The sequence below is a fragment of the Arcobacter sp. F2176 genome (assembly GCF_004116465.1).
Taxonomy (GTDB): domain Bacteria; phylum Campylobacterota; class Campylobacteria; order Campylobacterales; family Arcobacteraceae; genus Arcobacter; species Arcobacter siniprincipis.
This window is the reverse complement of record NZ_PDJV01000013.1, coordinates 1-57,671: the sequence shown is the minus strand read 5'-3', so window position 1 is coordinate 57,671 and position 57,671 is coordinate 1. Positions and strand designations below refer to the sequence as shown.

55 protein-coding genes (1 of these 55 running past the window's edge) are annotated in these 57,671 nt (G+C 27.7%); 38 read left to right on the top strand and 17 right to left on the bottom strand.

Annotation, left to right across the window (positions count from 1 at the left end; genetic code table 11):
- A protein-coding gene (locus CRU95_RS12045; RefSeq protein WP_129101364.1) for an integrase crosses the window boundary here: on the bottom strand, positions 1–672 show its 5' portion. The gene continues 435 nt to the left of window position 1, outside the view; 672 of the gene's 1,107 nt are visible here — the first part of the coding sequence; its start codon is at positions 670–672; the stop codon falls past the left edge of the window.
- Between the two features lie 632 nt (positions 673–1,304).
- Between CRU95_RS12045 and CRU95_RS12040 the strand changes: the two genes are divergently transcribed.
- A complete protein-coding gene (locus tag CRU95_RS12040; RefSeq protein WP_258238706.1) occupies positions 1,305–2,948 on the top strand; it encodes an LTA synthase family protein in 1,644 nt (547 codons plus the stop codon).
- A 122-nt stretch (positions 2,949–3,070) separates the two neighbouring features.
- Here CRU95_RS12040 and CRU95_RS12035 read toward each other — a convergent pair whose 3' ends face one another.
- On the bottom strand, positions 3,071–3,484 hold the full coding sequence (locus CRU95_RS12035; RefSeq protein ID WP_129101362.1) for an Rrf2 family transcriptional regulator: 414 nt from the start codon (positions 3,482–3,484) through the stop codon (positions 3,071–3,073).
- Between the two features lie 129 nt (positions 3,485–3,613).
- Between CRU95_RS12035 and CRU95_RS12030 the strand changes: the two genes are divergently transcribed.
- Genes CRU95_RS12030 through CRU95_RS12015 form a run of 4 tightly spaced genes read left to right on the top strand, consistent with a single transcriptional unit; the run spans position 3,614 to position 8,005 of the window.
- Positions 3,614–4,060: a cytochrome c gene (locus CRU95_RS12030; protein WP_129101361.1), complete on the top strand. Its 447-nt coding sequence runs from the start codon at positions 3,614–3,616 to the stop codon at positions 4,058–4,060.
- A gap of 9 nt (positions 4,061–4,069) precedes the next feature.
- Positions 4,070–5,452, top strand: coding sequence for a cbb3-type cytochrome c oxidase subunit I (locus CRU95_RS12025; protein WP_129101360.1), 1,383 nt, complete (start codon positions 4,070–4,072; stop codon positions 5,450–5,452).
- Positions 5,453–5,454: 2 nt separating this feature from the next.
- Positions 5,455–7,197 carry a nitric oxide reductase activation protein NorD gene (locus CRU95_RS12020; RefSeq protein WP_129101359.1) on the top strand — a complete coding sequence of 581 codons (1,743 nt, stop codon included), beginning with the start codon at positions 5,455–5,457 and terminating at the stop codon, positions 7,195–7,197.
- Between the two features lies 1 nt (position 7,198).
- Positions 7,199–8,005 carry a CbbQ/NirQ/NorQ/GpvN family protein gene (locus CRU95_RS12015; RefSeq protein WP_129101358.1) on the top strand — a complete coding sequence of 269 codons (807 nt, stop codon included), beginning with the start codon at positions 7,199–7,201 and terminating at the stop codon, positions 8,003–8,005.
- Between the two features lie 315 nt (positions 8,006–8,320).
- Here CRU95_RS12015 and CRU95_RS12010 read toward each other — a convergent pair whose 3' ends face one another.
- Positions 8,321–9,919, bottom strand: coding sequence for an ATP-binding protein (locus CRU95_RS12010; protein WP_129101357.1), 1,599 nt, complete (start codon positions 9,917–9,919; stop codon positions 8,321–8,323).
- 68 nt (positions 9,920–9,987) lie between these two features.
- Between CRU95_RS12010 and CRU95_RS12005 the strand changes: the two genes are divergently transcribed.
- From CRU95_RS12005 to garR, 14 genes are all read left to right on the top strand, one after another.
- Positions 9,988–10,674, top strand: a complete 687-nt coding sequence (locus CRU95_RS12005; protein WP_129101356.1) for a response regulator transcription factor — start codon at positions 9,988–9,990, stop codon at positions 10,672–10,674.
- Positions 10,675–10,875: 201 nt separating this feature from the next.
- Positions 10,876–13,473: a Sec-dependent nitrous-oxide reductase gene (nosZ, locus tag CRU95_RS12000; protein ID WP_129101355.1), complete on the top strand. Its 2,598-nt coding sequence runs from the start codon at positions 10,876–10,878 to the stop codon at positions 13,471–13,473.
- A 104-nt stretch (positions 13,474–13,577) separates the two neighbouring features.
- Positions 13,578–14,366: a cytochrome C gene (locus CRU95_RS11995; RefSeq protein WP_129101354.1), complete on the top strand. Its 789-nt coding sequence runs from the start codon at positions 13,578–13,580 to the stop codon at positions 14,364–14,366.
- 2 nt (positions 14,367–14,368) lie between these two features.
- Positions 14,369–15,580: a nitrous oxide reductase family maturation protein NosD gene (locus CRU95_RS11990; RefSeq protein WP_129101353.1), complete on the top strand. Its 1,212-nt coding sequence runs from the start codon at positions 14,369–14,371 to the stop codon at positions 15,578–15,580.
- A gap of 10 nt (positions 15,581–15,590) precedes the next feature.
- Positions 15,591–16,334 (top strand): 4Fe-4S dicluster domain-containing protein, encoded by a 744-nt coding sequence (locus CRU95_RS11985; protein ID WP_129101352.1) that lies wholly within the window; start codon positions 15,591–15,593, stop codon positions 16,332–16,334.
- Positions 16,331–16,933, top strand: coding sequence for a hypothetical protein (locus CRU95_RS11980; RefSeq protein ID WP_129101351.1), 603 nt, complete (start codon positions 16,331–16,333; stop codon positions 16,931–16,933). Before CRU95_RS11985 ends, CRU95_RS11980 begins: the two co-directional genes overlap by 4 nt.
- Positions 16,930–17,418, top strand: a complete 489-nt coding sequence (locus CRU95_RS11975; protein WP_129101350.1) for a hypothetical protein — start codon at positions 16,930–16,932, stop codon at positions 17,416–17,418. Before CRU95_RS11980 ends, CRU95_RS11975 begins: the two co-directional genes overlap by 4 nt.
- Before the next feature lie 21 nt (positions 17,419–17,439).
- Positions 17,440–18,345 carry a NapH/MauN family ferredoxin-type protein gene (locus CRU95_RS11970; RefSeq protein WP_129101349.1) on the top strand — a complete coding sequence of 302 codons (906 nt, stop codon included), beginning with the start codon at positions 17,440–17,442 and terminating at the stop codon, positions 18,343–18,345.
- 1 nt (position 18,346) lies between these two features.
- Positions 18,347–18,997, top strand: coding sequence for an ABC transporter ATP-binding protein (locus tag CRU95_RS11965; protein ID WP_129101348.1), 651 nt, complete (start codon positions 18,347–18,349; stop codon positions 18,995–18,997).
- On the top strand, positions 18,994–19,446 hold the full coding sequence (locus CRU95_RS11960; RefSeq protein ID WP_129101347.1) for a hypothetical protein: 453 nt from the start codon (positions 18,994–18,996) through the stop codon (positions 19,444–19,446). Before CRU95_RS11965 ends, CRU95_RS11960 begins: the two co-directional genes overlap by 4 nt.
- The gene (locus tag CRU95_RS11955) at positions 19,446–20,273 is read left to right on the top strand and encodes an ABC transporter permease (protein WP_129101346.1); all 828 of its coding nucleotides are present in this window, start codon (positions 19,446–19,448) and stop codon (positions 20,271–20,273) included. Before CRU95_RS11960 ends, CRU95_RS11955 begins: the two co-directional genes overlap by 1 nt.
- A 10-nt stretch (positions 20,274–20,283) precedes the next feature.
- Entirely contained in the window at positions 20,284–20,775 is a 492-nt protein-coding gene (locus tag CRU95_RS11950) for a nitrous oxide reductase accessory protein NosL (protein ID WP_258238705.1), read from the top strand.
- 152 nt (positions 20,776–20,927) lie between these two features.
- Positions 20,928–21,347: a hypothetical protein gene (locus CRU95_RS11945; RefSeq protein WP_129101345.1), complete on the top strand. Its 420-nt coding sequence runs from the start codon at positions 20,928–20,930 to the stop codon at positions 21,345–21,347.
- Between the two features lie 150 nt (positions 21,348–21,497).
- Entirely contained in the window at positions 21,498–22,382 is an 885-nt protein-coding gene (garR, locus tag CRU95_RS11940) for a 2-hydroxy-3-oxopropionate reductase (protein ID WP_129101344.1), read from the top strand.
- A 24-nt stretch (positions 22,383–22,406) separates the two neighbouring features.
- Here the strand turns inward: garR and CRU95_RS11935 are convergent, their stop codons facing one another.
- The 4 genes from CRU95_RS11935 to CRU95_RS11920 form a co-directional block, all read right to left on the bottom strand.
- Positions 22,407–23,456: an AI-2E family transporter gene (locus tag CRU95_RS11935; RefSeq protein ID WP_129101343.1), complete on the bottom strand. Its 1,050-nt coding sequence runs from the start codon at positions 23,454–23,456 to the stop codon at positions 22,407–22,409.
- A gap of 64 nt (positions 23,457–23,520) precedes the next feature.
- Complete coding sequence (locus CRU95_RS11930) at positions 23,521–23,748, bottom strand: ChaB family protein (RefSeq protein WP_129101342.1); 228 nt, start codon at positions 23,746–23,748, stop codon at positions 23,521–23,523.
- Positions 23,749–23,844: 96 nt separating this feature from the next.
- Positions 23,845–24,300, bottom strand: coding sequence for a hypothetical protein (locus CRU95_RS11925; protein ID WP_129101341.1), 456 nt, complete (start codon positions 24,298–24,300; stop codon positions 23,845–23,847).
- A gap of 109 nt (positions 24,301–24,409) precedes the next feature.
- Entirely contained in the window at positions 24,410–24,625 is a 216-nt protein-coding gene (locus tag CRU95_RS11920) for a hypothetical protein (protein WP_258238704.1), read from the bottom strand.
- Between the two features lie 380 nt (positions 24,626–25,005).
- On the opposite strand from CRU95_RS11920, the gene CRU95_RS11915 reads away from it, so the two are divergent.
- From CRU95_RS11915 to CRU95_RS11895, 5 genes are all read left to right on the top strand, one after another.
- Positions 25,006–25,305 (top strand): DUF883 domain-containing protein, encoded by a 300-nt coding sequence (locus tag CRU95_RS11915; RefSeq protein ID WP_129101340.1) that lies wholly within the window; start codon positions 25,006–25,008, stop codon positions 25,303–25,305.
- 1 nt (position 25,306) lies between these two features.
- On the top strand, positions 25,307–25,597 hold the full coding sequence (locus CRU95_RS11910) for a hypothetical protein (protein WP_129101339.1): 291 nt from the start codon (positions 25,307–25,309) through the stop codon (positions 25,595–25,597).
- Positions 25,573–25,827 carry a hypothetical protein gene (locus tag CRU95_RS11905; RefSeq protein ID WP_129101338.1) on the top strand — a complete coding sequence of 85 codons (255 nt, stop codon included), beginning with the start codon at positions 25,573–25,575 and terminating at the stop codon, positions 25,825–25,827. The genes CRU95_RS11910 and CRU95_RS11905 overlap by 25 nt, the downstream gene beginning before the upstream one ends.
- Before the next feature lie 32 nt (positions 25,828–25,859).
- Positions 25,860–26,030: a DUF1328 domain-containing protein gene (locus CRU95_RS11900; RefSeq protein ID WP_129101337.1), complete on the top strand. Its 171-nt coding sequence runs from the start codon at positions 25,860–25,862 to the stop codon at positions 26,028–26,030.
- A 126-nt stretch (positions 26,031–26,156) separates the two neighbouring features.
- On the top strand, positions 26,157–27,146 hold the full coding sequence (locus tag CRU95_RS11895; RefSeq protein ID WP_129101336.1) for an LLM class flavin-dependent oxidoreductase: 990 nt from the start codon (positions 26,157–26,159) through the stop codon (positions 27,144–27,146).
- Positions 27,147–27,221: 75 nt separating this feature from the next.
- Here CRU95_RS11895 and CRU95_RS11890 read toward each other — a convergent pair whose 3' ends face one another.
- Positions 27,222–27,800: a DUF3365 domain-containing protein gene (locus CRU95_RS11890; RefSeq protein ID WP_129101335.1), complete on the bottom strand. Its 579-nt coding sequence runs from the start codon at positions 27,798–27,800 to the stop codon at positions 27,222–27,224.
- A gap of 408 nt (positions 27,801–28,208) precedes the next feature.
- Between CRU95_RS11890 and CRU95_RS11885 the strand changes: the two genes are divergently transcribed.
- Together CRU95_RS11885 and CRU95_RS11880 are read left to right on the top strand one after the other, a co-directional pair.
- Positions 28,209–28,565, top strand: a complete 357-nt coding sequence (locus CRU95_RS11885; RefSeq protein WP_129101334.1) for a CidA/LrgA family protein — start codon at positions 28,209–28,211, stop codon at positions 28,563–28,565.
- Positions 28,555–29,268, top strand: coding sequence for an LrgB family protein (locus CRU95_RS11880; protein ID WP_129101333.1), 714 nt, complete (start codon positions 28,555–28,557; stop codon positions 29,266–29,268). Before CRU95_RS11885 ends, CRU95_RS11880 begins: the two co-directional genes overlap by 11 nt.
- Positions 29,269–29,287: 19 nt before the next feature.
- On the opposite strand, the gene CRU95_RS11875 is transcribed toward CRU95_RS11880, so the two are convergent.
- Positions 29,288–30,862 carry a nitrite/sulfite reductase gene (locus tag CRU95_RS11875; RefSeq protein WP_129101332.1) on the bottom strand — a complete coding sequence of 525 codons (1,575 nt, stop codon included), beginning with the start codon at positions 30,860–30,862 and terminating at the stop codon, positions 29,288–29,290.
- Between the two features lie 193 nt (positions 30,863–31,055).
- On the opposite strand from CRU95_RS11875, the gene CRU95_RS11870 reads away from it, so the two are divergent.
- The 6 genes from CRU95_RS11870 to CRU95_RS11840 all read left to right on the top strand — a co-directional run bounded on the left by CRU95_RS11870 (position 31,056) and on the right by CRU95_RS11840 (position 41,177).
- The gene (locus CRU95_RS11870; protein ID WP_129101331.1) at positions 31,056–32,177 is read left to right on the top strand and encodes a DNA repair exonuclease; all 1,122 of its coding nucleotides are present in this window, start codon (positions 31,056–31,058) and stop codon (positions 32,175–32,177) included.
- The gene (locus CRU95_RS11865; protein WP_258238703.1) at positions 32,161–34,533 is read left to right on the top strand and encodes an SMC family ATPase; all 2,373 of its coding nucleotides are present in this window, start codon (positions 32,161–32,163) and stop codon (positions 34,531–34,533) included. The genes CRU95_RS11870 and CRU95_RS11865 overlap by 17 nt, the downstream gene beginning before the upstream one ends.
- A gap of 109 nt (positions 34,534–34,642) precedes the next feature.
- On the top strand, positions 34,643–36,601 hold the full coding sequence (locus tag CRU95_RS11855; RefSeq protein WP_129101330.1) for an ATP-dependent endonuclease: 1,959 nt from the start codon (positions 34,643–34,645) through the stop codon (positions 36,599–36,601).
- Positions 36,588–38,570 carry a UvrD-helicase domain-containing protein gene (locus tag CRU95_RS11850; protein WP_129101329.1) on the top strand — a complete coding sequence of 661 codons (1,983 nt, stop codon included), beginning with the start codon at positions 36,588–36,590 and terminating at the stop codon, positions 38,568–38,570. The genes CRU95_RS11855 and CRU95_RS11850 overlap by 14 nt, the downstream gene beginning before the upstream one ends.
- 15 nt (positions 38,571–38,585) lie before the next feature.
- A complete protein-coding gene (locus CRU95_RS11845; protein ID WP_129101328.1) occupies positions 38,586–38,948 on the top strand; it encodes a hypothetical protein in 363 nt (120 codons plus the stop codon).
- 144 nt (positions 38,949–39,092) lie between these two features.
- Positions 39,093–41,177 carry a hypothetical protein gene (locus tag CRU95_RS11840; protein ID WP_129101327.1) on the top strand — a complete coding sequence of 695 codons (2,085 nt, stop codon included), beginning with the start codon at positions 39,093–39,095 and terminating at the stop codon, positions 41,175–41,177.
- A gap of 508 nt (positions 41,178–41,685) precedes the next feature.
- On the opposite strand, the gene CRU95_RS11835 is transcribed toward CRU95_RS11840, so the two are convergent.
- From CRU95_RS11835 to CRU95_RS11815, 5 genes are all read right to left on the bottom strand, one after another.
- The gene (locus tag CRU95_RS11835; protein ID WP_129101326.1) at positions 41,686–42,030 is read right to left on the bottom strand and encodes a type II toxin-antitoxin system HicB family antitoxin; all 345 of its coding nucleotides are present in this window, start codon (positions 42,028–42,030) and stop codon (positions 41,686–41,688) included.
- Entirely contained in the window at positions 42,031–42,279 is a 249-nt protein-coding gene (locus CRU95_RS11830; RefSeq protein ID WP_129101325.1) for a type II toxin-antitoxin system HicA family toxin, read from the bottom strand. It lies immediately after the preceding gene.
- A 273-nt stretch (positions 42,280–42,552) separates the two neighbouring features.
- Positions 42,553–42,879 (bottom strand): hypothetical protein, encoded by a 327-nt coding sequence (locus CRU95_RS11825; RefSeq protein ID WP_129101324.1) that lies wholly within the window; start codon positions 42,877–42,879, stop codon positions 42,553–42,555.
- A 206-nt stretch (positions 42,880–43,085) separates the two neighbouring features.
- Positions 43,086–44,423, bottom strand: a complete 1,338-nt coding sequence (locus CRU95_RS11820; RefSeq protein ID WP_129101323.1) for a sodium-dependent transporter — start codon at positions 44,421–44,423, stop codon at positions 43,086–43,088.
- Positions 44,424–45,761, bottom strand: a complete 1,338-nt coding sequence (locus CRU95_RS11815; protein WP_129101322.1) for a sodium-dependent transporter — start codon at positions 45,759–45,761, stop codon at positions 44,424–44,426.
- Between the two features lie 166 nt (positions 45,762–45,927).
- Here CRU95_RS11815 and CRU95_RS11810 point away from each other — a divergent pair, with 166 nt between their 5' ends.
- On the top strand, positions 45,928–47,406 hold the full coding sequence (locus CRU95_RS11810) for a DUF2779 domain-containing protein (protein WP_129101321.1): 1,479 nt from the start codon (positions 45,928–45,930) through the stop codon (positions 47,404–47,406).
- 1 nt (position 47,407) lies between these two features.
- On the opposite strand, the gene CRU95_RS11805 is transcribed toward CRU95_RS11810, so the two are convergent.
- The 3 genes from CRU95_RS11805 to CRU95_RS11795 are packed head-to-tail and all read right to left on the bottom strand — an operon-like array spanning position 47,408 to position 51,616.
- Positions 47,408–48,235, bottom strand: a complete 828-nt coding sequence (locus CRU95_RS11805; RefSeq protein ID WP_129101320.1) for an HDOD domain-containing protein — start codon at positions 48,233–48,235, stop codon at positions 47,408–47,410.
- Positions 48,236–48,263: 28 nt separating this feature from the next.
- Entirely contained in the window at positions 48,264–49,532 is a 1,269-nt protein-coding gene (locus tag CRU95_RS11800; RefSeq protein ID WP_129101319.1) for an HlyD family type I secretion periplasmic adaptor subunit, read from the bottom strand.
- The gene (locus CRU95_RS11795) at positions 49,529–51,616 is read right to left on the bottom strand and encodes a type I secretion system permease/ATPase (protein ID WP_129101318.1); all 2,088 of its coding nucleotides are present in this window, start codon (positions 51,614–51,616) and stop codon (positions 49,529–49,531) included. The genes CRU95_RS11800 and CRU95_RS11795 overlap by 4 nt, the downstream gene beginning before the upstream one ends.
- A gap of 131 nt (positions 51,617–51,747) precedes the next feature.
- Between CRU95_RS11795 and CRU95_RS11790 the strand changes: the two genes are divergently transcribed.
- The 5 genes from CRU95_RS11790 to CRU95_RS11770 all read left to right on the top strand — a co-directional run.
- Positions 51,748–52,701 (top strand): hypothetical protein, encoded by a 954-nt coding sequence (locus tag CRU95_RS11790; RefSeq protein ID WP_129101317.1) that lies wholly within the window; start codon positions 51,748–51,750, stop codon positions 52,699–52,701.
- Between the two features lie 8 nt (positions 52,702–52,709).
- A complete protein-coding gene (locus tag CRU95_RS11785) occupies positions 52,710–53,876 on the top strand; it encodes a hypothetical protein (protein WP_129101316.1) in 1,167 nt (388 codons plus the stop codon).
- 11 nt (positions 53,877–53,887) lie between these two features.
- Positions 53,888–54,553: a hypothetical protein gene (locus CRU95_RS11780; RefSeq protein WP_129101315.1), complete on the top strand. Its 666-nt coding sequence runs from the start codon at positions 53,888–53,890 to the stop codon at positions 54,551–54,553.
- A gap of 2 nt (positions 54,554–54,555) precedes the next feature.
- Complete coding sequence (locus tag CRU95_RS11775) at positions 54,556–57,303, top strand: TolC family protein (protein WP_129101314.1); 2,748 nt, start codon at positions 54,556–54,558, stop codon at positions 57,301–57,303.
- A gap of 3 nt (positions 57,304–57,306) precedes the next feature.
- Positions 57,307–57,671, top strand: a 365-nt coding sequence (locus CRU95_RS11770) for a hypothetical protein (protein WP_164969777.1), incomplete at its 3' end; no start/stop codon positions are given.

Genomic DNA, 57,671 nt, shown 5'->3' with positions numbered 1-57,671 from the left:
TCTTCCTTGTAATGCAAATAAAAACAGAGCTTGAAAATATATGTCATCTTTAAATATAGTCATTATGGCATTGTATATCTCTTTTAATAATACAGATGCATTTTGAACTTTCTTTTTTGTATTTGGTCTTTTTACTGTAATACCATCACATGGATTAAATGATATAATTCTATTAACTATAGCACTTTTAAATACTGGATTTAATATCTCTAATGCAGTTTTCTGACTTCTAGCACTTAGTCCAAGTGATTTAACATTGTTAATAATAGACTTAATATGTATTTGCCTTATGTCCTTAATTTTTTTATTACCGATTATATCTTTGATATGTTTGTTATAATAGTTTACAATAGAGATTTTCCATCTATTTCCACTATAAGAGCTACTCTCTTCCATAGTGTTAAAATATTGTTTTATAAAAGTATCTAGTTTGATATTTTCATTAAAATTAGTTTCTTGAGAATCATTTTTGATTTTATCAATGTATTCAAGTGTATCAATCTTTGCTTTTTTGATTCTTGTTTTTTTGTCCCATACCTGATTTGTATATGTAAAAACTTTTTGTTTAACCTTGTAGTTAACCTTACAATTTAAATAAAACTTATCATATTTCGCATTTGCATATAATCCTGTATCTATCTTATTTATAAACTCTTTTCTATTAACTGCCATCTAAAATCCTTGGGACATACTTTTGGGACATACCTTTTTATGTATTATTATAGTATGAAATAAATTAATAAGAATTTAATAATCCCATAAAAAGGATGATATATAATTAAATAAATTTTAATAAATGATATGTTTATAGGATTTCCTCCTGTAAACTCAAGTTCGAATCTTGATGGGGTCGCCAACTTTAAATATAAATCATAAAAAGAAGTGATATATAAGGTTATCGTTATCACTTAAACACTCTCTTCTTCTTAATCTTCTTCTTTTATCAAAGATTTAATTAATATGACAAAAACTTCATAAATTATTCATATGCTATTCATAAGAAATAAATAAAATCAAATAAATTTATGATTAGGATTAAAAATTTGCAAATAATTAAAAAACTTTTAAAATATTATTTATTTTTTATATCGATATTTTTTATTGGAAGATTTACTCTTTTTCTATTATATTTTAATCATTTTAAAAATGAAAATGTGAATATATGGCTTACTTTTTTATATGGTATTAAAATGGATATAATGACCACTTCTATTGTATTGGTTATACCTCTTATTCTTTTAACTCTTTTTCCTAAAATTTTTAGTAATTTTATAGATTACTTATTAAAGATTTATTTTCTAATAATGATTTCAGTAACTATTTTTATAGAGATTGCAACATTTCCTTTTATGGCTCAATATGATTCTAGACCAAACTATCTTTTTATTGAGTATTTAGAATATCCCAAAGAAGTATTCTCTATGCTTATTGCAGATTATAAGTTACCATTATTATTTGCATTTGCTGTAATTTTTCTTTTTTCTTATGTCTATTTGAAAAAATGCAAAGATAGCTTTATAGAAATCTTTGATATTAATTTTTTTAAAAGAGCTTTGTTTTTTCTTCCTTTAGCCGTAATTTTATTTATGGGTATTCGATCATCTTTTGGACATAGACCTGCAAATAATTCAGATGCAATGTATTCTTCAAATAGAATATTGAATGAAGTTACAAAAAATTCTATGTATAGCATCGGTTATGCTGTATATTCAATGAGTAAAAATAGTAGCAAAGATATTCAAAAAAGATATGGGAAAATGAATATCAGTGAAGCAATTAGTCGAGTAAAAAAAAGATTAAATATTGAAAATACAGACTCTAAATACATTCTTTCAAGAGAAGAAGAGACTCATTTTAAAACACAAAATACAAAAAATATAGTAATTTTTGTTCAAGAAAGTTTGGGATATCAGTTTGTTAGCTCTGTAGGTGGAGAAAAAGGTATTACTCCAAATTTTAATAACCTTTCAAAAGAAGGAATTCTTTTTAAAGAATTATATTCTAATGGTACAAGAAGTGTGAGAGGCTTGGCAGGGCTTACATCTGGAATTTTTTCCATTCCTGGAAAAGGAGTTGTAAAAAGAAATAAATCTCAAAGGGATTTTTTTACAATTGCATCACTACTTAAACCTTTAGGTTATCATTCTTCTTTTATATATGGAGGAGAAAGTAGATTTGACAATATGAAATCTTGGTATTTAGGTAATAGTTTTGATGAAGTGATTGACGAAGAAAAGTTTATAAGTCCAGAGTTTATAGGAACTTGGGGTGTTAGTGACGGTGATGTTGTTAAAAGAGCTAATGAAGAGTATAAAAAATTATATGCAAAAAAACAAAAATTTGTTTCAGTTATTTTTTCCACATCAAATCACACACCTTTTGATTTTCCCGATGGAAAAATAGAGTTAATAAAAGGTGAAGCAAAAAAGAGTGTTAAAAATGCTATCAAGTATGCAGATTATGCTATTGGTAAATTTATAAATACTGCAAAAAATGAAAAATATTACAAAGATACGATTTTCTTAATAGCTGCGGATCATAATGTAAGAGTTTATGGAGATGATATTGTTCCTGTGGATATGTTTCATATCCCAGGACTTATATTAGGAAAAGATTTGAAACCTTCTGTTTATGACAAATTAACAACACAACCTGATTTATTGGCAACAACTCTTGATTTAGCCGGAATAAAGAGTATATATCCGATTATGGGACATTCTATTTTTAGCGATAAAAAAGTTGATTTGTCGTTAATGCAATTCAATGATAGATATGCTTTAAGGCATGGAAATAAAGTTGCCATAATAAGACCTAATACAAAGCCTTTAACCTTTGAATATATAAATAAACGCCTTCAAAAAACAGAAGATGATATCCAACTTCAAAAAGATTTATTAGCTTTTATTCTTGTATTAAATCATGTTTATGAAAATCGTCTTTTCAGATAATAACTATAAAATATAGAATAATTAGTTCAAAACAAAAGTATCTTTTAATTGTGCCTATTTCCGTAAAACTTAACTTATATTTTAAACTGCTATTTTAGCAGTTTAGCAGGATAAGTAACTTTTTATATTTTTCCTTCATTATTTGCAAGTTTGTCTAAAGTCGTTTCTTTAAACATCTCTTCTATTAAACTTTTTGGTTGAATCCATTGATCATGTAAAGCACATTTATTCAAGCAATCACAATGACCTATGCCTAAAATACATCTCTCTTCTTGAAGTGAATCATTAAATATATCTAATATATCTGATATTTTTATATCTGATGCTGCTTTATTTAGTTCGTATCCACCTTCTCTTCCTCTAATTGATTTAATTAAGCCGGTTCTTACAAGCTCTCCCATGATTTTTGTTAAAAATTTATACGGAATTGATAAATTTTCTGAAAGTTCTTTTGCATTAAGAAGAGATTCTTTCTTTTGATTTGTAATATAACTTAAAATCCTAATTGCATATTGTGAAGTATTGTGTAATTGCATGCAAATCCTTTCATCTATTTACTTTATTATATAGAAGGTATATTTAATTACTACTTAAAGGTAGAATTAAAGAAAATTTGATACTATTTCAATTACTACTTAAAGGTAGAATATAAATAAGGAGTTAAAATGGGTGAGCGTATTACTAAAAATACGGCCAAAAATATCTACTTCGGTGGAGGTCTTTTTGCGATTTTGGTATTTGCAGGACTTACTTTTGATACTGTTAATAAAATTCCAGAACTAAGTCACGAAGAAAAAGTTACCAAGTCAGTTGCTCTTGGAAAAAAAGTATGGGAAAATAACAATTGTGTAGGATGCCATACTATATTAGGTGAGGGTGCTTATTATGCTCCTGAGCTAGGTAATGCATTTAAACGATTGGGTGAAAGTAATGAAAAAGCATTTAAAGCATATTTATCAGGATGGATGGCTGCTCAACCATTAGATATTCCTAATAGAAGAAAAATGCCACAGTTTAATTTAACACCAGAACAAATAAATAGTCTTGCAGATTTTTTAATTTGGACATCAAAGGTTAATACACAAGAGTGGCCACCAAATATTCAAGGATAAGGAAACCGAATGAAATATTCATCACAAATGGTCGCAAAGCCATATTTTATTTTTGCACTAATTCTTCTTGCCGGAGAGATTCTTTTTGGTATTAGCATGGGAATACAATACCTATATGGTGATTTTTTATTCCCAGCTATTCCATTTAATGTACTTCGTATGGTACATGTTAATTTACTTATAGTTCTTTTATTATTTGGATTTATGGGTGCAACTTATTATCTTATACCTGAAGAAAGTGAAAGAGAGTTGTGGAGCCCCTTATTAGCAAAAATTACATTTTGGGTATTTGCAGTAGCAGGTGTACTAACAATATTAGGTTATTTGTTTGTGCCTTATGCAACTTTAGCAGAAATTACATTTAATGAGTTATGGCCAACTATGGGGCGTGAATTTTTAGAACAGCCCACTATTACTAAAATAGGTATTGTTTTTGTTGTTTTATCTTATATCTTAAATGTAACGATGACTGTATTCAAAGGTCGAAGAACGACTATATCGATTATTTTACTAACAGGCTTATTTGGACTAGCATTTTTCTTTCTATTCGCATTTTATGTTCCAGATAATCTTGTTATGGATAAGTTTTTCTGGTGGTTTGTTGTTCATTTATGGGTTGAGGGTACTTGGGAACTTATTATGGGTGCACTTTTAGCATTTGTATTAATTAAAACAACAGGTGTTGACCGAGAACACATAGATAAATGGTTGTATTTAATTATTGCGATGACATTGATTTCTGGATTAGCAGGAACAGGGCATCACTTTTTTTATATTGGAACTCCTGGATATTGGTTATGGATAGGTTCTATTGTTTCAGCTGCTGAACCAATTCCATTTTTTCTAATGATACTTTTTGCTTTTAGCATGACAAAAAATCGTCGTATACAACATAATAATAAAATAGCACTTACTTGGGCTAAAGGTACAGCTATTGTATCATTTTTAGGAGCTGGAGTTTGGGGTTTTATGCATACACTTGCACCTGTAAATTTTTATACACACGGTACACAACTAACAGCAGCACATGGGCATTTATCATTTTTTGGTGCGTATGTTATGATATGTTTTACCTTGATATCTTATTCTATGCCGATTCTTAGAGGTCGTCCACATGGAAATGGACCTAAAGCGCAAAAAGTAGAATTGACAAGTTTCTGGTTGATGGTTATTGGTATGATAGGACTTACCTTGGCTCTAACTGTTGCTGGAATAATGCAAATTGAAATGCAAAGAATCCCTGATTCAGCTCATGCTCTTAGTTTCATGGCTACACAAGCAAAATTATCAGTAGTTTATGGAATTCGTTTATTATTTGGACTAATGGTTTTTGTTGGATTATTGACATATTTTTACAGTTTCTTTGTTAAAGAGGTAAAGGTAGGCAATTAAAGATGGATGAAAAAGTTGGAAAGTTATGGGCTAAATATTTAACAAAAAAAACATCTAGTATTTATGAAGAAGAACAGGTGTTCTTTTCTGAAAGAAGTAGAGCTTTAAAAATATTTTATCACCTCTTAGGAGGTGATAAAGCTAAAAGTATAAATATTACTGACAAAAGATTTATAAAAACTTCACGAACTTTTTTTGAAAAGATTTCAGGAACAGGCAAAACTTTTTTTCTTTCTTGGCAGGATGAAAAAGGGATTTATTTGCCTGCTTCATTAGCTTACTTTCCTTCTAAAAAATATAATGAGATGCATTATTACTGGCTTATTGCAATGTTAAGTAAAATCAATATAAACAGTAATAATATAATAGAAGAAAATATGAAAACGATTAGTTTTCTTGTAGAAAAATATTCTGGATTTAGAGAATTTTATGATTATGCACAAGAGTTTATGATTAAAAATTCTTTGGAATTTTTAAACCATCAATATTTAAGCCCCTTATGGATTTATCCTGCCTTATCAAATAGCAATAAGTTACTTGATTTTGATGATGAAGATGAACCATTAAGAGAAAAAGAAAAGCAAGATGAGACTGAAACATTAAAGATGAAAAAAAAAGCTGAGCAAATTAATGATAAAAAAGAAACAGATGGTCTTTTATTATTTTTGCCTGAATCACTTATGAGTCTTTTGGAACAGGTTAATGTTGATAGACAAGAAAATGATACTTTTGATGAAGATGCTCTTTATAATGCAGAAATATTAGATGAAATAACATTAGGACAAAAAGATGCAAATCTTTCTTCAAGACTTAAAATGGATTTAGATATATCAGCAGAAACTCTTGAAGAATATCCTCTTGGAAAAGGGCATTTTATCGATGAATGGGATTATAAAAAAGAGTGTTATTTGAAAAATTATGTCTGTATAAAACCATTTATTTGGATAAATGTAGAACCCATAAAATTACCACAACGACATGTAAAAATGATGAAAAAAATTCAACATGAATTGGATTTGATGGAACTTGACCGAATCAAAAGAGATAATCTTCCTTATGGTGATGAGATTAATATTGATTCATGGATTGATTATAAAAGTCATAAAAATTGTTCAAATCATTCTCAAAGATTCTTTGAGACTTATGAAAGAAAAACAAGAGATATTTCAACATTGATTTTAGCGGATGTATCCCTTTCAACAGAAGCTGGAATAACACAAGAAATCCGTGTCATAGATATGATTAAAGATGCTTTGATGGTATTCTCAGAATCACTTTACAGACTTCAAGATTGCTTTGCTATTTATACTTTTTCATCTATTAAAAATACAAAAGTCAATTTTCATATTATTAAAAATTTTAAAGAAAAATACACTGATTTAGCACGCGGTCGCATAAATACAATAAAACCGGGTTATTATACTCGTATGGGAGCTGGAATAAGAGAAAGTGCTAAGATTTTGGATAAACAACAATCTAAAAATAAACTATTGCTCATACTTAGCGACGGAAAGCCAAATGATGTGGACAAATATGATGGCCGTTATGGAATAGAAGATACAAAAAAAGCTATAGAAGAGGTAAAGAAAAAAGGAATTATTCCTTTTTGTATTACTATAGATATGGATGCAAAAGAGTATTTGCCTTATCTTTTTGGTCAAAATGCATATGCTGTTATTCGTGATCCTAAAAAACTCCCCAAGGTACTACCAGAAATATATATGAATTTAACAAAAGGAAATTAAAATGTCTAAAAATTATTATTTACAACAATCAAATGAAGTAGAACTATTTAAAACTGCTTCTTCAATGAATTTACCAATTTTAATAAAAGGACCGACGGGATGTGGTAAAACGCGTTTTATTGAGACTATGGGAGAAGAGTTAGGGCTAGATGTTTACACTGTTGTCTGCCACGATGACTTGAGTGCAGCTGATTTGGTTGGGCGTCATCTTATAGATGAAAAAGGTACTTTTTGGCAAGATGGACCACTTACAAAAGCTGTAAGAAATGGTGGTATTTGTTATCTAGATGAGATTATTGAAGCTAGAAAAGACACAACAGTAGTTTTGCATTCATTAGCTGATTACAGACGCACTCTACCTATAGATAGAACGGGAGAAGTTATAGAAGCTCACCCAAACTTTATGTTAGTTGTCTCTTATAATCCTGGTTATCAAAATATATTAAAAGGAATGAAACCTAGTACTAAACAGCGTTTTATCTCACTTAGTTTTGATTATCCAAAAGCTACTTTGGAAAAAGAAATTATAATAAAAGAAAGTAATGTTGATGAAAAAACAGCAGAAAAACTTGTAAATATCGCAGGAGAAATTCGTCAATTAAGTGATAGCGATATCCAAGAATCTGTGTCTACAAGATTACTTATATATGCAGCAAAACTTATAACAAAAGGATTTAATCCTTATGAAGCTTGTATGCATTCGATTGTTGAATCTCTTAGTGATGAAGATGATGTTTTAGAAGTACTTGAAAAACTGATATCTTTACATTTTAAAAAGAGTTGTGATGTTTCAAAATTGTGTAGTTAAAAAAACAATATCCTCCAGAAGATTTTTCTAGTTGGATTATTATTTATTTTGGTTGTTTTAATACTACTTTTATTTTCAACTTTTTTATTAAGATATATTGAACTTATAAATAGCACAATTGTTGTTATTTTAGTTTTAATTACTTTTATTAAAGGGCAATTAATAATAAACTATTTTATAGGTTTAAAATATATTCGATTGAAGTTTCGTATTATACCTACACTTTAGCTTAGTGTAATTTTATTATTAATTGTTATATCTTATTATTTACCAATAAATAAAAATTATTGTGGAATTTTAAAATATTATTCAAAATTAATGAGGTAAAAGGATGATAAACTCTGCTCCATTATGAATATTTTTTGCCTCAATTGTTCCATTAAATTGATTTTTTATAATTATCTTTGACATATAAAGTCCAATTCCTGTAGATGCTTTTTCTTTTTTTGTATTAAAGGGTTTAAATATATCTTCAATTGGATCTATTTTTATTCCACCTGCATTATCACTAATACATAAGATAATATGTTGTTTTGTGTCTTTTAAACTGATTGTAATTGAGGGACCTTTTATTTTATTTAATTTTACGATATCAATACTATTTTGGATAATTGACAAAACAATATGTGCTAAACTATTTGAATTACCAAAGATTTTTATTTTTGAATCAATCTCTTTTTTTAGTTCTACTTGATTTAATTTTAATATAGAATCTACAATCTTCAAAGCTTGTTCGATAGATATAATAGGATTAAAAATTGTATTATCAGTTTTTTTATAAAAATCTTGAAAGTTTGTAATTGTTTTTGACATAAATTGAATAATCTCTTCATTATCAATTGCTTCACGCATAATTTCTTTATCATTTGTCTTTTTTCTGATATACATGCAATTAAAACTTAATTGTGATAGTGGTTGTCTCCATTGGTGAGCAATAATTGCAATCATTTCACCTAAAGCAGCAAATTTCGATTGTTGTTCAAGAATTTTATCATTTAATTTTTCTTTTGAGATATCTTGAATATTGACAACAATTGCAATTTCTTCATTTTCTCCACATGTATCAAAAGAAATTCTTATAGGAAAACTTTCTCCTTTTTTATTTATTGCTTCTACTTCTTGAGTTTTTTTTAAATTTTTTAAATTTAAAATATCATATTTTTCTGGAACTATTTCTGTGAATTTTGCATTATTTAGCATTTCGTTTTTTGTGTATTTAAATATATTTTCTGCTTCTTTGTTAAATGTTTTAATTTTTAATTCACTATCTAATGTAATAATTGCATTTGTACTTGATTCAATAACTGCATTAGAAAATTCTTTTTCTCTTATTAATTCATTTGTACGTTTATTAATTTTTTTGTTAGCTGGCATAAAAATAAATAGTGCTTCACAAAGTAGTGTAATCAAAGTAAGAATTAAAATATATGTTTCGATTTGTTGTATTTTTTTTGTATTTTCTTGTGCTTCTTTTAAATAAATAATTACAGCTTTTTCTAAATCTATTAATAGTTTTTCTGAATTCTTTAAAACATAATTTTGACTTAGTCCATTTCTATTAGTATAAAATCTTTTTGCATGAAAAAGATATCTTTTAACCTTTTCATCTAGATTTGTTTTTTTTCCATAATATATAGAATGTACTTGTTTTGACATTTTTAAAGATGTAAGTTTTTTATGTGCCTTCTCCATCTCTTTTATTATAAGTTTTAATTTGTCAATTTTATAATAAATTGCAAAAAAAGCAATTTCTCTTGTAAAAATTTTTTGATTACCACTCATATTTACAAGTTTTGCATCATTAGATTGAATAGCTAAAAGTTTACTTAAATTAAAAAATGCTAATAAGGATAAAAATGCAATTATAGTTAAAGCTAAAATATATTTTTTTGTGAAACTTAGACTTTCAAACATAAATATCCTAAATATTTTAAAAATATAATGGTATCATAATTTGCTAAAAATTAATTTATGGATTAAAAATGAAAGAAAGATGTGAAATTAAACTAAAAAAATCTACTATTCTTTTAGCAGAGGATGAAGAAAATTTAAGAAATAGTTTTAAAAAAATTTTATTACTTTATGTTAATGAAGTTTATACTGCTTCAGATGGAGAAGAGGCTTTTGAAATTTATAATAGATGTAAACCAGATATTCTTATAACAGATCTTAAAATGCCAAAATTAAATGGGTTAGACTTAATAAAAATTATTAGGAAAGAAAATGAAAATATCCCTATAATCGTTACAAGTGCATATACTGATCAAAGTTTTTTATTAGAATCTATTAAATTGTCTTTAGTAGAATATGCAATAAAACCTATTCGAGAAATTAACTTATCCCAATTACTTGAATCATGTGCAAATATTTTATTAAAAAATTCAAAGACTATTATAAATCTTGGAAATCAGAATTTTTATGATTATGATAATAAAAATTTTATTTCTAAAGGAAATAATATTCTTCTTACAAATAAAGAAATCTCTTTCTTTGAAATACTTTTAGCACATAAAGGTACATTAGTTACTAAATCTGATATTGAAGATAAACTATATATTTATGAAGAAGCTCCCCCAAGTGCCTTGAAAAACCTTGTTTTTAAACTAAGAAAAAAACTAAAAGTAGATGTTATTAAAAGTGTTTCAAAATTAGGTTATATAATAGAATAAAATTAAACTTATGTTTTTTTTATAATTTTTAATTACAGCGACTTAAAAGAAACTCAACTTGTTGTAAACTTTCTTTAAGATTAAATATTAATTTTAAAGGTCAAGTTTTTTTTAATATGATCTTTCATTGATATTTGTCAATATTAAATGTTTCTTGTATGAGTATACTTATGTTATACAAGAAAAAAGGAGAATATTAATATGAGGAAGTCGTGTAATAAACTTTTTTCATTAGTATTAGGTACTGCACTTGTCACTTCTGTTGCATCAGGAGATACTGGTGAATTATCTAAGGTTATGAAAGAAAGAGGTCTCTCAGAAATTGATGTAGTTAGAGCTGCAAAGACTTACAATCCTACTGGAGTAAAAGATAAATATGTTGTGTTTTCATCAGGTGGGCAATCAGGACAAATGATTGTTTATGGTGTACCTTCGATGAGAATACTTAAATATATTGCTGTATTTACGCCTGAACCATGGCAAGGGTATGGTTTTGATAAAGATTCTCTAAAAGTCTTAAGACAAGGAAATATAAGAGGTAAAGAAATTAATTGGGGTGACACTCATCACCCAGCTTTATCAGAAAAAGACGGAAAGTATGATGGACGATGGTTAGTTATTAATGATAAGGCAAATCCAAGAATCGCTGTAATTGATTTAGAAGATTTTGAAACTAAACAAATTGTTGTAAATCCAGTATTTAAATCAGAACATGGTGGATCATTTTTTACTCCAAATTCAGAACATATTTTAGAAGCAGCACAATATGCAGCTCCTTTCGATAATGAATATCATCCTATTGAAGATTATAAAGAAACTTATAGAGGAGGAGTAACTGTTTGGAAATTTAATCCAAAAATTGGAAGAATTCAACCAAAAGATTCATTTACAATAGAAATGCCTCCTTATATGCAAGATTTATCTGATTCTGGAAAAGGGATAAGTGATGGATGGGGATTTACTAATTCATTTAATACTGAAATGTATACAGGGGGAATTGAAGTAGGAATGCCACCAAATGAAGCTGGTATGTCAAGAAATGATACTGACTTTTTACATGTATATAATTGGAGAAAACTTTATGAATTATCAAAAAATCCCAAAAATGTAAAAATTATAAATGATCATAAAGTAATTCCTATGGATATTGCTGTTAAAAATGATGCTTTATTTTTAATTCCTGAACCTAAGTCTCCCCATGGTGTTGATGTTGATCCTACAGGACAATACTTAGTTGTTTGTGGTAAATTAGATACTCATGCATCTGTTTATGACTTCAAAAAAATAAAAAAGTTAATTGATAAAAAAGAGTTCGTAGGTAAAGATCCTTATGGTATTCCAATTTTAGATATGAAAAAATCACTGCATGGTCAAGTAGAATTAGGACTTGGGCCATTACATAATCAATATTCACCTAAAGATGGAGAAATTTATACTTCACTATATGTTGATTCTCAAGTAGTTAAATGGAATTTCAAAGATTTAAAAGTTATTGACAAAGTAAATGTACATTACAATATTGGTCACTTAGCTGGAATGGAAGGCAAAACTGCTGATCCTCAAGGTGATTATATTATTGCATTAAATAAACTTTCAATTGACAGATTTCAAAATGTTGGTCCTCTTCATCCACAAAATCATCAATTAATTGATATCAGTGGTAAAAAGATGGATTTATTAGTAGATATGCCTCTTCCTTTAGGTGAACCTCACCAAGCAGTTGCAATTAGGGCAAGTAAACTTCATCCTCATGTGCGATATGAGATGGGAACAAATACAAAAACAGGAAAACAACATATTGGAAAAACTTTAGCAGGTGAAGAAAGAATTGAGCGAAATGGAAATCATGTAAAAGTTTATGCGACATTGGTTAGATCTCATATTAATCCAGAGAGAATTACTGTTAATAAAGGTGATAAAGTCACAATTTACATGACAAATCTTGAAAGAGCGCAAGATGAAACTCATGGATTCACAGTTGATAATTACAATATTCATGGTTCATTAGAGCCAGGTGAAACTAGTGAGTTAGAATTTGTAGCAGATAAAGAAGGTGTATTCCCATACTATTGTACAGAGTTTTGTTCTGCTTTACATTTAGAAATGATGGGTTATTTATTAGTTAAAGATCCTAATAAAAAATATGAAAGTGCACAAAAGCTCAAAATGAAATCTATGAGTTCTGAAGAATTAAAAGCTGAATATGACAAAACTGTAGCAGTTAATAATGCTACTGATACAGTTATTCAATCAGTAGTTAAATTTTTAAAAGACAATAAATTTCAAGAACACAAAGTTGTCGCTGATTTAGTAACAGATGCCTTTGATCAATATAATCAAATTCCAGAACAAAAGAAAAAAGCAAATGAAGCTCTTAAAAAAGGCGATATAGAAAAAGCTATTTTATATGAAAATATGATTTGGCAATTAATGGTTAAAACAGCAGATGTAGGAATAAGGGCAAAAGATGCATTAGTTAGAAAGATTGCAACAAAACAAAGCTCTGCTGCTATAAGAGGAGAGAATACTTTTGCAGAAGGTGGATGTAATGGGTGTCATGTAATAGGAAAAGTTTCATCAGGTCCTGATTTAACTGGTGTTTTAACAAGACATGAAAATGGTGTGGATTGGGTTAGTAAATTTATTTTATCACCCGAATCAAAATATAAAGAACCATATGTAAAAGCAATGATTGATTATTTTAATTTAAAAATGCCTAATCAACATATGAGTAAAGAAGAAGTAAAAGATATTATTGAATATCTTAAATGGGTTGATGAAAATGCAAATCTTTTCTAAAATCTAAATATAAAAGAGGAAGTTTAATCTTCCTCTTTATTACTATAGTTTTTACAGTATAAATTGTTTCTTTTGTACTGTAAAAATTAAATTTAAGGATGAAAATGTATTCAAGTTTTTTTAAATCAAAAATTTATGCAAGTATAGCATTAGTTATTATGACATTAGCCTTTACCTTTCCAATGATTACTTTTCATGGGACATTAAATAAAATCTATAATAACAAAGTTGGGGAAATTTCTCCCCTTGCAATAAATGTTTGGAATTTTTATAATAAAGGAAGATATAAAAGTACAACAACTCCTGAAGAAGCTCACAATGATTTAAAGATGATGATTAAAACTTCATCAGAAATAGGAGTTGCCTCTTTGCCTATTTGGTCTTGTTCTCTTGAAGCACCTAATTACCCAAAAAAAGCTTTTCCAGAGGGTATTCCCGTTTATTTTCATTTTGATGGATTTTCTGGAGAAGTGCATGAAATGAATACAATAAACCATTATGTAGGTATGGATCCTATGTGGAGAGGTGGAAGAATTGAAAGAGAAATTGGACTATATGCTCTTTTAGGGCTTTCTTTATTTATGATATATTTTATTTTATATAATAAAAAAGTATTAACATACATAATGTATATATCAACTGCCTTACCTTTAATCTTTGTTGCAGAATATTCATATTGGTTATATTGGTTTGGACATAATTTACATGATTGGGGAGCTTTTAAAATTAAGCCTTTTATGCCAACCGTATTTGGTGATGGGAAAATTGCCCAATTTACAACACATTCTTATCCAACGATTGGATTTTATGCTTTGTTGCTAATAGGTTTATTTAGTTTATTAGCTGTACTTTCTAGAAATAGAGCTATAAAAGAAATGGAAGATAAGGTTTAAAAATGTTACGAATTATATTTGTATTATGTTTTATATTTTTTAATTTTTTGTTAGCAAATTTATTACAAGAGACTATTGATAATGCACCTGTAGGTTCTATCTTAAAATTACCAAAAGGTATATATAAAGGTTCTATTATAATAAATAAACCTTTAACTATTATAGGAAAAGAAGATGATGTAATTATCGATGGAGCTGGAAAAGGCACTGTTATTCAAATTAAAAGTCCTTTTGTAACTTTGAAAAATCTTACTATTCAAGGAAGTGGAGATAGACATGAAGGTCTTGATGCAGGAATAAAAATATCAAATTCAAGACAGTCTGAAATATCAAATTGCATTATAAGAGATTCTTTATTTGGTATTGATGTTTCAATGACAAATAATTCAATAATATCAAATAACTATATTACATCAAAAGATTTAGATTTAGGTTTAAGAGGAGATGGTCTTAGACTTTGGTATTCCAATGATAATATCATCACAAAAAATAAAATTGTTAAATCAAGAGATGTGGTCGTTTGGTATTCACATGGGAATGAAATATCAAATAATTTTGGAGAGTATAATAGATACTCTTTACATTTTATGTATGCTGGGAAAAACTTTGTAAAAGATAATATTTATCAGTTTAATTCTGTAGGTATATTTTTTATGTATAGCCAAGATACTATAGCAACAGGCAATATTATAAAAAGTTCATTAGGTAGTACAGGTATGGGTATTGGGCTTAAAGATGTTTCAAATTTTATAATAAAAAACAATACTATTTTATATTGTGCTCAAGGTATATATATAGATAGATCGCCTTTTGAACCAGATACAAATAACTGGATTGAAAATAATAAAATTTTATACAATTCAGAAGCTATTCATTTTCATTCAATTAGTGAAAATAATATCATAAAAGGGAATGCAATCCAAGGAAATATCGAGGATATAATAAATGATAGTAGAGGTTCAAAAACGGATAAAAATGTGATTGTAGGGAATTATTGGGATAACTATGAAGGCTTTGATATAAATAAAGATAATATAGGAGATTCTCCCCATAAAGTTTTTCAATATGCAGATCAACTTTGGTCTTATAATCCAGATGTTAAGTTCTTTTATGGTTCTCCTGTAATTTCTTTATTGAACTTTCTAGCAAAGTTAGCTCCTTTTAGTGAACCCATATTCTTATTGCAAGATAAAGAACCTAAGTTGAAATTTTGAGGATTCAATAATGAAAAATATAGAAAAAGATAGAAGAAATTTTATTAAGTTTTCAACACTTGGAATACTGGGTTTAACTTTTGGTGCTGGAGTAGTGATTAGTCCACATTTATTGCAAGCTGAGATGAGATTAAGACCTCCTGGTGCAGTTACAGAAAAAGAGTTTTTGGCTTTATGTATTAAATGTGGTCAATGTTTGCAAGTTTGTCCATATCACTCTATTAAACTTTCTGATTTAATAAAAGGACATGGAATTGGAACTCCCTATATTGATCCAAGAGAAAGAGGTTGTTATGCATGTAGCGCTGTTCCCTGTGTCCTTGCCTGTCCCAGTGGAGCATTAGATCATAAGGTTGAAAAAGCAGAAGATGCGCAAATGGGAATAGCTGTTTTAGAGTTTCCTAATAAATGCTTAGCATTGAGTAATACTCCTGTACCAAGTGGATTTAGTAAGAGAATCCATGATTTTACTAATAATCAAAATAATATAACTAAACTTGAAAAAGATATGTTAATAAAATTAGATAAGTTCGAAGGTAAACAGTGCACAATATGTGCTGATATGTGTCCTATTTCTAATCCATTGGGTGCAATTTCAATGATAAATAGTGATAATGGAAAAAAACCTGAAGTTTATGAAGGCTGTATTGGGTGTGGAGTATGTGAAGAATTATGCCCTGCAAATGAACCTGCAATTGTAGTAAAACCAAGATTGTCTTATGAAGATTATTATATTAAAGGAATTAAATCATGATAAAAAAAATATTGTTGCTTACAGCTCTTTCTTTTCTGTTTTTAGGTTGTTTTGATAAAGAAGAAGAAAAAGTTACTAAAAATGAAAATGAAAATGTAAAGGCACAAGCTCCTTTAAAAATAGAAATAGAAGAAAATAAAAATATAAAAGAAATAAAAGTTGCACAAAAAGAAAAAACAGGAATGGAAGATAAATCATATTATATGGATTATGATGTAAAAAGTGAATATGAACAAAACTCACAACCTGCGAATAAAGATGCTTCTATTAGAGTAAAACCTAGAAGTATTGTTGATGCAAATATGCATGTAAAAACTCCATATGATGAAGTTAGAATATCAATGCTTGTAAAAAAGCTTAGTAAAGATTTTATTGTTAAGTGTTCCTCTTGTCATAATGATTATGCTAATGGAATAATTGGACCATCATTATTAAATAAAGATTATGATTCTATTTTTAATAGTATTATGAAGTTCAAAAAGAATAAAAATGCAAATGTTCTTATGGCAGAACTTGTAAGCCAAATGGATGAAGATGAGATAAAAAAAATCTCAAAAGAAATTTATAGATTTAATAAAGAAGTTAAGGAATTAAAATGAAAAATATAATTGCAATAATTTCAACGCTTATAATTATTGGTTTGATGATATTTTCATATAAAAATGGAACAGCATTTCAAGGTGGAGAAGCAGGACATATTATTGAAGATATACAAACCTTTCAAGAAAAGATAAAAATTACTCCAGAAAAAGAAAAAGATATTGAACAAGAAAAATTAAAAGCTTTAAAAGAAAAAGCTGGAAACAGTCTTAAGTTTGAAGTTAGTAATGATTATAAAAGTAAATGTTCTTCTTGCCATGGAATTGATGGCTCAGGAATGCAAAATGGCAAAAAACTCATGGGAGCTAATTTAATTGGACAAACAGAAGAAGAGCTATTTCAAAAATTAATTGATTTTAAAACGGGAAGAAAAGATAACCTTGTGATGAAAGGTTTATTAATAAATCTTTCTAAAGAGAATTTAAAAACTTTCGCAAAAGAAATTTCGCAGTTTAAAGCAAAAGAAGAAGCTTTAAGTAAATAATATATTCTTATAGGAAAAAAAATGGATAAATGGAATAATAAAGAGACAATAAATAATTCAACTTTTTTTTCAACTTTTTTTGATAAGACAAAAGAGGGGGAAAGATATTTTTCTTATAGAATGAAAAGATGGATAGTAGTAATTGCTATACACCTACTTTTTTTCTTATCATTTGCAATTGATATACAAACATTAGAAGGAACATTAAATGGTTCAAGGTTTTTAGGATTTCATTTAATAGATCCTTTTACTACAATTCAAATGTATCTAGCAACTTATCATTTACCAATAAATATAATTATTGGAACTACAACAATATTAGTATTTTATATATTTATTGGAGGACGAACATATTGTTCTTGGGTATGCCCATATGGACTTTTAAGCGAGATAAGTGAAAAACTACATAATTATTTAGTAAATAAGAAGTTAATAAAAAGAAGAAGTTTTAATCATAAAATAAGACATGTATTTTGGATTATGTTTATGGTTATGGCTTTTTCAAGTGGATATTTAGTTTTTGAAACTTTTAATGTAGTGGGAATATTAAGTAGGTTTATTACTTATGGATGGAGCTTAGCAATCTCGTGGGTTTTTGTAGTGTTTTTGATTGAAGTTTTTTATTCTCGGCGTGCTTGGTGTACTTATATTTGTCCCATAGGAACAACATATGGGTATATTGGAAAAGTAAGTACTCTTAGAATTCAATGGAATGATAATTGTGACCATTGTATGGTCTGTCATGATGTTTGTTTTGAAAATCAAGTTTTAGATTTAACAAAAGCCAAATATGACAAAGAAAGAAAAGAAAAAGGCATAAAAACTCAATATGTGGCAGGAGCTGACTGTACTCTTTGTGGACGTTGTATTGATGTCTGTCACTCTGATGCATTAAAATTTGATTTTAGATTGAAAGGTTTAATATAAAATGATTAAAATAACAAATTTAACTAAAAAATTTGGTTCACAATTATCCTTAGATAATGTGAATATAGAGTTCAATAAAAAAGATCATATTGCACTAATGGGACCAAATGGAGCAGGAAAAACAACTCTTATACGTTCTATTATGGGATATTATCATCCAAGTTCAGGAGAGGTATTAATTAATGAAAAAAATCCAGTTAAAAATAGAACAGAAATTTTAGATGTAATTTCTTTTGTTCCTCAATTGCCACCTCCAATTAAATTAAATCTTGATGAACTAATTAAATATATACAAATTAGTTCTAATGTAGATAAAGAGTTGATTTTGTATTATGCAAATGAGATGAAACTAGATATAAAAAGCAATTTAAATAAATCATTTTTTAAGTTAAGTGGCGGAATGAAACAAAAAATGCTAATAGCAATTAGTTTAGCAAGAGAAAGTGATATCATAATTTATGATGAACCAACGGCTAACCTTGATCCAAAGGCAAGAGATGATTTTTACAGATTGTTAAAAGATAATGAAAAAGATAAGATTTCTCTTTTTGTAACCCATAGGTTAGAAGAGGTAAAAGAGATTGTAAATAGGCAAATTTATATGGATTTAGGGAGAATTACTTCCGATGATAAGATAAAGGAATTGTTATGAAAAAAAGTATTTTTAATTTTATTGCATTGATTACTTTAGTGATGGTATTTACTGCTTGTGAAAAAAGAGTTTCTGAAGAAGCACATGATATTCATTGGGATAGGGATGTATGTGATAGATGTAAGATGGTAATAAGTGGAAGAAAACATGCGGTGCAAGTTATAAATCCTGAAAATGGGGATATGTATAAATTTGATGATATAGGTTGTGCTATTTTATGGTTCAAAGAAAATAATATTACATGGAAAGATAGTGCAAAAATTTGGACAATTGATGTTAATACTGGTAAATGGATAAATGCAAAAAAATCATATTATGATACTGTTCATAAAACACCAATGGGGTATGGTTTTTCTGCTAATGATAAAAAAGAATCAATTACTGATGAAACTTCAGAAAAAATTGATTTTGCTGAAATGTCTAAAAGAGTTATAGAAAGAGGTAGATAATGAAAAATTTAGCTTTAATAGCTTATCTTGATTTAAAAGAATCTCTTAGAGCAAAGTGGTTTATTGTTTATACTTTGGTTTTTGGGGGAATGATAGCATTATTTTTTATTGCAGGAGTAACTCAATCACAAGTTATGGGGTTCAGTGGCTTAAGTAGACTTCTTCTTATGTACATACAAATAACAATTGTAATATTGCCTATTTTTATTCTTATTACTACTGTTCGCTCAATTTCAGGAGATAGAGATACTCATATTTTGGAATATATGCTTTCTTTCCCTATCTCTTTAAAACAGTATTATTGGGGGAAAATTATTGGAAGATTTGTAACTGTATTCTTGCCTGTATTTTTTGCTATGATAATTGCAATTGTTTATGGGATGAGTATTGGAGCTTCTATTCCTTGGGATATTTTTTTCTTATACACAGGATTACTTTTCTCTCTTTCTTCAGCATTTCTTGGAATTGCTTTTTTTATCTCTTCTTTTGTTAAAACAAGTGAAGTTGCATTAGGAATTTCATTTTTTGTTTGGATATTCTTATTAGCTTTTATTGATATAGCACTTATATCATTGATGATGCAAAATAGGTTTGAAGAGGGGTTTATAATTGCAATTGCGCTTTTAAATCCTATGGAAATCTTTAGAGTGGCTGCTATCTCTTTATTTGATCCAGAACTTACAGTCATGGGTCCTGTCGCATATTATATTTTGGATACATTTGCACAAAAAATATTTGTTTTATTTTCTATATTATACCCTTTATTTTTGGGTTTAGTATTTGCTTTTTTAGGTTTTGTAATTTTTACAAAAAAAGATTTAGTTTAAAGGAATTTCTATGTTTAGTAAATTGTTATTTGTTTGTTTGTTTAATTGTATGATTATGACATATACACTTAATGCAAGTGAAAATGCTATGAATTTTAATAAAGAGACAAAAGGATTAGTAAGAAAAATGTTGGTTTACAAAAATCCAAGTTGGGTTAGTAAAATTATAACAAATGAGTCGAAAGAATTTTATTTTGTAAGTCCAAAGTCAATGTTTGACTTTTATTTTGACTCTGAAAAATGGTCAGCTGCTAATATAAAAGATAAAAATCAAATAAAAGAGCTTGTTGTTACAAATTATGCTAATCTTAGACCTATAGATGCAAAAAAAGCATATTATGTTTATGGTGCTAATAAAATATCTTCTGCGGGAGATGATTTACCTGCTTTTGAACTTTATTCCCAAGCCCAAAAATTTGCAAAAGAAAATAATGGGAAAAGAATTTTAAAATTTAATGAAATAACAAAAGGATTAATTGAATTGCTTAATGGTGATATATAAATTCATAAATAAAAGCTACAAAGTAACTTAAAACTATGTAGCTTACTCCCTTAAATAAATTTGTATCTTTTATTCCTTCTCCTAACAAAAATAATTAAATTAACTTGATCGTAATCAACAATAAAAATAAAAAAAGAAGATAGAATTATTAAATGATTTATTTAATTTTTAAACTAATTCACATCTTTTCTGTACTTATATACGCAGGTTTTTTATTTACTGATAATTTGATTCTAATGAGAATGCAAAAAGTCTTGTCAAAAGATAAATATGATGAAGTTAGAGGCTATTTTAAAGCTTTTACAAAAGTTCTTGTTCCTAAAGCACTTGTTTTTGCAGTTATTAGTGGGATATATTTATTATATATAAATTTTGGAGTAATAGAAGATTCTGGACTTTCTAACTTTCAAATTCTACTTTTAATAAAGTCTATTTTGGGTCTTTGGCTTGGTTTAAGAGGCATTCTTCAAGTTTTTTTTGGTATTCAACCTTTTGTTTTCAAAGGTCATACTTTACCCTTTGTTTTGGTAATAACTATAGTTTTATTATCTCAAATAATGTGGTATGTATAAAATTTTATTCTTTTGTCTTCTCCTACTCAATTGGGAAATATACTTAAGTTAATAATTAGAAAAATCAATATATTATAATATTCTAATGAAATACTAAAAGCATTTTTAAACAATGACAGAAATATTACCTAATAAAGCAAAGGAGCTAAAATGAAAGTTGGATTTATAGGACTTGGAATCATGGGAAAACCTATGGCGAAAAATATATTAAAAGCAGGATTTGATTTAGTTGTTACAAACAGAAGTAAGGCATCTGTTAAAGAACTAGTTGCTCTTGGCGCTTCAAGTGCTCAAAGTGCTAAAGAAGTAGCACAGCAAGTTGATGTTCTTATCACAATGTTACCAAATTCTCCACAAGTAAAAGAAGTTGTTCTTGGAAAAAATGGAGTTATTGATGGTATAAAAGAAGGGACTGTTGTTATTGATATGAGTTCAATTGCACCTTTAGCTTCACAAGAGATTTCAGCCCAACTTTCAAAAAAAGGTGTTGAACTACTTGATGCACCTGTAAGTGGTGGAGAACCAAAAGCAATAGAGGGAACACTATCTGTTATGGTTGGTGGGAAAAAAGAGGTATTTGATAAGTTTTATGAACTAATGATGTCAATGGCAAGTTCCGTTGTTTATACTGGAAAAGTAGGAGCTGGAAATACGACAAAACTAGCAAATCAAATTATTGTTGCTCTTAATATTGCTGGTATGTGTGAGGCTTTAGTATTAGCTACAAAAGCAGGTGTTGAGCCTGAATTAGTTTATGAAGCTATTAGGGGAGGGCTAGCTGGAAGTACTGTTTTAGATGCAAAAGCTCCTTTAATTATGGATAGAAAATTTGAGCCAGGATTTAAAATCAACTTACACATAAAGGACTTACAAAATGCACTTGATACAGCACATGAGATAGGAGCTCCTATTCATTTAACAGCGGCCGTTATGGAAATCATGCAAGCTATGAAAGCTCAAGGTGAAGATCATTTAGATCATGGTGGATTAATTAGATATTATGAAAGATTGTCAAAAGTTGAAGTAAAAAGATAACTTCATAAAAAGAGTTTTAAATATTTATTTAAAACTCTTTTTATAAATATTTAATACTGTATCTAAAAGAGCTGCTATTACTGGCCCTATTATAATACCTATAGGTCCAAAAGATATTATTCCTCCAAGAATTGATACGAGGATAACAAGATCGGGCAATTTTGCATCATTTCCAACAATCCATGGTCGAAGAAGATTATCCACTAATCCTACGAATACTATTCCCCATATAATAAGAGCAATTCCCCATCCAATACTACCTGTAAACATAAGATATACTACTGCTGGCAACCACACTACAGGTGCCCCTAATCCAGGAACAGCAGAAAGAAGAAAAACTACACTTCCCCAAAATACTGGTCCATTAAGTCCTATAACCCAAAATGCAACTCCTACCAATAGGCCTTGAATAAGTCCAATTATAACTATACCTTTAAGGGATGCTTTAGTTACTGTTAACCCACGATATATAAGTTCATCATAATCTTTTTTTGAAAGAGGAAGTAAAGAAGATAGAGAATTTAATAATTTTTCTCCATTTATCAAAAAGTAAAACATAGCATAAAACATAATAAATAAACTCATAAAAAACCCAAGAGTTCCTTTAGTTGCACTAGATAAACTTGAAACCAACCAACTTCCTATTGCATTAGTTGCTTCAGAGGCTTTTTTGAGAAGAGTCTCATTTAAAGAATCAAATTTGTCTTGTAATGGTAACCAAGTAGGAAGTTGTTGACTTAGTGAAAAATCTTCTTTTAATAATTCTTTTACTAAGGGACTTGTCTTTTCACTAAATTGTATTGCTTCATTTGTGACCATACCTGTAAGAACTGCCAAGGGAAAACCTACGGCTAGAATAGATATGATTAGTACAGTAGATGCAGCCAAAATAGATTTATTTTTGAAATAAAAAAGAACTTTTTGATAAAGAGGATAAAGTAAGCCTGAAAAAATTGCAGCAAGAACAAGAGCTATTAGAAACTCTTTAATCATTCCAATAAAACCCATTAAAACTATAAATAGTAAAAGTAGTATAAAAGCTTGTTGGAGTTTATTTGGGTGTTTGTCATTCATTATTAAGTTCCTTGGATATTAAAAAATTGATATAGAAAGTAAACTATATCAATTCTTTACTTTTTTATTTTTTAATCCAGTTATCTTCATCATTTTTTTCATATGTAGTTTTCACTGCTGCCCAAGCAACTTTATGAGAAACTTCTTCTCTTGAACTATCATCTTTTCTATCTTTTGGGTTTTTGTATTCTTCCCAAGCACTATTATATGCTTCTTTATATATTTCTTGTGCATGCTTTGGTAGATTGTCTTTTACTTGTTTTGGTAATTGATTAATACTTTTGTAAGGCATTTTCACTCCAAATTTAAATTAGTTTGTTATTATCATAAAATATAAACTTGTCTGACACTTTTTATAATATAAGTATCAGACTGTTTATAGAGTAATTTATTTTGAAGAAGTAAACTCTTCTTCATATTTTTCCCAAGTATCTTCTAACTTTTTATATGCATTTATGAAGCCTTCTTTTGTATATTCCCATGCATTAGATGTACTACTTTTCATACTTCCATACCATTGAGCAACTTGATTACGCTGATCACGAAGATTTTTCAAATTCTCACGAGTTTTTATACGAACATCTTTGCTCATTTTATCCCATTTATTATCAACTTTTGATTCTAAAATATCGATTTGATTATCTAGCTTATTTAAACTTATTTTTACTTTTTTAAGCGTCTCATCTTTTTTATCAACAGTATAACTTCCAATAGTTTTAAATAACTCTTGAGTATCTTTTTTTACTTCTTTAATTGAGGTATTTATATTTTCTGTTTGAGCATATGATAAAGTTGTAATACCAAGTAAGCCGATTAGCATTAATATTTGTATATGTATTTTCATTTGTAATCTCCTTAATTATGTTATGCTAACTATAATAATTATTTAAATCTTGAACTAGCTGAATCAAAGGCATCACTTAGCGAATTCCATGCACTATCCATGCCTATTTTTAGGTCTTCCCATGCATCATCACTTGCATTTTGATCTCAATGAATTTCTTATTAGTATTTTCTTTCATAGATTTTAATTTATCTATTTCTTCATAGTATTCAATTTTTTTGTTTGCTTGTGCACCTTCAGCTTTTGCTTTAAGTTTATCTATTTGTGCACTCCATTCATCTAGTTGTGCCTGTAGTTTTTTTTCATATTCTTTTTTCATACTCATGATATTCTCCTTTAATATTATTTGCTTTTATTTTCTTATATAAATTATTAATAATATTATTTATTCCCTATAATAAAATATATTTGTAGATACTATAGGTCCTAATGTATCACAATTAAAAGGTAGTTTTATTGATTTGTATTTCATAATAATCCTCCTTGTTTGCATAAACTATAACAAAAGCCAATTAAATATTCCTTAAACATTATGGGTAAAGTTGCATTAAAGATAGAAAAACAATGAATATAGTCATTTATAAATACTTTTTTGAAATAAATATATTATTTTTTATATACTATTATTAAATATTAAGTTTTATTTATGATTAATATTCATTATGATAGTTTAAAAGTTACATTTGTAAAATAAAAGGATAAAAAATGGCAACTCAAGAAATTACAAAATTAAAAGAAGAAATTGAAGTTTTAAAAGCTGATATAAAAGAGTTATCTGCTAGTTTAAAAGAAGCTGCTGCAACTAAAGTTGATCGTACTGCAAGCAAACTAGATATTTTTGATGGCTTATCAATGGATGAATTAAAAACAAAACTATATGAACTAAAGAACAAAGGTTTAGATGAAGTTGGTGAAGTTGAAACTAAAATCAAAAATGATCCTTTTAAAAGTGTTGCAATTACATTTGGGTTAGGTTTTTTAGCCGCTTGGTTAGTTAAAAAATAGTATGTCAAAAGTCACAATTTCAGAATTTATTATTTCTGTAATAGAATTAATAGAAGCTCAAGTAAGAGAAATTGAATCTTCTTTTGTAAGTAGTGCAAAGGGTTTGATAATAAAACTTTTTTCACTTTCTTTACTTGTTTTAGCATCTGTTTTTTTCTTTTTAGGGATTAAAGTTTGGATTGAAAGTTATTTAGGTGAAATCTTTGCCTATCTTATAACATCATTTATTATTTTGGTATTAGCATTAATAGTTTCTAAGGTCGCCTCATGGAAAATAGAACAAAGAAGATAGAAAAACTTAATAATTTAGTATCTCAGTTAGAGGGGAATGACTCTATATTTACTAGAAAAGTTACTTCTGTTAAAATCGCTAAGTTAAAACTAAGAGCAATTGATCCTGGATATGATATAAGCGATACCTTAAAAAGTTTTAATTCAGGGACAAAAGAAGAGTTAATTGCTTCTTTTATAAGTCAAAATTATGTAAAACCTTTTTTGGTAAAACTATTAGCTAGATTTTAAAATAATTATAAAATAAATAAAAGGAAAAAACAATGTTATCGTGGTCATTAACTTTTTTAGTTGTTGCAATAATTGCAGGAGTTTTAGGATTTACAGGTATAGCAGGTGCAGCTGCAAGTATTGCTCAAACAATATTTTACATATTTTTAATACTGCTTGTTGTCTCAGCAGTTGTAAATGCATTGAAAGGTAAAACTCCTTAATTTAGTTCTATACTAAATTTAACATAACTGAAATTTTTAAATTTGTATTTTTAGGTTATATAATTATAATCTTATTTTATTATAGTGGAAAAATATTATAAATTATAATTTTATATGGAGAAAAATATGAATAATAAAATAACACCCTTATCTGTATTAGATTTGATACCAATAGGGGAGGGCTTTACTATATCACAAGCTATTGAAAATAGTACAAAACTAGCTCAAAGTGTTGAGGATTTTGGATTTACTCGTTATTGGGTGGCTGAACATCACAATTTCCCTGGAATCGCTAGTGCTGCTACTTCTGTAATACTAAGTTATATTGGTTCAAAAACTCAAAAGATAAGAATAGGTTCTGGTGGAATCATGCTTCCAAATCACGCACCTTTGGTCATCGCAGAGCAATTTGCTACTTTGGAATCTTTATATCCAAATAGAATAGATTTGGGATTAGGAAGAGCTCCTGGTACTGATAGACAGACAATGATGGCACTAAGACGAGATATCAATGATGACGACTTCCCTATGATGCTTAAATATTTACAATACTATTTATCAAATGAAGCAGGTAAAAAAGGAATAAAAGCAATACCCGGATTTGGATTGGATATTCCTATTTGGTTACTTGGTTCTAGCACCTTTAGTGCACAATTAGCTGCTCAAAAAGGTTTGCCTTTTGTTTTTGCTTCACACTTTGCACCTGATTTGATGGACGAGGCTATACGAATATATCATGAGAACTTTAGACCATCTTCACAATTAGAAGAGCCATATGTAATAGTATGTATCAATATAGTTTGTGCCAATACAAATGAAGAAGCACAATATTTAGCTACAACAGAACTGCAAAAGTTTCTTTACCTTCAAAGGGGTGAACAAAGTTTATTACCAAAACCAACAGAAGATATGAGTAGTTTATGGGAAGAATGGGAAGAAAGAGGTATAAGACATAAAACAAGAGAATCTATCTGGGGGACACCAGAAGTTGTAAAAGAAAGACTTGAACGACTGATTCAAAGAACAAGTGCAAATGAAATCATGATAAACTCAATGATACATGATCCAGATAAAAGAATAAAATCTTATGAACTCATTTCAAAAGTTTGGTTATAAAAACCTTTTCCTATAAAACAAGCTCGTATTTTCACGAGCTTGTCAAATAATCAAGAAATAAATCTAATATTACGATTATCTTTTTATATCTACAAAAAAAGCACCTCTTAAATCATCTAATTTATAATCAATTGCTTTATCCTTTGGATATTTAGCTTTTATTATTGAATAAGCTTTTTTATTTCTATTTTCGATAGTTCCATGACAGGCTAAACATTTATTTTCTATATAAAGTGGTTTATAAACTTGATAATGGTTTTCTTCTATTTTTTTAACTACCATTTTAGGCTTAATACCTTTTTTTATGTCATCTCTAATCTCATTTAATACTTTTATTTGAGCTTCTGTTGCTTGGTTATTTGGATTTCTTGGTTTATCAGTTACTCTTTTTATAGAAATACCTTGAGGAAGATTTGCCGCACTATTTTTCATAAGGTTCGTTGCCTCTTCTGAACAGAAAGTTGCAGCTTGAACAACTCCTCCACTTTTCATTTTACTACCTAAGTGCTTTTTTAATGTACCACCCACTTGTTTTATTGCATTTATTGCCTCTTTTTTAGCTTCCTGTTCACTTAATGTATTGTTTGCAAATGTATAACTTGTTACTAATATTGAACAAATAAGTACTGCATTTTTTATATTTTTTACTAGCATTTTTTCTCCTATTATTATAATAAATTCTTATAAGTATAATGTAATAAATATAAAAATTTCATAAAGTACTATTTGAAATATAATCTATATAATAGTACTTTTGGAATATAAATGTATTTTTAAAAAAATAATTTATAATCTCTTAATATTGAAGAATACTAAAAAATATTATTTCAAATATTTTTTTTTAACTATACTTTTGAGATTGATGTTTCTTATGGTTATCAAAAAATTCTTATACTAATTTTTTGATAATAAAATCTATTTTTAAATTAAAAAATAAGAATATGTTTTCGTACTTTTTATTTGACTGATAATTTTAATTACTATAAAATCTATCTTTGCCACTACTTTGCCACAAAAAATCGGTAAATTAGTTGCATTATTAAAATACAAAGGGTTAAAAATATGTTAAAAGGAATTATCACCTTATTGATATTTCAATTTATAGGTGAGTGTATAAGTAGACTATTTTCACTGCTTGTTCCGGGAGCTGTGATAGGAATGATTTTGTTGTTGGTATTTTTAATTATTAGGAAGAAAAGTTTTCATAGCTTGGATACAACTGTATCATTTTTTCTTAAATACTTACCACTTCTTTTTATTCCTGCTGCGATGGGGATTATTACTCAAGTTGACACTATATCAAAAGAGTTTCTTGCTATTAGTATCTCTTTATTTATTGGAACCGTTTTGTCTTTGGCTCTTAGTGCGAAAATTTTAGATTATTTTGCAAATAAAGAAAGTGTAAAAAATGAATTTTGAATCACTAATACAATATATACATACTACACCCTTGACTTGGTTGATAGTTACTCTTAGTTCTTTTAAACTTGGAATTATTATTTATAATAAGTCCAATAAAAATACACTTTTTCAACCTATCATTGTAGCTTATATTATCATTCTCTCTCTTGTATATATTACAAATACTTCTTATGAAGAGTACTTCAAAGGCGTAGAAATCATTCACTTCTTTTTAGGTGCAGCAACTGTAGCTTTGGCACTGCCTTTGTATAAAAATTTAATCTACATCAAGTCTTTATTTTTTCCTATATTTATAACTTTATTTATTGGAAGTTTTTCTACTGTATTTATTACGATAACAATATTGTGGCTTTTTGATGCAAATATACTTACAATCTTATCGATGACTACCAAATCTATAACAGCACCAATTGCTATTATCACATCAAAAGAGATTGGAGCAATACCATCTTTGGCAATAGGTTTTGTGATTATTACGGGTATTATTGGAGCAGTATTTGGTACAACTATTTTCAAAATCATTAAAGTCAAAAATGATACTTCTCAAGGCTTTGCACTTGGATTGATTTCCCATGGAATAGGTACAGCTAAAGCTATTGAGATATCAGAAAAAGCAGCTGCCTTTTCTGCACTTGCTATGGGATTAAATGGAATATTTACTGCTATTTTTTTACCGATTATTTTGAGTTTTTTCAAATAAGAAGAGAGAATATCTCTTCTTATTTATTAAGTTCCACTTCATTTAGATACTCTTTAAATGAAGATGTATTTAAATTATCAGTTTTATATGAAGTAATTAAATCACCAATAAAACCTACTAAATTATCAGCTGTAACTTTTACACCAGTTTTATGTGCAAATCTACTTCCTTCTACTCCACATACTTGTCCACCAAGAATTACATCATAACCTTCAACTCTATTGTTATTTTCATCTCTTACTTTTGTTCCTACAAAACCTATATCAGAGATTTGAGGGTGAGAACATGAATTTCCACATCCAGATATTGCAATAGTCACATTTTCTTTAAAATCAGGATGATTTTCTTCCAATTGTTTTACCACAACTTTTGAGAATTCTTTTGTTTCTGTAATACCAAATTTACAAAACTCATTACCTGTGCATGATTGAAGTCTCGCTCTAAATGGCGTTGGAGCATAAGGATAACCTAGTGCATCTATTTCATCTGCAACTGTTTGGGCATCTTGTGTTTTTATTCCATATAAGATAAAGTTTTGTGTTGGAGTAAGTGCTATACCTTTTACACCATATTTTTTACATATATTACTTATACTTTGGAAATCCTCTCCTGCTATTCTTCCTGAGTTTGTTGCAAATCCTATAAATGATTCACCTTCTTGTTTTGCTTTATAAATACCAAAATGGTTTCTATTTTCATGGGGTGTGATTTGTGGTTCTTCAAAACCATCTTGTAGTTTATATCCAAGTCTAGTCTCTATCTCTTCTACAAACTTTTCTAATCCCCAGTCATTGACTAAGTGTCTCACTCTTGCTTTGTTTCTGTTTTCTCTATTTCCATGGTCTCTGAAAATCTCAGCACATACTGCTGCTACATCTTTTACTTGTTCTTCTTTTACATATTTGTTTGTTCTATATGCTATTTGCTTAGATTTTGATAATCCACCTGCAATCGTAAAATCAAATAATATATCGCCATCTTCTGTTTTAAATGCTGTAAATGCTACATCTTGAACTTCATGATTTGCAGTATGTCTTCCACACCCTGAGATTCCTAATTTATATTTTCTACCAAAGTTAGAAAATCTATCATCATTTTTATCAAAGTATGAGTCAACTTCTTTTACTAAGTGTGATACATCATAAATCTCTTCTGGATCTATTCCTGCTATTGGTGAAGTCATAATTGGTCTTGGTCCATCACCTGATGCCATTCGAGAAGTAAGACCAACTGAATCTAGTAATTTGAATATCTCAGGTAAATCTTTTATCTCAATATAATGAAATTGAACATTTTGTCTAGTGGTAAAATCTACCAATCCTTTTGCATATTTTTGTCCGATTTTTGCTAATACTTCTAGTTGTTCTAAATTTATTTTTGCATCAACTATTTTGATTCTTTTCATAAAGTATTTTTTATCTTCTAAATTCTGTGAATTTATATGAGGATACATTCCATACCATTTTAATAGTCCAATATAATCATCACTTAAAGGAATGCCTTCTTGTGCTTCTTTATATATATCGTCTATAACTCTTAAAGGGTTTCTAGATGCTTTTAATTTTTCTAATGGTGATAACTCTTTTTTTGTCAAAATTTTTCCTTTATATATTAATAGGTACTTAGATTTTATAATATTTGGGTGTCAATTAAGTGGTATAAAAACTTTGAAGGGAGTTTATAATCTTTTCTTTTAGACACAGCTTTTAATAATAATATTTGATAAATAAAGCTATTATTAATCATAAAAAAGTTTTATATAAAAATATTTTATTAGTAGGTTTTATTTGAAAATAATACATTTTAGTGATACGCACTTAGGATACAACGACTTAGAGATTTTAAATGAAGAAAATATCAATCAAAGGGAAGCGGACTTTTATAATGCTTTTTCTCAAATAGTTGATGACATAGAAAAAATCAAACCAGATTTTATAATACACACAGGTGACCTTTTTCATAGAAGTAGCCCAAGCAATCGAGCTATAACCTTTGGACTTAAAGAGTTTAAAAGACTTGATAAACTAAATATCCCTATCATCATGATAGCTGGAAACCATTCTACACCTAGGACAAACCTTAGCAGTCCTATTTTAAAGATATTTGAAGAGTTTGAAAATGTACATGTATCATATGAACAAAACTACAAAAAAATAGAGTTTGATGATATAGTTTTCCATACTTTACCACATATGAATGATGAAACAAAAGCAGAAGATGAAATAAACTTATGTGAAAAAAACATCAATCCTGATAAAAGAAATATCATGATGATGCACTGTTCTGTTGGGGCTTGGTATTTGATGCAAGAGTTTGGAGAATGGGTTTATCCCACAGACAAAGAGTATATCTTTTCTAAGATGGATTATGTGGCACTTGGGCATTGGCATGGTTTTGGCTCTGTTGGCAAACATGAAAATGTATACTATAGTGGAAGTAGTGAGCGCACAAGTTTAAATGACAAACGAAACTCAAAAGGATATGCCCTCGTAAACTTAAGTGATAAACTAAGCGTAGAATACAAAGAGATAAAAATAAGACCAATCATATCTAAAACAATAGATTGTGAAAACTACCAAAATGCACTTGATGATTTAGATAAAAGCGATACAAAAGATGCCATTGTAGAAGTAAAACTTCAAAACCTAACAACCATGCAATCAATAGATATACAAAACCAAGAGATAAAATTACTTTTTCCATTTGCTATGAGTGTGAGTGTAAAAAGAGAGTTCAAAAAAGATGCAAACGAGGGCGCGACTTTAGATGATATTCAAGCTTTATCTTTGGAAGAGTACTTCTTAGACCATATTAAAGAACAAAGCGAAAGCAAAGAGTTTGATAGACTAAAACCAAAAATCCAAGAACTATTTAGCAAGTACGAGGAGGCTTATGATGATACTTTGTAAGCTAAAACTTGAAAACTTCAAACGATACAAAACTTTCGAACTAGATTTTGATGAGGGATTAGTTGGAATCATAGGTAAAAATGGAAGTGGTAAATCCACAATATTTGAAGCCATTCTTTTTGCACTTTATGGGGAGTTTAAAGATAGAGGTTATAAAGACATTGTAAGAAATGCCAATGCCACAGATAAAGATGCTGTAGTAGTAGAACTAAACTTTGAATTTGACTCAATTGAGTATAAAGTAGTACGAGAATTCAGAGGAAAGGCGCTCAGTGCCAATGCCAAACTTTATAAAAATACTGAACTAATAACAAGTGGTGCCAAAGAAGTAACTACAAGTATCATGAAGCTAACCAAGATGAGTAAAGAAGCCTTTTTACATACTCTTTTTGCCAGTCAAAAAGAGCTAACAAGTCTAAGTAATAGCAAACCAGAAGATAGAAAAAGAATGATAAGAAAGCTTTTAGGCTTAGAAAAAATCGACTACATAGAAAAAGAACTCATAGAAAAAAGTAGAGAACTAAAAAGAGAGATTTCAGCCTTTGTAGAAGTGCTTTTAAGCGCAGAAGATATACAAGCCAAAAAAGAGCAAATAAAAGCAAATGAAGCCATCAAAAAAACTCTAAACGAAGAGTTACAAACCCAAAGCAAACAAATAGATAGCCTAAAACTAAAAGAGCTAGATATAAAAAAAGAGCTTGACCTTTTTGCTAAAACAAAAGAGGCAAAACAAAAAGCCCTAAGTGAACTAAATCTTCTAAAAAATAGTATCAACTCAAATATAGAAAACCAAAATAAACTCTCAACTGAACTAAAAGACCTAGAAGAAAAACAACTTCAATACAAAGCTCTAGCGCCTATAAAAAAAGAGTATGAAACCCTTCAATCTAGTCTAAAAGAGCAAATACAACTAAAAGAATACAGCCTAAAAAAAGAGGGCTTATTAAAAGAGCAAGTTCAATTAAGAGAGCAATACAAAAAAGCCAAAAATGACATAGCCCTTTTACAAAAAGAGTGCGAAGGTTTTGACTCACTAAGACAAAAAGAGCAAGAAAGCAAAACCCAACAAGAGCAAATAAAACAAGCCCTCACACAAATACAAACAAAAGAAAAAGAGCTAAACTCAAACATCTTCGCAGAACAAAGAGTGATAAATGACACCACAGCCAAAATACAACAAATCCAAGCCCTAGGCAAAGAATCCAACTGCCCAACTTGTACAAGACCACTTTTAGAAGAGTATGACAATGTAATAGACACTCTAAACTCAACTATACAAGAGATACAAACAAACAAAATCACCAAACTAAATAAAGAGCTACAAGAAGTAGAGACAAACAAAAAAACAATCGAAACTCAAAAAGAGCAAATAGACAAAGATTTAAGTGAACTAAACTCACAACTAGCCCTTATAAACAGTAAACAAAAAGATTTACAAAACCTATCAATCCATTTAAACAATGTAGAACAAAAAGGCAAAGAAAACAACGATGAAATAAGCAAATTAGATAAATACACTTACGATGAAAACAAACACAAAACACTAGAAAATAGTTTTAATGAAATCCAACCAAAATATGAACAAATGAAATCATTAGAAACCATGCTAAAAAGATATGATAGTGTAAAACAAGACCTAGAAACCATCAGCAAAAAAATCACAGAGCAAAATAGCACTTACGATACAAAAGAGCTAGACTACAAACAAATAGCCTACGATGAAACAACTCACACAGCCAAACAAAAAGAGTACGAAGAACACCATCAAACTTATGAGTTAAAAGTGAGCCAAGTAAATGAAATCAAAGTCAAAATAGCCCAATGTGAAGGTGAGATAAAAACCATCCAATCAAATCTAGACAACAACGAAATCCAACTAAAAAAAGTACAAACAAAAAAAGACGACCTAATCGACTACGACAAAATCAAGCTAAGCCTAAGTGAATTTAAAACAAAGCTAAACTCAAAAGTAGCTCCAAGAATATCAGACATAGCCTCAAACATGTACGCCCAAATCACAAAAGGCAAATACCAACACATAGAAGTATCAAACGACTTCGACTTCTACATCTACGATGAAGGAAAAAAATACCCAATAGAGAGATTCTCAGGTGGTGAAATAGACCTAGCAAACCTAGTCCTACGAATCGCCATATCAAAAACCCTAAGCGAACTAAGCGGAAGCTCACAAATAGGCTTCCTAGCCTTCGACGAAGTATTTGGAAGCCAAGATGAAGCAAGAAGAATGGAGATACTAGAAGCCTTTCATATGATAAAAGAGCAGTATAGGCAGATATTTTTAATCTCTCATGAGATGGAGATAAAGGAGATGTTTGAGAAAATCGTGGAGTTGTAGGTGTGATTTCCCATGTGGAAGCATTGAAAGAGAGAATTCCCTTGCAGATAAAGGTTGAGCCTAATGGTGATGGGACTAGTGGTTTGGATTTAAATTAGAAGGAATAAATTTGAAAATAGAAAAAATTAAAATAAAAAATTTTAGATTGTTAAAAGATTCTGTATTAGAAATGAAAGATGAATTATCCTTATTGATAGGTAGAAATAATAGTGGTAAGACATCTTTATTAGTATTGTTTGAAAAGTTCTATAATAATGATTCCTTTCAATATGATGATTTTAGTTTATGTTTAAGAGAACAAATTAATACTATAAATGAAGATACTAATATTTTAGATTTAACTATACAAATGATTTTAGAGGTAAGCTATAATCAAATAGATAATTTAGAACATTTATCAGAGTTTATTTTAGATTTAGATCCAGACAGTAATAGCGTAAAAATACTATTTGAAGTTACAATAAAAAAAGACAAGTTACTCCCTCTTTTAGAACTACTTACTGAATCTAATAAAAAGATTAGATATTTAAAGAAAAATCTACATAACTATTTAAAAACTTCTATTTATTCATTTGAAGATGAAGAGGATTTATTAGAAGAAAATAGATATAAATTAATTAAAAAAGATATAGGTCAAATTAGAAAATTAATTAATTTTCAGATTATACATGCAAAAAGAAATGTTTCAAGTTCTGATGATAATAAAGGTAAAAAAATATTATCAATTATGACTACAAAATATTTTAATCAAAAAAGTATTAGTAATACAAATTTTTCTGATATTAATACAAAAATGATTGAAATGGATGAAACGTTAAATGACGAATATAACACTGAATTTAGAAACTTTCTTACCTCAGGGAAAGATTTCTTAAATTTAGACACTTTAAAAGTCGTATCAGACTTAGAATCAAATGAAGTTATTTCTAATTCATCAAAAGTAGTATATGGTGATACTTCAAATCATTTACCAGAACATTTAAATGGTCTAGGTTATATGAACATATTATATCTCCTTTTAGACATAGAAATGAAAAAAGAAAGTTTTATAGAAGAACAAAAAGATATAAATTTATTATTCATAGAAGAGCCAGAAGCACATACACACCCACAAATGCAATATAAATTTATTGATAAAATAAAAAAAGTTTTTGAAGAAATCGATAATTTACAAACACTAATAACAACACACTCAGCTCAAATAGTTTCTAAGTGTGATTTTAAAGATATAAGATATTTATTAAATGAAGATAATCAAAATATTAAGATTAAAAATTTTCATGCTGAATTAAAAGAATTATATGCAACAGAAGAGGAAGAATTTCAATTCATAGAACAGTATTTAACTTTACAAGCTTCAGAATTGTTTTTTGCAAATAAAATTATATTTATAGAGGGAACAACGGAAAAAATGTTACTTCCCTATTATATTAATAAATTTGACGAAGAGAAAATAATTGACCCAAATTACGTACCAATTTCTTCTCAAAATATTTCAATTTTAGAGGTAGGTGCTAATGCTGAAGCCTTTGATAAGCTAGTAAGGTTCTTTGATATTCAGACTTTAATCATAACAGATATAGATACAACGTTAAAAACAACTAATCCTTCAGGTACTACTTATCCAGCACATAAAGTTGATGGAGCAACTCACACTAGCAATGCAACAATTAAAAAATATTTTAACGCACCAGATATAAACTCTGTTGATTTTCCACAATGGTTTAATGATTTAAAAAATAATACTTTGTCAATTACTGATACAAGTAAAATAAAAGTCTTTTATCAAATAAGTGAAGATAGTTATCATGCAAGAAGTTTCGAAGATGCTTTTATAAAAGTTAATTTGACTGAGTTAATTACTCAAAAAGATAATTTAAGGGGTTTACAAAATAAAATTGAATTGGTTGATACTACAGAAATATATGATTTAACAGAGAGAATATTAAAGAAGAAATCAGATTTTGCATTTTCATTATTGTATTTGGCTTTATCAAAAAATATAGAATGGGGAATGCCTTTATATATAAAAAATGCTTTAGAATGGATTCAAAATGACGCCTCTTGATAAGATAAAGCAATCTATTGAAGAAAATAAATCTTTTGTTCTTCAAGGTGGTGCAGGTAGTGGTAAAACTGAAACATTGAAAGAGGTTTTAGAATATATTACTGAAAATTATCCAGATAAAAAAGTTGCTTGTATTACACATACAAACTTAGCAGTTGATGAGATAAAATCAAGAGTTGGGGAACAATACACAATCAGTACGATTCATTCTTTCTTAAATTCGATTATCAAAGATTATAAAAAGAATATATCTCAATGTATTTTTGAACTTTTTAAAGTTGAAAAAATAGAACGAAAAGAAATTGAGTTTTATGATGGTGATGAAAAATTACAGAAAAAGAAAGAACATGAAAAGTATAAGAAAATATATGAAAAATATGCAAAAAAACTATTTACTATTCAATCTGAAAGTATAGGAAAAGCAATTGGAAAAAGAGAATATGACAAAAGTCCAAATACTTATAACGAAGAATTAAATAACTTAATTGATAGTTTAAATGAAATAATAAAAAGTCAAATTGAAGAAAAAGAGTACAATAAAATTAAGTATAATGAAACACGCTTTGATAGTTATAGTGATTTAACTTTTGGACATGATGGATTATTAGAAATATCATATCAACTGTTTAGTACATTTCCTAAAATTGGTAAAATTCTTCAAGATAGATTTGATTATATTTTTATAGATGAATACCAAGATACTAATGAAAAAATTATAAAAGTCTTTTTAGAATGTCTACCTGAAAATGAAAGAACTCTTATTGGTTTATTTGGTGATTCAATGCAGTCAATTTATAGTGATGGGATAGGAGATGTTCAAAAGTACATCTCAAATAGTTTATTAAATGAGATACCTAAAGAAGACAATTATAGATGTTCTGTTCAAGTTAAAGATTTTATTAATAAAATTAGAAATGATGGTTTAAGGCAAGAGGTTGCCTTAAAACATAGTGAAAATAGTTTAGATGAAAGGCAAGGTACTGCAAATTTTTATTATTCAATAGTTGAAAGTAAACCAAATGTATTTTCAAGTCAAGAAGATAAGAATGAATATATAGAAAAAATAAATAAGTTAATAGATTTAGCAAATTTTAATCAACCAAATTCTAAATTATTAATGTTAACAAATAAATCCATTTCTACAGAAGCAGATTTCTTAAATCTTTATAATACTTTTGCACAAAGGTATCAAGAACCTAAAGAGTATATTGAAGTGGTGCTAATAAAACTGCAGTTCATGGATTTAGTTGAACTTTGTCAATCTTATGCAAATGGTAAGTATAACTATATTTTAAGTGAGTTAAAAAAAGTTGGTTATCCAATGAAAACTATAGAAGATAAGCAGAGACTTAAAGATAGTATTGAATATTTATTAGAGTTCGAAGGAAGTGCAATTGAAGCAATAAGTTATGCTTTTGAAAATAATTTATTAAAAAAGTCTGAGTCTTTTGAATCATATATTGCAAGGAAAAATGCTTTTTTATCAGGTTTAACGAATGATGAATATCAAACTTTTAAAACAAACTATTTCAATGATATGAATACATTAACAAAAATGAATAAAGCTGGTATTGAGATTGAAGAAGAACAATTTAAAGATTTAGAGAGAGAAGTTAAAAAAGAGAAGTTCTTTATAGGTTTATTTTCTCCTGATGTAACTTTTCAAGAAATTACAAACTACTACAATTATATAAATGAAAAAATGAATTATATTACAATGCATAAAACAAAAGGTACTGGAATAGATAATGTTATAGTAGTATTAGATGAGTATTTTTGGAATGAATATGATTTTACAAATCTATTTGACTCTAGTAATAATGAGGCTAAAAAAATTGACAGTCAAAAACTTTTTTATGTTGCATGCTCAAGAACAAAAACAAATTTAACTTGTGTAAAACTAATTAAAGAAGAGGAAGAAAGTAATTTGTTAACATTTTTTTCAGATGCAATTAAAATAGATTTATAGGAAGGAGTATTTCTTATGTATGATATAATTGAATTAGAACCTAAAATAGTATTAATGTTTAAAGCTTATCATGGTGAAGAATCTTTTACATTTACTAAAAGTGATGTTTTAAAAATTGCTACTATGCCTGGAAAAAAATGGAATACTGAAAATAAAATATCTTTACAAAATAATCATTTTTTTGCAATTAGAGATATGAATGAATTTCAATACTATTATATTTCTGGAAGTGGAACAAGGGGTTCTTCAGCAATATATTATTTTCCAAATATAGCAAAAAAAATATTTGAAGCTATTAATGAACTTGGTTTTGGAGATGAAGATTATCCCATTATTAAGATAACTGAACAAGATTATTTTCTTAATGAACCTATCTAAATCCCTCTACACAAAAGGTATCTAATGCTCCAAAGCACTTTGTTAAAAGTATAAGTCAAGTGTTTTAACACCAATAGATGAAGAAGCACAGGCTATATTTGAAACGGGAAACTTGACTACATTATTGATTAAAAAAGAGTATATATGAATAATTATTATAAAAATAAATATGAAACATTATTGAAAAAAGAGTTTAACGAAGAAGAATCAATAAAAGAAATATTTAATGTATATCTAGATGATAAACCAAAAAGTTTAAAAAAGATGAAAAGAAGAGATTTGTTTTGGTCTTTTATTGAGGGGTTAAATCTTAACAACTATTTCAGTTCATTAGAATTTAGATTGTGTATTAAAAAAGCTTTTAATGAAAATTATATCTTTAAAAATGAATTTATTAAGGATGTAGTCAAATTAGAGAAGAAAGTTTTTCTTGATGCAATTAAGTATTCAAAAATATTTTTAAAGAAATCAGACCCAAATTTTATCAATATAAAAAATTATTATAATGAAAAAAATATTGAACAAGAGTTTTTTTTAACTTGCGATATTATCTCTAACAAATATGATTATTTACTACAAAAAAAAGAAAAAGCAGGAGTTCGATTAAATAGTTACGCATATTTAAATCTATTATGTTCAATAGGTCTATATCTTATGAAACATGTTTCAGATAATACTATATTACAAAACTATGAACTAAACGGTAAGATTTTAAGTGAAATTTTAAAAGATAGATTAAAGACAAAAGATAAGAAAAAAGGTGAATATGAATATGAAAAAAGTGCGAAAAAAGTAATTGATTTAATTTCACCTAAAAATAATTTCGACGATTTAAATAGATTAGCAGATATAGTAAAAGTTTATAAAGAATACTATCTTTTTAACGAAAATGAAATTTCAACTTTTTGCTTTGATAATAATTTTTCATTTGAATTGAAAGATAAAACATTAAGCTTAAATGTAATTGATATCTCAAAATATAATAAATGGTTAAATGATAACAATAAGATAGATAGTTTTTTTCTATATTATTTAGAATATGCAATATCTTTATTTGAATCATTATTAAAAGAAGAAACTTTTGGTACAAAAGAAAATGATATTATTAATAAAGAAGCTTTTATTCAAGCAAGAGGCTTAGATTTAATTTTAAAAAAAATCTATGGAATCGAAGATGATTTGTATATTTCAAATAATATAACAATACCTATATCTGATACTTTACATAGTTTTAGTAGATTAAATATATTTCACAAGTATTATTTCGTTGATAATTATTTAAAAAAATTAGAAAGTTATAGTTGGACAGAAGCATATGAAAAATTCTTGTTTGAAGGTTTAATGCAAGGTAAACAAAGACTTCCTATTATTATTGCAAATCAATATGATTTTTCAAATAATAGTAATAATAGTAATAATAGTAATCCTTCCTTTCCTGAGCCAGTTAGAAATAATGTTGAAGATTTTTATACTTATGATTTAAAAAACATTGTTTCTAATAAGGAATTAAAAGTTCCATCAATATTTGAAAAACCTTTATTAAAATTAGACAACATGGTTTTTACTTTTCCTTTTTTAATAGGATTACAAAATATAAATACATCAGTGATTAACAATATATTGAATATTCATTATAAAAGAACAAAATTTAGAAAAGATGAAGTACAAAATAGTGAAAAAAAACTAGCTACATTATTTGAAAAATTAGGGTTTAATGTAAAAGCAAATTATATGATTCAATGTAGTGAAGAATATGAAGTAGGAGATATAGACTTAATATGTGAAAAAGATGGTTATTTGTTTGTTTTAGAATTAAAATCTACATATATTAGAACATCATTTGAAAATATATGGAATTATAAAACCTCAGTTTTAAGAAAAGCTTCAAATCAATTAAGAAAAAGAGAAAAGTTAATTAATAGATTAATAGAAGAAGAGAATAAACTTTTTTTAAAATCATTCAATAAACCTAATCAAATATTTTCTTTGATTATTGATACAAGTTTTGAATTTGACCATGAGATTATTAATGGCTATTTAAAAGTTTCTATGTTTGAAATGATAAATTTACTTATAGCAGAAGATGAAATTTTATATCCTGATGGTTTTAGAGTTGATAGGTTTATTAAAAATATAAATGAAAATATTTTTTGGAAAGAAGTAATTAAAATAGAAAATGTTTTGGTAAATGAGGAGAATATTAATTATATTATTCCAAGAGAATATTAAATAAAGGTAAACTACAATGAACCTATCTAAATCCCTCTACACAAAAGGCATATACCTAAATTTTACTTTTACTTTTAAGTACAAAGTTTGCGACTAGGGTATTTTAGTCCAGACTTTGTTGAAGCCGAGCACTTTACCTTTTAAAGCGGAAAAAGCCGAAACTTGTTTGACGAAAAAAAAGTGATAAACTCACTTTTTCGAGGAGTTTTGCAGGCTAGCTTTAAAAAGTGAAGTGTGAGGGAACTTTAGCTTCAACAACTCGTCTGGTTGCTTTTTGTCTTACTTTTTACAACTATGCTGGAGTGAAACGACTAAATTCCGAAGGACAAAAAGTGAGAAAGCGGAGAACTATGTTCTTCAAGAGGTTTACATACAGTTAGAACTATTCAAATAAGTTTTTACTGTACATCTTTACTTATTTCGACTTTCTTTTGTGATGTTAATCCTGCTTGCAGGCAAAAAGAAAGTAACAAAGAAATCACCCACAATATTTCGAAGGGAAACTATATTAATGCAAAAATATTTTCACATCTTTTTCTATTAGACTTTTAATATAAGAGTTTAAAGAAATGCCCATTTTTAAAGCATTTCTAACAGCAGCCATATGTAACTCACTTCCTGTTCGTACGTTGAAAACACCCTTAAAAGCTTTTTGAGGTTCACGCCCTAGTTGTTTGCAAGTTTCTATATACTCATCAACTGCATTTTTAAAGTTTTTTTCTAAATCATTCGCATTATTGGCTTCAAAAGTTACTAAATCATTTATCATATCTAACTTACCAAAGAAGCATTTGTCTTCTTGAGAGTATTCAATAGTGCCAATATATCCGTTGTATTCAATAGTATTAGACATTTAGATAATCTCCTTTAATTTATTCTGTATTTGTTTTATAATATAAACTTTTAAAATATCACTTGGATGTGGTTTATGAAGATTTAAAAGTAAATCTTTTTCTTTACTGTAAAATTTTATTGCAGAACCAGCACCTTCAATCTTTTCAAAACCTAAAGAATTAAGTAATGAATTTAATTCTTTAAATGTTAAATCTTTTCTTGGAGGAATCTCCAGAAATTTTAATAAAAGTTTATCTTTTTTACTCATAATTATAGTACCATATTTTAGTTACAAATGCAAATAATATTTTGATATAATAAGAATTTTTAATTAAGACCATTATTCTCTCCTTTTATATTAGAAATATTAACTAGTTTTAGAAAAGATAATCAAAAAAATTACAATATGTAATAAATATAAGTAAAAAATGAGTTAGGTGATAATAATCCTTGTAAGAAATTGAATCTCTACCTTTAAATATATTAATAGGGTATTTTAGTCTAGCCTTTAATCAAAAATCTGGATAGCAAACTCCAACTTCTAATCTAAATAAATCACATCCAAATCTTCTTCTTGAGTATTATTTTTAATATATTCTAAAGCTCTAAGTGCAAGGGTACATTTTATATTATTTACATCCACATTTTCAATAATCCAAAGTAAATAATCACTATTTACATCAACCCATTTATAATTAGAATATTTTCCAAAACCTATTTTTTGGGTTTCTATTGGGGAGTTATATATTTCTTCTAATTGTTCTTTGGCTTGTATATTTCCCATATCTGCAAGGCCATTTAGATATTCAGTTGATAGTTTATTCCACTCTAAACCGTTATATATACCAAAATCAATTGTGTCTGACATTTATCTGATTCCTTAGTTTATTTTATGATACTATTTTCTAGTTGGGGATATATTTAAAGCAAAAGTTGATTTGTGAATTACTAAAGAAACAAGAAAAAGGTTTTTTTGGAAAAAAATTATAAAAATTATACTCTTGAGTTTAAACATCATAGGAGATATTAAGAATAGCTTTAGAAGAAGCTAGGCTAAATAGCCTAACTTACTTTTTAAATCACTCCAAGTTTATTTAAAAACAATAAAACAATTGCAATAGGTACAATAAATCTTACTAAAACCAACCAGATTTTAAATACTGTTTGAGGAACATATTTAGTAAAGATTTGTTTCAATTTGTTTGTATCTGTAAAGAAACCTAAGAAGATACAAGTTACAAATCCTGATATTGGCATAGCTATAGAAGATGTCAAATAATCCAACCAATCAAATAAATTTTTATTAAAGAATGTTAATAAAGAACCATAATCTTTACTCATAGATAATAAAGCAAAAATACCTAAAATATAAAAAAATGAACCAGCAATTACCGTTGCTTTTTTTCTTGTTATTTTATATGTTTCCATTAAATACATTAATGGTGGCTCTAGTAGTGAAACTGCTGATGTAATACCTGCAAATAATAAGGCTACAAAAAAAGCTAAAGCAATTATTTGTCCAAATATTCCCCATCCTCCAAATATTAGTGGCAATGATATAAATACAAGACCAGGACCAGCTGTACTTTTTGCACCTGCTGCAAAAAGGAAAGAAAAGATGATAACTCCTGCAATTAATGCAACAGCTGTATCAACCATTGCAACCATTATAGAAGACTTTATAAAGTTTCCATCTTTTGGCATAGAAGCAGAGTAAGTAATAATAATAGCCATACCAAGAGACAATGTGAAAAATGCTTGTCCTACAGCTGCTAAAATCGCGTTTTCGTCTATTTTTGACCAGTCAGGCATAAACATAAACTCTAAAGCTTTTGAAAAAGAATCAAGGGTAAAAGAGTATGCTAATAGACCCAAAAGAATAATTGCAAGTAGAGGCATTAAGATTAGGTTTAACTTTTCAATACCATTTTTTACACCCTTTAAAATAATATAAATTACTGTTGACGTAACAATAGTATGAAATAAGATTTGTAATCCTATTTTTTCAGTAATTAAGGTTGTAAATACTGTTTTGGATTCTTCTAAAGTAGTTGGAAGTCCTGTAAAAGATATAATGATATAATTTAAAATCCAACCAATAATAAAAGCATAAAAAGATAAAATTACAATTCCAGAAAATATTTGAAATCCTGCCCATCTCCAGTTTTTGTTTTTTGATTTTGAAACAATCTGATATGCAGCAGCTGCATTTGCTCTTGATTCTCTACCTATATACGATTCTGCAATAAAAATTGTTAGACCAATAAAAGCAATAGCTAACAAATAAATAAGTACAAAAGCTCCTCCTCCATTTTCACCTGTTACATAGGGAAATTTCCAAATATTACCAAGACCAACAGCAGATCCTGCTGCTGCTAAAATAAATCCAACTCTTGAAAATCCTGTTTTCATCTATATAGCTCCTAATTTATTTAATAATAAAATTACAATAGCAATAGGAACAACAAATCTAATTAAGAAATACCAAGTATTAAAAACACTTGATGAACAGTGTGCTAAGAATTTTTCTTCTAAAAGTTTTTTATCAACAAAATACCCTAAAAATACGCAAGTTAAAATTGCTGCAAGGGGCATCATAACTGATGAAGTCATAAAATCCATAATATCAAAGGCGTTTTTCCCAAAAAAAGTTAACTCATCTGCATAGGTTTTTGACATAGAAAGTAGGGCAACTATACCTAAAATATAAAAAGTTGAACCACATATAATTGTAGCTTTTGCCCTTGTGATTTTAAATCTTTCAATAAAAAACCTAAGTGCTGGTTCGATCATTGAAACAGCTGATGTAATTCCTGCAAAAACTAAAGCAACAAAAAACGACACAGCAATTATATGACCTAATAATCCCCATCCTGAAAAAATAACTGGAAGAGAAATAAACACTAGTCCAGGTCCAGCAGCACTTGGTGCTCCTGCTTCAAAAAGAAAAGAAAAGATAATCAATCCTGCTACAATTGCAATTGTAGTATCAACTGCTGCTACATAAAAAGATGATTTAACAAAATTAGTCTTTTTAGATAATGATGCAGAATATGTTAAAATAGTACCCACTCCAAGAGACAATGTAAAAAAAGCTTGTCCTAATGCAGCTAATAAAGCATTTCCATCAATTTTACTAAAATCAGGAATAAACATAAAAGATACTGCTTGAGAAAAAGAATCAAGTGTAAAGGCATAAATTAAAAGACCTATTAATATTAATCCTAGTAAGGGCATCAATATCAAATTGATTTTTTCAATTCCTTCCTTAATCCCTTTTAATACAATAAAAACAACAGACCCCGCAATTAAAGTATGATAAATAAGAAGAGAGCCAATATCATTTGAAATTAAGTTTTCAAATTTTGCACCAGCAATTTCTGTTTTTGTAGGTAAGGTATCAAATGAACTTACAACATAATTTAAAATCCAACCTAAAACAACAGAATAAAAAGATAGAACAATTAAGCCTGTTGCAACCATAAAACCAGCTAGTTTCCAATTTGGATTTTTAGATTTTGACATAATTACAAATGAAGTTGATACATTTGCTTGACCATTTTGACCAATTACAGCTTCTGCAAGAAATACAGTAAGTCCAATAAACAAAATAGCAACAAGGTAAATTAGTACAAAAGCACCTCCACCATATTCTCCTGTAATATAAGGAAACTTCCAAATATTACCAAGTCCAACAGCAGAACCAGCTGCTGCTAAAATAAATCCGATTCGTGAGAATTTATTAACCATACAAACCTTTTTTTTAATTTTTGTAATTATAGTGAAATGTAAATGAGATTTTTATGTAATGAGTAAAATTATCCTAAAATCTTGTCAAGTATATATTTAAAATATATTTATTAATGTTATCATATAAAAAAATAAAACTTTAAATTTGAATGATGAAAGTAAGTAAATGAATCTCTCTAAATCCCTCTACACAAAAGGTATTCAATGCCCCAAAGCCCTTTGGCTTAAAAAATATAAACCAAGTGTCCTAACACCACCAGATGAGCAAGCACAGGCTATATTTGAAACAGGAAATATAGTTGGGAACTTTGCTTGTCAACTTTTCTCTGAGGGTAAAGAAGTACCTTTTACAAGGGAATATGATGAGATGATAGCTACAACTAAAAAGTGGCTTGATGGAGGTGTGCCTAGTATTTATGAAGCTACTTTTAACTACGAGGGTATTTTAGTCATGGTGGATATTTTGACTATTTCTAATGGTGAAGTATCTATTTATGAAGTTAAAAGCTCTACAGAGGTAAAAGATATATATCTTCATGATGTATCTATTCAGTATTATGTTTTACAAAACTTAGGCTTTAGTATAAAAAGTGCAAGTGTAGTACATATAAATAGTGAGTATGTAAGAGGTGAGTCTTTAGAGTTAAATAAGCTTTTTAAGATAGTTGATGTTACAAGTGCGGTGCAAAACTTACAGACAAATATCCCAAGCATATTAAAAGAGTTTGAAATATATTTGAATGATAAAGAAAATGAGCCAAATATTGATATAGGAAAACATTGTAACAAACCCTATGAATGTGATGCAAAAAATTATTGTTGGAAAGTGCAAAGGGATATACCTGATTATTCTATATTTAATATCTTCAATCTTGGAAGTAAAAAGCAAGTTGAACTATACAATAATGGTATCATAGATATTGCAGATATCCCAGAAGATTTTGATATGACTACTATTCAAAAACAAGCAATAGAAAACTATAAATCAAAAGCAAGCTACATAGACAAAGAAAATATCAAAGCCTTTTTAGAAAACCTAACCTACCCAATCTATCACTTAGACTTTGAAACCTATCAACAAGCCATACCAGAGTATAAAGGACTAAAACCCTTTGAACAAATCCCTTTTCAATATTCACTTCATATTGAATATGAAGATGGAAAATTAGAACATAAAGAGTATTTGGCACAAGATAGTGTTGATAGTAGATTCGAACTAGCCCAAAAGTTATGTGATGATATACCAAATAATGTAACAGTATTAGCTTATAACATGAGTTTTGAAAAAGGTGTGATAAAAAGACTAGCAAACACATTTACAGACCTTGAACAGCACTTATTGGCTATAAATGAAAACATACAAGACTTAATGACACCTTTTAAAAAGAAGTGGTATGTAACTGCTAGTATGAATGGAAGCTACTCTATAAAGTATGTCTTACCAGCGCTTGTACCTGAGTTTGAAAAAGCTTACAAAGAGTTAGATGGAGTTCAAAATGGAAGCCAAGCCATGAATGCCTTTGCAAATATGAGCAAGCTAGAAGAACAGCAGAAGTTGAAACTTAGAAGTGCACTTCTAGAGTACTGTAAACTTGACACTTTGGCTATGGTGAAGGTGTTGGCAAGATTAAGAAAGCAAGTCTAATTTAATTTTCATCTAAAATTCTATCTTCCATCTTTGAAATAGCAGATCTTAGTATTTTACTATCAAAACCAAATTCTTCTGCTTTTGCAACTGCTTCTTCAATAATTTTAGAATCAAACGGTTTTACTATATTACATAGTTTTTTTACAACATGTAAAATTTGAGCATGCTTTTTATGCTCTGGTAAAGCTTTTTCTGGGTTGTCACTGAATTTTATATAATTTATGATATTTTTAGTCAAATTCCAGTGTTTAAATATAGCAGAAGTAACTTCTGCTGTTGTCATACCAACATATTCTTTTTCAATGATTTCTAATTTGTCAAAATTACTTAAAATCTTTTGTGAGAACTCTTGGGTTTTATTTTCTTCTACAATGGCATTATTTATAATAAATTTTCCACTTTCTTGTAAAAAAGCAGACAAAAGTAATTCATTTCTTAGTTCATTATCAAGTTTTCCAATCCAAAGGTTCACAAGATTTGATTGCATATTTGCTATTCTCAAGAAATCATCACTTGAAGCATTGTATGCATTTAAATCACTATCTAAAGCTCTTTTTATACCACTTCCTAAAGCAATAGAAATTGTAAAATTAACACCCAATAAATTAACTGCTCTATTTAAAGTATCAACTTTGCTCACAAATCCAAACATTGCAGAATTTGCTGTTTTTAATATACTTGAAACCATAAGAGGATCTTGTTCTATAATTTTACTTAGTGCTTCAATATCATAATTACTAGTACTTTTAAAATCTTCAATATCAAGTAAAGTTTTAGGTAAAGGAGCCAAGGTATCAATCTTTTTTAGAAGTTCAATGTATGTCATATAAATCCTTAAATATAATAGTTATTTATCAATGTTCTGTTAAAGAGTTTTTAGCTATATCTTTTAATGGTTTTATTAAGTATCTTAAAATACTTTTTTTACCTGTTAAAATATTAATATTAGCAGCCATACCAGGTAGAATTGGTGTTTTATTGTCAAATCCAAGTTTATTTGCTTTTACTTTTATAAAGTAGTTCAGATTACCAAGTTTATCTTCTGTGCTATCCGGAGATATAGATATAATTTTACCTTCTAATAAACCATATCTTGAAAAATCATAAGCAGTTATTTCTATAGAAACTTTTTGATTAGGCCATATTTGTGCTCTATCTGATGCTCTTATTTTTGCTTCAATAATCAAAGAGTCTTCTATAGGTGTTATTTCTGCTATATTGTCTCCTGGTTTAATTATTCCACCTACTGTATTAAAATAAAGTTTATTAACTATTCCATTTACTGGGCTTATAACAAATTTTCTTAATTCTCTATCTTCACTTGCTTTGTATTTTTCTTCTATTTGTTTGATCTGAAGATTTACTTCTGACAATTGTTTTAAGTTTTTTGATAATATTTCAGAATTTACATTTTTATATTTTTTTTCAGATTCATTTATCTCTTCTTGGGCAATTGGAATTTTACTTTTTAATTCTTGTATTTCTGTTACAAGCGTTTGTTTTTTAGCTAATTCTACTAAATAATTCTTTCTTGAAATAATATTTTTTTTAAGTAAAGCATCTTGAATCTCCATATTTTCTTTTGCAAGTTCTAATTCAACTTGAATATTAAAAAATTTGGTTTTTAATTCTTCTAGTTTTAATTTCTTTTGTTTTAATTGATTTTGGGCAATGCCAATTAATCTTTTTTTATTTGCCATCTCTTCATTATAAATATCAACTTCATTTTTTATTATGTTATCCATATCAAAAGTTAATTCAGAAGGAAAAGATAACTCTTTATCTTCAATTAGTGATTCTAGTCTTTTAGCTTTTATTTTAAGTGCCATAATTTCTAAATTTTGTGATTTTTTATCTGCCATAAAATATTTATTTTTGATTCTATATAAGATATCACCTTTTTTTACTCTATCTCCCTCTTGAACCAAAATTTTTGATATGATACCACCTTCAAAGTGTTGTAGTATTTTTGTTTGCCCTGATGGGATTACTTTCCCTTCTCCTTTTACTACTTCATCAATATCTGTAAATGTAGCCCAAATAAAAAAAATCACTACAAATAAAATCATAGGATAAACAACTATTTGGTAGTTCCAATCTTCATCTTGGTAATATAGCTTCATCTTTTTACCTCTGGATTTCTTAGGGCTTGTAGAACAGCATCTCTTGGTCCATTAGCTACAATTTTACCCTCATTGATAACGATAAGTCTATCAACTAATTCTAAAGCTGCAAATCTATGTGTAATCAGAATCAAAGTTTTTTCTTCTACAATATTCTTCAAATTAAGCATTAATTTTTTTTCTAATCCAACATCTAATCCTGTTGTTGGTTCATCCAAAATCAAAATTGATGGGTCATTTGCTATTGCCCTTGCAAGACCTACTAAATGTCTTTGTCCTGTACTTAAATTAGAACCTCTTTCACCTACAGGTATACCATCACCTTGACCACTTTTTTTAACTAAATCTTCTAATCCTGTCAATTTAATTAATTCCATCATCTTTTCTTTACTGATAGGTTTTGATAGCTCAATATTTTCTTTTAGAGTTCCATTGAATAAAAATGGTTCTTGTGCCATTACCCCTATATTATCCCTTATTTCAACAGGATGTATTGTTGAAATATTATGATTATCTATAAAAATACTACCTTGTGTTGGATGAAGTAAACCTGTAAGTAATTTTAATAAAGTAGATTTGCCAGCACCTGTTTGCCCAATAATACCTATTTTTTCACCTCTATTAATTTTTATATTAATATTATCCAATGATGGATACTTTGCATTTTTAAAGTAAAAAGAGACATTTTTTAGTTCGATATCTCCATGTAGTTTCCCAAGTCCTATCTCAATATTCTTTTCATTTTCTAATGGCAAACTCCAAAAATCTCTAAGATTTGTAAGTGAGTCTTTTATCTCTTTAAACTTTATGACCATAGATGAGATATTTATAACTGGTACCATTGCTCTACTTGCCAATATTGTTACAGCAATTAATCCACCCACACTTAAATTTTTGTTTGATATTTCAAATACTCCTACAGCTATTACAAGAATTGTTGTTAGTTGAATAAGTGATTGTGAAATATTAATAGCAAAAGTATTTACTTTTTGTATTTTCACTTGAACATCTTCCGTATGTGAGATGATACTTCTCCATTTGAAAATTTTAGATGATAGTGCATTTGATAGTTTAACCGTATCAGTTGCTTGAATAGATTCAATTAAAAAGTTATGTTTAGATTGCACATTATCCAGATGTTTTTTGCTCAAATTAGAAATAGGTATTTGTAAAGATAAATTTATAACTATTATAGTTATTGAAATAAAAAGTGGAACCATAGCAACAGTTGATGAAATCAAGAATATAGTAATCAAAGCAAAAAAGAAAAATGGGAAATCAATCAATTGCATAATCGTTCTAGTTGCAAAAAAATCTCGAACAGTTGAAAGTTCTTTAAACAAATTAACTTTAGCTCCTGTCATCATCACATCATATTGTGCTTGCAAAGCTAAAACTCTTTTCATAAGTGCTTCTTCAAAATAAATAGAGAGTTTTTTACCAGTTTTATCAACAATATGACTTCTTGCACTTTTAAATACAAGGTCAAAAATCAATACAATTATTAGACCAAGACTTAATACAAAAAGTGTATCATAAGCAGCATTTGGAACAACTCTATCATATACAATCATTGTAAATAATGGTGTAAATAAAGCAAAGATATTAATAAAAAAAGTTAAAATACCAACTTCAACATAAGACTTCCAAAAAGATTTAATGGGGTTCCAAAACCAATTATTATCGATGGTTTTATCTAATAACTCTTTTTTTGTATCTTCCCTAAAAATTAAAATTGCTGTATTATATTTTTTTAACTCTTTATAGCTGATTTCAGTTACTTGTTCTCTCAAAGAATCATAAATTTCTATTTTTTTATTTGCTATGTTTTTTCTATAAATTACAGAGTTGTTATTTTCATCTATTATTATGCATGGTAGGAAATGTGAGGGAATATCTTGTGCATTTAAATCTTTTTTGATACATATTAATCCAATTTGTTCACAAACTGTAAAAATTGAGTCAATATCAAAATCATCATCTTTTATGGCATCTAAACTTAATATGGTATTTACACTAACTTCACCATAGTAAAAATCTAGCATATATTTAAAAGTAGGTAGAAGATTTTTTATAGCATTCAAAATAAACCTTAGTATTGTAAAATGGGGAAGATTTTAACTAAAATATCCTTATAGAAAAGTAATAATTTAAGTTATACTTATGTTTCTATAATGTATCATTGCCACTTATTAAAATTTAGGAATAATTAAGAATGTTTACATTTATCAAGCGACTTCAAGAATTAATTGCAAAGCTTAAAAAGAATAAAGGTATGTGGTTTACTACCTTAACTGTGTTATCTGTTATGGGAATCTTTTTTTGTATGTATGTTATAACTACAATGACAGACAGAGTTTCAAAAGAAGTATATGCAAGTATGACTAAAAATTATGAAAACATTCTAAAAATAAGAATAGAAAATAAAAAGAAAGAGTTTGAAAAATTATTTGTTTCTATAGAACAAAATGGAACTCTATTAGGTGGAATTGAGAACAATAATAAAATAATGTTTGAAGCTATTTCAAATTATTTAAATGAAGAATTTTTAAAAATGGGGTATCCAGATTTAAAAATAAAAATTTATAATGTTGAAAATAAAGATAAAGTATTAAGAAATACAATCAATACTGTAATAAACACAAGAAAACCTCTTTTTGGGTCAGAAGTTCTACCCGAAGGTGTATTTTATTCATATCTTTCTCCATTGATAAGAGATGGAGAAGTTTTTGGTGTTGTTGAATTTAGAGATTCAATACACTCTTTTCAAAGTGATTTTTTAAGACAAGGTAGTGACTATGTTTTTATTTTAGACAAAAAGATGTTGCCTTTTATCTCTTTAGAATACAAAAATAATAGATATGAAGAGATAAATGAACAATTTATTTTTGAAAAAGCAAGATATGATACTCTTTTTTCAACAACAATTAAAAATATTGAAGAAGAAAAATTTCATAAATTTTTACAGTCAAAATATATTGTTGATGATGGTTATTTTAGATCAATAAAGAAAATTACAGATATAAATGGTGCAGAAATTGGTTATATGATAGTAGGAGAAACTACAGAAAGTAGTGGTGGATTTGTTCATATTGCTGAAAATATGACAAATACTGTAACTACAGTTGCTTTAGGGCTTATAATATCTATCATTTTATTTTTATTTTAAGGTAAGTAATGAGAAGACTTAAAATATTAAAAATATATTTTATATTTTGGCTTTTTATATTTTTCTTAGTTTTTTCAAACTTTGATAGTTTCATAAACTTTTTTATGGCCACTCTTACTTTTAATATTGCTGTACTTACAATTTTGGGAATTGGTATGGTTATTGTTTATCATGCGGCATTTAGATTAACAATGCTTGCTGGTACATTTGGGATATTGGCATATAAAAAGGGCGATGAATTAATTTATTATCTAAATGGTATTGATAAAATTATGCCAGCAAATATTGCTCATATGTTTTATAAAAGAGCAAAATCTGGTACTTTATATTTTACTCAAAGCGAAGCAAAAGATGTTACAACTTGGTTGGAAGAGAAGTTTGAAAATCAAAAGATATATATAAACTTCTTTACAGCAACTGCCTTAATGATAGGTCTTTTTGGAACATTTACAGGACTTTTAAAATCAATTGATGAAATGGGTGCTATTGTATTATCTCTAGGTGGAGATATTAATTTAACTGAAGTTATTGGTAGCTTTTCAGGACCTTTAAGTGGTATGGCAATTGGATTTGGTTCATCATTATTTGGTGTTGCTACTGCTATTATTTTAAGTTTAAAGACATATATCCTAAGTAGAAATCAAGAAACCTTTATAGAGGGTATAGAAGATTGGATGAAGGGTAAAATCATTGATACCCAATCTGATGAAGTAATTCAACAGTTCAATGAGGCCTCAGGAATTCGTACAACTGTTACTAATGCTGTAAGTTCTTCTAATCAAAATAGTGGTATTTCTGGGGAACTTGTTATTCGTAAGTTTTTAGATATCTTCTCTGAGTCCATGAGTGAATTAAAAGATGATCTTAAAAAAAGTAGTGAAGCAAATGAAGTTTTATTTAAAATTTTATCTGATAACTTGGAATCAAGTTCAAAAATAACTGGAAATCAACTTACTTTATTGGAAGGCATTAATAATTCAATCAAAGAATTAAATATAAATCAATATAGTAACTCTAATACTTTAGATGAATCGATACAAAGCTTAGCAAATATTGCAACAAGTCAAAATAAAAATATAAGACAATTATTGGAAGTGCAAAATCAGAACAATGAAATGATGATGGATTTTATGAATAAATTTGATGCAAGACTATCTAAAATTGAAAACAAGTAATTGGATAAATAATGGGTAAAAAACGCGTTGAAGAATTTAATCCTTGGCCACCATTTGTTGATATTTTTTCTTCTGTAATATTGGTTTTGCTACTTTTTTTATTAATTACTATTGTTAATATCGCTTATTATGCACAGTTTAAATTCAAAGTTTCTTATACTGGAACAATTGCTACAAATGAATTAATTCTTCAAAATAGTACCTCTCAAGTTTCTAAAAAAGAAAAAATTGATGTAAAGATAGATGATCCTATAGAAAAAACAGAAGATATTGGTGATATACAAAGTGCTGGTAAAGATTTAAGTAGAATTTATGAAGATGATAATACAAAACAAAAAATAATATCATCTGATGATTATCTTGTGATTAATTTTGGAAGCAATACTATAAAACTAGATGATCCAATTATTGTCCAAATTAAAGATTTTATTGCAAAAGTAAAAAAGAAATATCCTAATCATATTGTTCAAGTAAGTGCTGTTGATCCTACAAATCAAATTAGTGCTACGGTGATGAAACAAATATCATTAGCTCGTACTTTAAATGCAAGGAATCTTGTTAGAAAGCTTAATTATAAAAGAAAAGATGTTCAAGTTGATTTACTAAATCCAAAGAGTTTAAATATTAATAATAAGAATGAATTTGGTTATCTTATTCTTAAAGTAGAGAAGAAGTAGTGTTGAAAATAATTAAATTATCTATTTTATTTATATTTATTTCGTTTAATTTATTATTTGCCAATAGTCCAGATAATAAAGAAAAAAGTCTTCCTTCGGAGGAGTCTGTTAAAATAGAAGTAACTCCAAAAAAACTTCTTGAAAAGACTAAAGGAATGGAGAGAATTTCAGGAAAAGATACGGGAAAGACTGCAATTTTTTCTAAACCTATTGAAAAAAGTTTGAAAAAAATTTTTGGCGAAGAAAGTACATCTGATGCAAAAAAATACGAAAAGGTAACATTGATAGATGTAGTATTGGAGACTATTTCAAATAACTATAAAGTAAAAGTTGCTAGAGAAAAAGTAAGACAAGCCCAAATTGATTTGGATACTGCATATTCAGGATATAAGCCAACTATTGATTTAGAATATAGTAATGCTCGTACTAAACTAGATCCAAGCGATGATGGTCGTAATACTGACGCAAATAAATACAATGATGAAACAATAAAACTTCAATTAAAACAAAATTTATATTCAGGTGGTGCTACTGAATATAAAATCAAAGGTTTAAAAAAGAGTTTAGAAGTTGCAAAAAACCGATATGAGCTTTCAATAGCAACAGAAATTCAAAATGCTATTAAAGCATATATGGGAGTTGTATTCTCTCACCAATCACTATTAGTTACAGAATCCAATATGAAATCACTTAAAAGAATACTGGAAATAGTTACAACAAAATATAAATTGGGTGCTGCTACTATTGGAGATTTAAATTCTATTAAGGCTAGTGTTTCAAACGCAGAAACAAAACTTAGTAAAACAAACTCTAAGTTTGTAGAGGCCTTGAGATATTATGAATATATTGCAGGAGAAAAATTCAAAGATACTTTACCCTATGAATACAACTTTAAAATAAAAGTTGGTGAATTAGATAAGTTGATTGAGGAGAGCTTTGAAAATAATTTGAATATTGTTAGTTATCGATTGACTATTGAATCTGAGCGTAATAAATTAAAAAGTGCACAGTCTTCATTTAAACCTAAAGTTGATCTTGAATTATCGAGTACAAGAATATTTAGCAAAGATGCTTTACCTGAAGATCTTTATATCCAAAATAGAACTTCTGCAATGATTAAAGTTAAGTATAATTTATATAATGGTGATAAAGACTATAACAAGGTTTTATCAGTATATAGTACGATTAGAGAGGTTAATTATAAAATTGAAGAAGAAAAAAGAAAATTAAAATGGATAATTTCAAACTTGCATCAATCTTTGCATTCACAAGATGATTCTATTCAAAGTACAATTGATGAAGTAGATTCTTCAAATGTTACAGTGGAGTCTTATTGGGAAGCTTTTAAAAATGGAGAACAAGATTTACTAACACTTTTAACTGCACAAAGACAACTAAATACGGCACAAGTCTCTTTGATAGAATCTTATCAAAATAGGTTAAATGATTATTATAAACTATTATTTGAATCAGGTGCTCTTGTAGAACATTTTCAACTAGACCCTACAAAAGATAATTTTATTGATTTTACAAAAAGTAATTATAAAAAGAAAAACTCAGCACTAAGTGCTGAACAAGTAAATTTAATGGAATTTGCAAAAAGAAAAGAAAAAAAAGAAAAAGAAACGACAGTTCAAAAAGTTGATACCTTAGAAGATATTTTAAAATTTAAAGATAAATTTTTAGATACTGATGATGATTATTTTACAATTTATATTGGTAAGTTCAAATCTATTTATGATACTTTTAATTATATAAAAAGTAATAAGTTCTCTAAAAAATCTTTCATGGTGGATGAACTAGAAAACTATAAGTTTAAAAATGTCTTGGCATATGGTATTTTTGAAACAAAAAAAGATGCTAATACTGCTGTGGATTCATTGAAAAAAGTTGAAAACAAAGAGTATAAAGTTGTATCAATTGGGAAAATAAAAGATTTATATAAAAAATATATAGATGGTTATGATCAATTAAAACCAAAAGAATTAGTTGAGACTAGAACAATTAAAATGGTGCCAAAAGCTCCTTCAGAATATTTCACAAATAAAGAGTTCAAAGATAAATTTTTATTAGCAAATGAAGATTATTACACAATTAATCTTGCTACTTTATCAAATCTTGATAGTGTAGTAAGACTTGTTAATCGTGAGAATCTTTATGATAATTCATTTATTTTTAGATATGGTCCAAAAAAAGAGTGGATAAAAATTGTTTATGGGGTATATGATAGTTATGAAAAAGCAGAACTTGCCTTAAATTCATTATCTAGTGATGTAAAAGATAAATATTTTCCTATTATTGAAAGCATTAAAAGTAAACAAGATTTATATAAAAAATATTCTGATTTGAAATTAGGAACTCCAAGTTTTTCTACTAAAAAAGGAGAGTTTGTCAAACTTTCAGAAGAGACAAAAACCCATTTAAGAGATGCAAAAACAAAAAAAATTATTCAAAAGAAAGTTCAAGATAAACCTTCAATAAATGAAGAGAAAATAGAGAAAATAGAAAAAATAAAAGATAAAGAAAAACCATCTTCAGAAAAATATACAATTAATGCTGTAAAAATCAAAAAAGATAAAGTAAATTGGTTCTTAAATAGGTATGAATTGAAAAATTATAATATAAAAGATTTGGGAGATGAAAAAGTAGAGATAAATTTAGGCACTTTTGATAGTAAAGAAGATGCTTTAAAAGCTTTAAATAAATATCATCCATATATTCAATCTAGTGCAAAAATAGTAAAAGAGTAATAAATGACAATACGAAATAAGATTTTTATATTTATAGCTTTTATAATTATTTCTATATCTTTATTTGTAATATCATTAATGTACTCTTCTGAAAAAGCACTGATTGAATCAAATTTTGAAAAAACTAATCAAAAAAATAGAGAATTTTTAATAAGTACTTTACAAAAGAATCTTTTAATAAACAAAGAAGAAGTAATCAATAACATACTTGATATGACACTAAATAATACAAATATCAAATATATAAAAATCTTTTTTGAAAACTATTTATTTACGAAAGAAGCATTAATAAAAAACTCAATATATCCTCATTATTCTAATTGGAAAATTAGTGATGTAAGTGTAGATGCTAGAGTAGGGTATATAAA

Excerpts from the sequence above, each read along its gene's own strand:
- CRU95_RS11825 (WP_129101324.1), bottom strand. The coding sequence starts at position 42,879 with ATGTCAGACACAATTGATTTTGGTATATATAACGGTTTAGAGTGGAAT.
- CRU95_RS11830 (WP_129101325.1), bottom strand. The coding sequence starts at position 42,279 with ATGAGTAAAAAAGATAAACTTTTATTAAAATTTCTGGAGATTCCTCCA.
- CRU95_RS11820 (WP_129101323.1), bottom strand. The coding sequence starts at position 44,423 with ATGAAAACAGGATTTTCAAGAGTTGGATTTATTTTAGCAGCAGCAGGA.
- CRU95_RS11890 (WP_129101335.1), bottom strand. The coding sequence starts at position 27,800 with ATGCTAGTAAAAAATATAAAAAATGCAGTACTTATTTGTTCAATATTA.
- CRU95_RS11955 (WP_129101346.1), top strand. The coding sequence starts at position 19,446 with ATGAAAAATTTAGCTTTAATAGCTTATCTTGATTTAAAAGAATCTCTT.
- CRU95_RS11925 (WP_129101341.1), bottom strand. The coding sequence starts at position 24,300 with ATGAAAATACATATACAAATATTAATGCTAATCGGCTTACTTGGTATT.
- CRU95_RS11900 (WP_129101337.1), top strand. The coding sequence starts at position 25,860 with ATGTTATCGTGGTCATTAACTTTTTTAGTTGTTGCAATAATTGCAGGA.
- CRU95_RS11970 (WP_129101349.1), top strand. The coding sequence starts at position 17,440 with ATGGATAAATGGAATAATAAAGAGACAATAAATAATTCAACTTTTTTT.
- CRU95_RS11910 (WP_129101339.1), top strand. The coding sequence starts at position 25,307 with ATGTCAAAAGTCACAATTTCAGAATTTATTATTTCTGTAATAGAATTA.
- CRU95_RS11835 (WP_129101326.1), bottom strand. The coding sequence starts at position 42,030 with ATGTCTAATACTATTGAATACAACGGATATATTGGCACTATTGAATAC.
- CRU95_RS11865 (WP_258238703.1), top strand. The coding sequence starts at position 32,161 with ATGATGATACTTTGTAAGCTAAAACTTGAAAACTTCAAACGATACAAA.
- CRU95_RS11960 (WP_129101347.1), top strand. The coding sequence starts at position 18,994 with ATGAAAAAAAGTATTTTTAATTTTATTGCATTGATTACTTTAGTGATG.
- CRU95_RS11995 (WP_129101354.1), top strand. The coding sequence starts at position 13,578 with ATGTATTCAAGTTTTTTTAAATCAAAAATTTATGCAAGTATAGCATTA.
- CRU95_RS11945 (WP_129101345.1), top strand. The coding sequence starts at position 20,928 with ATGATTTATTTAATTTTTAAACTAATTCACATCTTTTCTGTACTTATA.
- garR (WP_129101344.1), top strand. The coding sequence starts at position 21,498 with ATGAAAGTTGGATTTATAGGACTTGGAATCATGGGAAAACCTATGGCG.
- CRU95_RS11980 (WP_129101351.1), top strand. The coding sequence starts at position 16,331 with ATGATAAAAAAAATATTGTTGCTTACAGCTCTTTCTTTTCTGTTTTTA.
- CRU95_RS11850 (WP_129101329.1), top strand. The coding sequence starts at position 36,588 with ATGACGCCTCTTGATAAGATAAAGCAATCTATTGAAGAAAATAAATCT.
- CRU95_RS11815 (WP_129101322.1), bottom strand. The coding sequence starts at position 45,761 with ATGGTTAATAAATTCTCACGAATCGGATTTATTTTAGCAGCAGCTGGT.
- CRU95_RS12005 (WP_129101356.1), top strand. The coding sequence starts at position 9,988 with ATGAAAGAAAGATGTGAAATTAAACTAAAAAAATCTACTATTCTTTTA.
- CRU95_RS12040 (WP_258238706.1), top strand. The coding sequence starts at position 1,305 with ATGATTTCAGTAACTATTTTTATAGAGATTGCAACATTTCCTTTTATG.
- CRU95_RS12030 (WP_129101361.1), top strand. The coding sequence starts at position 3,614 with ATGGGTGAGCGTATTACTAAAAATACGGCCAAAAATATCTACTTCGGT.
- CRU95_RS11965 (WP_129101348.1), top strand. The coding sequence starts at position 18,347 with ATGATTAAAATAACAAATTTAACTAAAAAATTTGGTTCACAATTATCC.
- CRU95_RS12025 (WP_129101360.1), top strand. The coding sequence starts at position 4,070 with ATGAAATATTCATCACAAATGGTCGCAAAGCCATATTTTATTTTTGCA.
- CRU95_RS12020 (WP_129101359.1), top strand. The coding sequence starts at position 5,455 with ATGGATGAAAAAGTTGGAAAGTTATGGGCTAAATATTTAACAAAAAAA.
- CRU95_RS11845 (WP_129101328.1), top strand. The coding sequence starts at position 38,586 with ATGTATGATATAATTGAATTAGAACCTAAAATAGTATTAATGTTTAAA.
- CRU95_RS11880 (WP_129101333.1), top strand. The coding sequence starts at position 28,555 with ATGAATTTTGAATCACTAATACAATATATACATACTACACCCTTGACT.
- CRU95_RS11915 (WP_129101340.1), top strand. The coding sequence starts at position 25,006 with ATGGCAACTCAAGAAATTACAAAATTAAAAGAAGAAATTGAAGTTTTA.
- CRU95_RS12015 (WP_129101358.1), top strand. The coding sequence starts at position 7,199 with ATGTCTAAAAATTATTATTTACAACAATCAAATGAAGTAGAACTATTT.
- CRU95_RS11785 (WP_129101316.1), top strand. The coding sequence starts at position 52,710 with ATGAGAAGACTTAAAATATTAAAAATATATTTTATATTTTGGCTTTTT.
- CRU95_RS11985 (WP_129101352.1), top strand. The coding sequence starts at position 15,591 with ATGAAAAATATAGAAAAAGATAGAAGAAATTTTATTAAGTTTTCAACA.
- nosZ (WP_129101355.1), top strand. The coding sequence starts at position 10,876 with ATGAGGAAGTCGTGTAATAAACTTTTTTCATTAGTATTAGGTACTGCA.
- CRU95_RS11920 (WP_258238704.1), bottom strand. The coding sequence starts at position 24,625 with ATGAGTATGAAAAAAGAATATGAAAAAAAACTACAGGCACAACTAGAT.
- CRU95_RS11950 (WP_258238705.1), top strand. The coding sequence starts at position 20,284 with ATGTTTAGTAAATTGTTATTTGTTTGTTTGTTTAATTGTATGATTATG.
- CRU95_RS11905 (WP_129101338.1), top strand. The coding sequence starts at position 25,573 with ATGGAAAATAGAACAAAGAAGATAGAAAAACTTAATAATTTAGTATCT.
- CRU95_RS11930 (WP_129101342.1), bottom strand. The coding sequence starts at position 23,748 with ATGCCTTACAAAAGTATTAATCAATTACCAAAACAAGTAAAAGACAAT.
- CRU95_RS11805 (WP_129101320.1), bottom strand. The coding sequence starts at position 48,235 with ATGACATACATTGAACTTCTAAAAAAGATTGATACCTTGGCTCCTTTA.
- CRU95_RS11790 (WP_129101317.1), top strand. The coding sequence starts at position 51,748 with ATGTTTACATTTATCAAGCGACTTCAAGAATTAATTGCAAAGCTTAAA.
- CRU95_RS11810 (WP_129101321.1), top strand. The coding sequence starts at position 45,928 with ATGAATCTCTCTAAATCCCTCTACACAAAAGGTATTCAATGCCCCAAA.
- CRU95_RS11895 (WP_129101336.1), top strand. The coding sequence starts at position 26,157 with ATGAATAATAAAATAACACCCTTATCTGTATTAGATTTGATACCAATA.
- CRU95_RS11885 (WP_129101334.1), top strand. The coding sequence starts at position 28,209 with ATGTTAAAAGGAATTATCACCTTATTGATATTTCAATTTATAGGTGAG.
- CRU95_RS11935 (WP_129101343.1), bottom strand. The coding sequence starts at position 23,456 with ATGAATGACAAACACCCAAATAAACTCCAACAAGCTTTTATACTACTT.
- CRU95_RS11990 (WP_129101353.1), top strand. The coding sequence starts at position 14,369 with ATGTTACGAATTATATTTGTATTATGTTTTATATTTTTTAATTTTTTG.
- CRU95_RS12035 (WP_129101362.1), bottom strand. The coding sequence starts at position 3,484 with ATGCAATTACACAATACTTCACAATATGCAATTAGGATTTTAAGTTAT.
- CRU95_RS12010 (WP_129101357.1), bottom strand. The coding sequence starts at position 9,919 with ATGTTTGAAAGTCTAAGTTTCACAAAAAAATATATTTTAGCTTTAACT.
- CRU95_RS11975 (WP_129101350.1), top strand. The coding sequence starts at position 16,930 with ATGAAAAATATAATTGCAATAATTTCAACGCTTATAATTATTGGTTTG.
- CRU95_RS11840 (WP_129101327.1), top strand. The coding sequence starts at position 39,093 with ATGAATAATTATTATAAAAATAAATATGAAACATTATTGAAAAAAGAG.
- CRU95_RS11800 (WP_129101319.1), bottom strand. The coding sequence starts at position 49,532 with ATGAAGCTATATTACCAAGATGAAGATTGGAACTACCAAATAGTTGTT.
- CRU95_RS11780 (WP_129101315.1), top strand. The coding sequence starts at position 53,888 with ATGGGTAAAAAACGCGTTGAAGAATTTAATCCTTGGCCACCATTTGTT.